Source organism: Metabacillus sp. KUDC1714, assembly GCF_014217835.1.
GTDB classification, from domain to species: Bacteria; Bacillota; Bacilli; order Bacillales; family Bacillaceae; genus Metabacillus; species Metabacillus rhizosphaerae.
The window spans coordinates 2,989,558-3,047,228 of sequence record NZ_CP055263.1 but is presented as its reverse complement, the minus strand read 5'-3'; the positions used below and the strand labels follow the sequence as shown (position 1 = coordinate 3,047,228).

Below are 57,671 nucleotides of genomic sequence, written 5' to 3'. Positions count from 1 at the left end.
TCGGAATAGGGAAATTTTCTTTTATAAAAATTGCTTCAATTGTTTCCATAAAATCTACACTTAATTTTAATGCATTTTCTAATAAAATTTTAATATCATCATCATCAACGTGTTGAAGATAATAGCTTAAAATGCATTTTCCCATGCTGTTCCCCATATATGTAGCCCAAAGTTTACCCATTTCTGCTGAAGTTAGTTTTTCTGAAGTGTTTGTTTTATTTGAACCAACTTTAATTGGTTTAATAGTTTTCATGGTATCTTCCTTCATTCTTTTTTGCTTAGTATGTTCCCCCATTTAAAATCACATTCAGATTTTTTCAATATACATATGACAGGTATTCCTCGATCAACAATTTATGCAAAAATTAAAGAACAAGGTCTAAACAAATAAAGCGACAACCAATAATGGTAGTCGCTTTTCTTTTTCATGTATATCCAGATTCATTTTATTAAACAAAAGCACCAATTGTTGAAATATGAATGTTTCTACATATTTTTTTTGCTCTTCTGTAAAATTTTAGATTCTCCTGTACGCTCCCATTCTTCTACGGTTTCATATGCTTTTTCAGGAGAATATCCTTTTCCAACAAGAACTCCCATTAGAATAAATTCTTGAAGAATGTGTGTCATATTAATTCCTCTTTTAACGTCTTCCAAGCCTTCTTTTACCAAAAATTCCGTATATCTTAACCAGTCATCTGGAGTCCTTCCAAAAACTACTGTATTTCCATTTTCATTACCATAGCTTTCTTCTGCAGCCATTGCATCTGCTTTAGTTCTATGAACAGTACCAAATGGGTGATTTGGTGGGGCATATATCGAGTATAGTTTTAAAGGGACATTTCCTGTATTTTTTACATTGTGCCACATTCCAGCCGGGATCATAATAGCAGAGTCATCAAAAATTCTTCTTTGAAAATTTAAATTATCTCTACCTTTGCCCATTTGTACAATTCCCTGACCTTGTTCGACTCTTAAGAATTGATCTACGTTAGGGTGCATTTCTAAACCTATATCTTCACCCATATTGAGACTCATTAATGTAACTTGCAAATGATTACCTGTCCATATTGCTGTTCGATACGTATTGTTTTGCTTAGTGGCTTCATTAATATTAATAACAAATGGGTTTGCTCCATAATCTTTTAACATAATCCTATTATGACCATAAGATGACCGATACGAACCAAATCCCTCATTATGATCAGTCCAATAATCTGTAGAATTTCTGTAAGTATACATTGGTACATTCACATAATAAGGATATTGATACATATAAGGTGCACAGTACATTTTCCTCAATCCCTTCAAATTAATTAATTATAATTTTCTAATTATCCTATGTAATGTAGGAGAGGAGTGTACTTAACTGATTTCAATAAAAAAGGAGCTTTATTACAACCCTTTTAATTATTACACCGTTAGCAAAATTTCAAATTATTTATTATTAGATGATCCACTATAGGCCAACGCCCAGCCATAAAAATACGGTTCAATATACTTGAACCGTATCCTGATTTATTAATCCTATAAAATTAAGGAACTCAATCCCTTCTAAAATCAGGCACACTTGAGTAATATTTTTCAAATGATATCAAGCCAAATTTTTAAAGCTGTTCCAAAAATTAATAAGGCTAAAATAACTTGCAGAATCTTTGTATTCACCTTTTTCCCTGCCATAGCTCCCAATGGTGATGCAATTAAACTTGCAATAACCATAATAGCTGCTGGACCGTAATCAACTTGCCCTGTCGTTATTTTTCCAACAGTTGCACCAATTGAAGAAATAAAAGTGATAGCTAGGGATGAAGCGATCGTCATACGGGTTGGGATTTTTAGTACAACTAACATGATTGGTACTAGTAAAAATGCTCCTGCTGCACCGACAATCCCTGCACCTACACCAACGATTAAAGCTAGTATAGCTGCAAGCCATTTGTTAAATTTCACTTGATCTAGTGGAATGTCGTCAATTCCCTTTTTAGGAATAAACATCATTACTGCTGCAATTAAAGCTAAAATTCCATAGATTAGATTAATGCCACCATCAGACATTAGTTTTGAACCATATCCTCCAATAAAACTACCTATTAGAATGCTAATTCCCATATACCCAATCAATGTTTTATTTAAATATCCACCCTTTCGATATGCCCAAACACCACCGATTGTCGCAAAGAACACCTGGACGGCACTTATTCCAGAAACTTCGTGTGCACTAAATGCCGCTATACCAAATAGAGGTGGAATATACAATAGCATTGGATATTTGATAATAGAACCGCCAATTCCTAGCATTCCTGAAATATATGAACCTATAAATCCAATTAAAAAGATTGTTATAATAAACCCTAATTCCATGTTTATTACCTCCTATTTAGAAAAGGGAACCTGCACTCGGTTCCCTTTATTTTTCAGCCCTTTTTTATCCAAAACTTCATTGCTTTTTTTGTTTTTACGATTGGCATTGGACATGCTAATCCTTTTGCATCTAATACTTTTATTGCTTCCATCTCAATTACCCCCTAAAAATTTATATATAGTTAGCGAACCGCACAACGGTTAGGTCCAATTTCCATTTCTCGTTGCTTTTCTTCATCTGGAGTGATTTTCCCCATATTTGTTTCACGAATTTCTTGATATGCATTTGGTTGCGGTGGTAAATTTTCTGTAACAAGTTTTCTAAATTCATTTTCATCTACAATGTTTAAACCATGATTTTCCGCAAATAAAGTACCTAATTTTTCTGCTACACTTCCATCTTCATTCAACTCATCAATGATCATAAAATGAGCAGGTAAAACTATTAAGTCCTCTGACAGTTCTCTATAGCGTTTATATAAACTCTCTCTTAAATCTGCAACCCAATCTTCAGCCATCCCTGCTAGATCTGGTCTTCCTATTGAATCTATAAAGAGAATATCTCCTGTTAATAAGTATGAAGAATCAACAACAAATGAAGTTGAACCAATTGTGTGACCTGGTGAGTATAATGCATGAATATCAATGTCTGTATTTCCAATTGTTACGGTATTGCCACCTTCTAGTGGACTATATTCAAACGATACTTCTGTTGCATCCTTTGGCGGCAACCAGTATGTTGCACCTGTATGAGCAGCAATCACTCTACCACCTGAAATATGGTCAGCGTGAAGGTGAGTATCGAATACATGAGTAATGTTTGCCCCTATTTTTTGTGCAAAGTTTAGATAAGTAGAAGTCATTCGAGTTGCATCAATAATTGCCGCTTCTCCATTTGAAACCACCATGTATGATAAACAGCCCTTACCAATACGTACAAACTGATAAATTTCCCCGCCTTCTTTAAAATCGCCAATTTTCACAGGCTCTAAGTGTTCACTCCATGTCTTCATTCCGCCTTCTAAGTAAGAAACATCTAAACCTTGTTCAGAAAGCATTTCAGCTACCATGACAGAAGAGCCTTCTTTCGCACACACAACTAATACTTCTTTATCAGATGGAATCTTTTCTAAAATTTCTTCAACACCATCTAGCAATTCAAAATATGGGATATTTAGATAAGCAAAATTTTCTCCTTCTATCTTCCAGTCTTGAAAATCTCCTTCATTACGAACATCAAGAATAAATAATGCTTCTTTATTAAATACCTTTCTTGTTACTTTTTTTGAAGTCATAGCTTTAACAGTCATCCTAATTACCCCCTATGGTATATTTGAGTTTAAAAAAATAATTGGTATTTAGAAAGTAAGTGGTACTTCCACATCACTTGCAAATTCTAAAAATGTTACAGCTCCGCCAACTTCTATTCCTTCAATAATATAGATTTCTTCCTTACTTATTTATGTGGACGTTATTCCTGACCAAGCAATCATACCCGGTACAACATTATTTACTTTCGTAAAACCCTTTTCAGCTAATTTTTGAGACGCGAGATCACTACGACTTCCAGTTCGACACACTACATAAATTTCATCATCTTTATCCAATTCACTTACACGCTCATCCAATTCGCCTAACGGAATCGAAATCGCGTTTGGAATATGGTTAAATGCATATTCGGCAGATTCCCTTACATCTAACACAACAATGTTTGCTCTAGCTTCTAATTTTTTCTCAAGTTCTTCGTTACTTGTTACATATGGATGTTTTCTTTCAACAGTTTCTTCATTTGAAGATTTACGTAGGTAATGCTTAAGAACATCGTCTTCTTCAAGTGTACCTAAATATTGATGACCAGAGCTTTTTGCCCAAGCTTGAATATCAGCCTTTGAACCTTTATCTGTTGCTTGAACCTCTAAAACCTGCCCTGCTTCGATTTCATTCATCGCTTTCTTTGTTCTGACAATTGGCATTGGGCACGCTAATCCTTTCGCATCCACTAATAAATCTGTTTTTAATGAGTTCATTATAAAGATCCTCCTAATTACCCATTGGGGTATAATTATTTTTAAAAAAAATTAGTTTGTTTCGCCTTCCCAGTCAAGCATTCCACCAGTCATATTAATTACATTGTACCCATGGCTTTCAAGAAATTGGTAAGCACGACCACTTCTTGCACCAGAACGACAAACCATGATATATTCTTTTGATTTATTTAGTTCATTCATTCGAAATTCTAATAATCCTAATGGAATGTGAAAGGCACCAGGAATCTTCCCAGCTTCTACCTCTTCCACTTCTCTCACGTCAATGATGTTTACACTTTGACCTTGAATTAACATGTTTTCTACTTCTTTTGCCGTAAATTGTTTCATTTTTAATAGCCTCCTTTTATCTCCAAGCGCCCATACCGCCCTTTACATTTGTCACATTTGTATAACCTAATTTTTTCAGTATTTTACTAGCCTTTTGACTTCTCATGCCACTTTGACAAATCACAACGACTTCTTTGTCTTTTGATAATGCCTTCTCAGCTTTCTGGCCGAGTTCATGAAGTGGAATATTTTTAAATTCTTTAATACGATTCCCTTTAAATTCACTAGGCGTTCTGACATCTATAAATTGCTTATTCTTATCTTTTAGTTCATTTTTCAATTCAACTGTTGAGATATGTCTTATACCTTTAACTGGAATGATTCGGTTCAGAATGAGAAAAATGAAAAGGGCAATAACTAAATAGTTAATGTATTCCATATATATCCTCCTTAAATACTTAGGGGAGTATCCCCCTATTTAACTTACTTAGATGAATAAATTCACGTTTCCATCTTCTGCATCTGCAAGGTATGCAGCAACACCTGCATACTCAATATTATTTAAAAGTTCTTCTTCTTGAAGACCGAGTAAATCCATTGTCATCGTACATGCTACTAATTTCACATCTTGTTCTTGTGCCATTTCAATTAAATTCGAAAGAGGCAAGGCATTGTGCTTCTTCATAACATCTTTGATCATTTTTGGACCGAAACCAGCAAAGTTCATTTTTGACAATCCCATTTTTTCTGCCCCTCTAGGCATCATTTTGCCGAACATCTTTTCCATAAAACCTTTCTTCACTTGAATATTTTCATCTTTACGCAGAGCATTTAATCCCCAAAATGTGTGAAAGATCGTTACTTCATGATCATAGGCAGCTGCACCGTTCGCAATTATATAAGCAGCCATTGCCTTATCATATTCACCACTGAATAATACAATCGTTGTCTTCTTCTTGTCTGTCACAGTAGTTCCTCCTCTATTTACCCCTACAGGTATATAATTCATTAAATTTTTTACCCTTTTTTAATCCAGAATTTTAGTATTTGATCTTCTTCCTCATGTTTTAAAAATTCATGACCACCTGATCTAGCCCAAGCAGTTAAATCATTTTTTGCACCCTTATCAGTAACATGAATTTCTAATACTTGACCCGATTCTAACTCATTCATTGCTTTTTTTGTTTTAACAATTGGCATTGGACATGCTAAACCTTTTGCATCTAAAACTTTATCAATATTCATTGATTAATCCTCCTAATCTTAATTACCTCTACCCCTACGGGTATATATTAGTATAAATGAAAGAGGGTGTCAACCCTTTGATTATCTACTCTTAACAAGTAAATTCACTGCTTCTTTCACTAATTCTTCTGTACTGTGTTCTCCAGTTTCCTCAGCATTACGAACACATTCTACTAAATTGGAACTGACAACAACACCGATTGTTCGATCAATTCCAGTTCTTGCTGCAGACAACTGTGTGATGACTTCCTTACAATCTTTTCCTTCTTCCATCATTCTTAAAATACCTCTAAGTTGTCCCTCAATACGCTTTACTCTATTTTTCATTTGATCATTATACTCCATCTTCAATTCCTCCTTTAACAATAACTTTCTGTACTTATTTGTTTTTCATTTACTATTTTCTTTTGGGAAGGAATTGTATATCCAATAACCTTAAAGCCCTTTTTACGAAGGATTCGAACCCCAACATTTCTTTCCATACAATTTGAGGCAACGACTACTAGGTCATTATTGGGAATTTCACTGTAGTATCTTTTAAGGTATGCAATTGGAATATTGATTCCTGGATATACCGGATCCTTATAGGCTTCGTTATAATCCCTTATATCAATAGCAAAATGATTATTTATCTCAATCTCTTTCTTATCAATAACATGTAATCCATAAATGGGATAATACCTTATAAATAAGAAATGGTTGATACTTATTAGCACAAATAAATAGAATATTACCATGTGAAAGGCTCCTCCCTAATTTGTAGCAAAAGGAACAACTTACATGATTCATAATATACCGTGTAGGGTATATTGTCAACATCCTCTTAATTTCTTTTTTATAAGCAACTTTATAAGAAAAAACAAACCACAAATCTTTAATACTTCGTGCACAATATAAATTTTCATAAATCACTCTGTTACATTCTTATATGTACATACATAATAACCCCTAAGTAAAAATACAATGAAAGATTGGAATGATTGATTTTTTTAACTTAGAATGCTTTTATTAATACAATTAATTAATCTTAGCTCAATATCATTAGCAAGCTTTTTTACTTCCTCATTGTTTACTAAATTTATTAAAGCAGTAGGTCTTGGCATTCCAATTTTCGTTTTGCCATTGTCACTATAAACAACAATTTTACATGGCAGAAAATAACCAACTAATAAATTTTCTTTCAATACTCTCTCGGCTTCATACGGGTTACACACTTCTAAAACTAGATAGTCTGATTCAAACTCCAGTCCTTTCTCTTGTAGCTTTTCTTTAATATCAAACATCCATAATACCCCAAACTTTTCTTCCTTTAGACTTAATTCCAGACTAGATATTGCTTCCTTTATACTATTATTTGTTGCTACAGTATAATCAAACATTTGCTACATTCCCTTCTTTTGAACATTTTCATTTAAATTAATTTACCCAAATGGACCCAGAAGTAACAAGTTATTGTTTTAACTGCTATAAAACTCTAAATTTGCAACAAATAAAAAGCACTATCTTGGCATTTTAAATCAGGTGATTCCCGATAAAGCAAATTCTGAAAAATGAAGGTATATTATGCTGATTGCTCATTAAATAATATCTAATCACAAGAAAAGCCGAGGCCCTGATAGGGAAGGGAAGCTCGTCTTTTAATTTGTGAAACATTGTACTTAAACTCCCTCAGTTTCAACAGGAATGCGTCGAGGAGTTCACTAGAATGGGATCATATCAACTTATGGGAAGGAAAAACACATGTAAAACAAGCATTAATTCATACAAAACAGGGTTACATTTTCAAGTCACCCAAAACTAAAAAGTCCATAAGAACAATGAACACGCTACAAAAGAATTAAAAACAATGAAAGGTTGGCTATAGGAGATAAATGGGAAGGTAGAAATCGTTACTTGTTATTCAAGTACTCTGTTATATATAAAAAACCTTGATAATCAAGGATTACCAAGGGCCTGTTATGATGATCCGAGAAAGATTTGAATCCCCCGACCCCTACCCTGTCAAAATTGGGTGGGAAATTAATAGAGTTAAATGTAATAGGATCGAGTTAAATAAGTATTGATAAATCAACGTTTTTGGCTAGTGACTGTAAAATGAGTTAATAAAATTCAATGAAATAAATTAAGTCTGTGCAAATTTTTGTGCAATATTAGAGTATTGGTCTAGCTAAGGATATCAAGCTCTTGTACCAAAAAGCGCCTAGATCGTATTTTAAGGTCAATAGGAACATTCCAGGATGACCTATTTCTCATCCGAGTCCAACATCAACTTAAAAGCTGACTTTTTCTCGTACGAAGGTCGGTTTATCTACATGATTAATTTTTGGAATTATCTATTTAGTTTGATTGAGAGTTTGCATTTACAATGTGTGTAAGTGCCTCTTTGATTGGCGTAACTGGGCGACCAAGAACTTTTTCAAAATCATTGCTTTCAATTTCAAGTGAACCATTTCGAATGCTTTCTTAAATTCCTACTACAATCGGAATGACAAATTCAGGTAAACCTAAGCCTTTCATTATTTCGGCATATTCTTCGTCACCAACTTGTTGTACAGGTATTTCTTTGCCTAATACAGCACCAATAGCCGTCACTAATTCTTCTTGAGTTAAAAGAGGGCCAGAAAGTTCATAAACTGTATTTTCGTTCCCTTCACCTAAAAGAACTGCTGCTGCTGCATCTGCATAATCTTGTTGTAGTGCCCAGCCAACTTTACCAGCTCCAGCAGAAGTTACCCATGGAGCTCCTGCCATAGCACCTTGAATGCTATCAATTTCATTTTCCAAATACCAATTATTACGTAAGAAAGAATATGGGATACCCGTCTTCAAGATGGCTGCTTCTGTCGAGACATGAGGAGGAGCCATTAAATTTTTGCTTTCTGTTGCATTTGCGATACTCGTGTATGCAATAAATTTTATCCCTGCACGTTCAGCTGCTTGCACTGCATTTGTATGTTGACGAATTCTTGTATCATTATCACCATCTGCAGAAATAATTAATAAACGATCAATCCCTTTAAAAGCATCATCTAATGTTTCTGGATGGTCAAAATCACCTTTTCGAATCTCTACTCCTCGAGCTCGAAGTCCTTCTGCTTTCTCAGGATTTCGAACACTCACCGCCAGCTCACTCGCAGGTATGGATGTTAATAATGACTCCACAACCTTAGATCCTAATTTTCCAGTTGCTCCTGTAACTAATATTTTCATTTATATTCCTCCAGTTCGGTTTCGATTGTAACAAATTCGGTTACATGTATTTATTTTAGTTACAGGTAATCATTTTGTCAACAGGTTAGATATCATATATTATTTTCATCGAAATTTGGTATAATAGACTTGTAATCAAATTAATTACACTTATAAATTAGTAAATAGATTTGTTCACAAGGGTGGTGACTGAACATGTCCATCAGCAGCCGATTCGCTGTCGGTATTCATATATTAGCTTTAATTGAATTAAATAAAGAAGGGATAACGTCTTCTGAATTTTTAGCATCCAGTGTAAACACAAACTCAGCAGTGATCAGAAAACTCATGGGAATGTTAAAAAATGCTGGTTTAATAGAGGTAAAACCAGGTATTGCAGGGGCTAAACTCTCAAAAAAATTATATGATATTACACTGTTTGACGTTTATAAAGCAGTGAATGTAGTACAGGAAAAAGAGCTATTTAGCGTCCATGAAAATCCAAATCCAAAATGTCCTGTAGGTAGGAACATCCAGAATACAATCGAACCATTGTTCACATCAGCTCAGTTAGCTATGGAGAAGGTGTTGAGGAGCGTAACACTAGAGGATGTTGTGAAGGATATTGCTACAATTGAGAATAACTAGTAAAAGGGCATTCCAAAAATGGGATGTCTTTTTTAGCCGAGAGTTTGACCTAGAATTTGAGCAAGAATTCCTTTAAATATTCCCCGCATCCACCTAGTTTGGTCCATGATAGCACTCTTTTATATATGATAATCCTCAACTAATACTTACCTAAGTACAATATATAGCCCCACAAATAGCAGTGAAAAAAAATGACCACTCCTTAAATAGAATTTAATCTTGTTAGATTTCCTTTTGTTTTTTTACTGTAGTTAGATTCTATATTTTTTGCTGTGAATATCGTTCTAGTAATGCAGATATGGCTAACATAATAATAAGTATTACTGCAAATGTCAAAGATATTTCTCCTTTCACATATTTCAAAGTCTCCATTGTGTCTTGAAAAACCGCCAGAAATTAATTCCTGGCAGTCTTAGATGTAAAAATTAATTTGTTTTCACAGGAGTTTTATCAAGATTCACCCACTGACCTTTTTCCGCTGATTCAAGAATCGCATCACTGATAACAGCACTTCGATATCCATCGTCAAAGTTAGGAGAAACTGTTGTATCATCCACAATTGATTTAATAAAGTCATACGCTTCAATAATCTTTGTTTCACCGTAACCAATCCCTAACGCAGGAATTGGCCATGGGACTTACTCAGATTGAACTTTCACCAATTAGCAATTAACGGCTTGCTGGGCACGCAATAAAAAAAGCCTCAATCCTTTTTTTTATCAATGAATTGAAGCTTTTGGTTCAAAGTTGTGTTTTTTCATCAATTTCTGTAGTGTTAATTCACTTTTTCATAAAAAATTTAGGTAGACTAGTAAGAATATCTAAATGGGAAACTATTATATTGCTTATTTGTGATTGAAACAAACATCATTTATTAAATTTTGTGGTCTTTTACCTTTTAAACCTAAAATTAAATTATTTGCCGCAAGGTCAGCCATTTTTATTCTAGTTGCTTTACTCGCACTACCTATATGCGGCAGGGTCACAACATTAGGTAAAGTTAAAAGCGGGTGATCTAAAGATACAGGCTCTTCTTCAAATACATCTAAACCTGCCCCAAAAATACCTTTGTTTTTTAAGGTATTATATAAGGCAGCTTCATTCACAATACCTCCTCTTGCAGTATTAATTAGTATTGCATTCTTTTTCATCAATGAAAGTTGTTCTGTATCTATTAAATGTTTCGTTTCTGGGGTGTAAGGAGTTATTATACATATAAAATCCGATACTTTTAGAAGGTTTTCAAATGAAGTGTATGTTATACCTAGCTCTTTTTCTTGTTCGTATTTTCGGCTTCGATTATAGTAAAGAATCTCCATGTTAAAACCTTTTGCTCTTCGTGCCAAAGCCTCTCCTATCCGACCTAAACCGATGATCCCTAAAGTTGCTCCGTGTACATCTTGACCAGTTAGTTTCATTGGAGACCACGTTTTCCAATCTCCATTTTTTAAATAGTCGGATGCCTCTACTAGACGGCGGGCTGTTGCCATTAAAAGCCCAAAGGTTAGATCTGCAGTCGTCTCTGTTAAAACACCTGGTGTATTCGTAACCATTATTCCATGCTTTGTTGCACTTGTAATATCGATATTATTATATCCGACTGCCATATTAGCAACAATTTTAAGGTTTGTGGCTTTGCTCATTAATGAATGATCGATTGTTTCTGTTAATAAACAAAATAGTCCATCAATATCTACAATTTCCTTTTCCAATATTTCATACGGGACTGGGATATCTTCTTTATCCCACATTCGTACATCACAAACCATACTAATTTTCTCTAGAATCTGTTCAGGAATTTTCCTTGTAATATAAACTTTTGGCTTCATTTATAACCACCACTGGTAGTGAACGATTTATAAGAATCATAGCTTTCACAGCCTTTTTCTTTTAAAGTGCTATCAATCCAGTTTCTATCTATTGTTCCTTGTTCAATAGATTGAAATATTTCTACCTCTTTTCGAGCCATTTTTTGTGCTTTTTCCAGGATTTCTTCTGCCTCCTCTAACGGGACTACTACAAGACCATCTTCATCTCCTACTATTAAATCACCTGGATGAATAATCATACCATTAAATGAAACAGGAACGTTTATTTCTCCTGGGCCATCTTTATATGGTCCTCGATGAGTCACTCCTTTTGCATAAACTGGGAATGAATCATTTTTAAAAGCAACTGTATCACGAATAGCACCATTAATGACAAATCCCGCAATTCTATTTTTTTTCGCTATTCTTTGCATAATCTCTCCTACAATGGCATTTGTTTGATCGCCTCCTGCATCAACAACAATAACGTCACCTGGTTGTGCTAAATCGATCGCTTTGTGAACCATTAAGTTATCTCCAGGTCTTGTTTTCACAGTAAATGCCGTACCTACAAGCTTCATCCCATTATGGTATGGTCTTAATTTTGCTCCTGCTCCTTGCAACCTGCTCATATTATCACTAATATGTGGTGTAACAACTGTTCTAAACTGGTCAACGATCAATTGATCAACGCGTTTATCAACTGAAAATATTCGAAAGCCTATGTTCATTTTCCTAACCTCCAAATCGTAATCATGTTTAAGGTAAGTTTAGCTCGATTTACATCTGATGCCTGAAGACTTTTGATGTTATTTATGTTGGTAACGGGGATCTCTTTTTTCAAAAAATGCATTAATAGATTCAACGATATCTTCCGTTTGGTGAAGAGCATCAAAGTGATTCATTCCCTCTTTAAAAAACAGGTCTTTTTGGCGGCATCCTTTAATTACTTTTTTAATTGTCCGAATCGTTTTGTTTGAGTATGAAGCAACTAGGTCAGCCATTTTCTTTCCTTCTATTTCAAGCTGATTTTTCTCTACTATCTTATTAGCAATCCCGATTCTTAACGCATCTGCAGCTAGTATTTTTTCTCCTGTTAAAAATAAATAAGCCGCATTCGCTTCCCCTGAAAGCTGTAGAAATCGTTCAAAACCTCCGTTTCCAGGAAAAACCGTTCGTGAAACTTCTGGATAACCAAATGCAACATCCTCAGCAAATATCCTTATATCAAAAGCAGTAGCTAACTCGGCTCCTCCACCAAGTGTATTTCCTTTTACGCAAACAATCGTTGGTTGAGGAGCATCCATTATAGCCTGAAGCATTTCATGTCCTTCAATCCACGCTTCCTTTGCCTTATTGTTGTTGATTCTAGCAGAGAATTCTTTTAAGTCAGCACCGCAGCAGAAATGTTCACCCGCAGCAGTAAACAAGATGACTCTCACGTTTCGATTAGCTGAAAGAACACGAAAAGCTTCCTTCACTTTATGTTTCACTGTATTTGTTAATAGATTGAAAGGTGGATTATTTAATTCAACATGTGCAATCCCACTCTTAATTAAGACTTCAAGCTTCATAGTTTTGATTCACTTCGTTCACTCACCCTTTTACTTAACCATTGTCTTGTATTTACTTGCATTTCACCATCTTTCTGTGTGACATAAATACTTTTGATCCAGTTTGCATCATCTTTATTTGGATAATCTTCACGATAATGACAACTTCTGCTTTCTGTACGAGTTTTAGCAGACAGGATAATTGCTTTGGAAGTGACAAGCATATGTTTTAAGTCAATTGCTGCTGATATATTCTGCATATTAATCTGATATTCTCCAGCTTCTAATGATCTTTCAAGTTCATTCACATGTTTTAGAGCTGTATCTAAGCGCTCTTCATTTCGAATAACTAAGCAATTTTTATACATCGTTTCTTTGACAGATTCAACTGCTTCAACAAGGTCTTTTTTACCTTTACTATTTTCAATCCAGCTATTAAGATTATTTAATGCCGCAAGTGTTTCTTGTTCAAGACTTTCATTACTTGTTGTTTTCTGAGAATATGCAGCAGCTGCACTCCCTGTTCGGTGACCAAAAACTTGACCTTCAGCTAATGAATTGCCACCAGGACGGTCTGGACCGCGAACTCCTCCCGCTGTTTCTCCAGCGATAAATAAACCTGAAACGTTTGTAGTCCCATCCGGGCTTTCAATTAAAGCACCCCCGTTCATACATTGCGCGACAAGTGCTACTTCAAATTTATCTTTAAATACATCAATACCCTTCGACTTTAATACCCCTTTGGTTTTGGGCATTTTTTGATCAACAATGCTTTCAGAACCAGGACGCATCGTACACCACACTCCTCCATTAGGAGTTGGATTTGATTCTAGCTCTTTTTGAATGGAAGTATCCAAATAGTAAGCAGCAGTTGAAATGGTAAAAGGAAACACTTTATGATTGTAAACATCATCAATATCTACATGCTGAGGAACATGTTTTTCGAGAATGTCTTCTCCTTTATTGTTTGTTAAAATTGGCCTTGCTTTCCATACCGGACCTGATAGTAAAGTAATAGACGGCTGAATTGCCCCAGGTCCAATTTGAATAAATTCCATATTAATAAGAGGAACACCCAATTCGTTTGCCATTGCATAGCCATTTCCAACCATGTCTGATGTACCAACTGCATATTTATAAATATGATGAGCACCACCACAAGCAAGGATAACAGACGGTGTTTTATAAAGAATCATTTCTTCTGTATCTTTATTTATTGCTAATGCACCTGAAATCTTATTGTTTTTATCTGTTATTAACTTAAACACTGTTGTATTTTCATCAATAGGGACATTATGATTTTTAATTTGTTTGGCTAAAGCTACTAGAATATGACGCGCGGTTACACCATTTACTCGACAAGTTCGTGGATATGTAGCAAAATCACTCATGCCCTGTACTAATTTTCCGTCTTCGACCTTATCAAAATTTAACCCTATGTCTATAAGATCCTGTATTCGATCTGGTACCTCTGATGCAAGTGTCCAAACAAGCTCTGGATCAATAAATCCTCTTCCAGCATCTAACGTGTCTTCATAGTGAATTTCAGGATGGTCTCGTTCATCAGCATGGCCGATGGCTGCAGCTATCGCTAATAATTCTGAAAATGCCGTTGCGGTGGAACCGCTTCCTAGCCATTTTGCTTTTATTGCCATCCGAACATCTGCCCCGGCTTGAGCAGCAGATAGGGCAGCTCGCGCTGCAGCCCCACCTCCTCCAACAACTAATACCTCTATTTCAATTATGCGATCTATTTTAAAGTAAGACACTCTTTTACACCCTTTCCATTAACATTTCATTTGATGATTGTGTAAAAAACTCTGGATCCATTAGTTTTAAATCTGCAGAAATTTTAATTTCGCACTCAACATTCGAGAGAATATCTTTTTTCACATCAACCCCTGGCGCGTGCTCAATTAAAACTAAGCCACCTTCTTCTAATCGGAAAACACAGCGTTCAGTAATATAAAGAACTTCTTGCCCTTTTTTCAATGCTTGACTAGCATTGAACGTTAAATGTTCAATCGTTTGGATGAATTTTTTATGTCGTCCTTCATTTACAATTTTTATTTTTTCATTTTCAACAGATACCTTTAAGCCACCACTTGTCAGCGTGCCACAGAAAATGATTTTTGGCGTCTTATGAGTAATATCAACAAAACCGCCGGAACCTCTGTATATACCCTTAAATTTACTAACATTTACATTCCCTGTTCCATCAATTTGTGCAAATCCAAGTAAAGTTGCAGATAAACCTCCAGCTTGATAAAAATCAAATATTTGCGGGGAAGTAACAAATGCCTCTGGGTTTATATGAGCCCCAAATACCTCAACCCCCATTGGAACACCGCCAATTGCACCATGCTCTAAAGAAAATGTAATTTCATTAAAGAAGTCTTCCTCTAACGCAAGCTGAGGCAGATCTACGGGAATTCCTACGCCAAGATTAACAATTGAACCAGCATCAATTTCTTTTAAGGCTCTACGTAAAATTACTTTTTTCGCATCTAATTGTAATGTCTTTTTGAGTTGATTAATTGGTTGCTTAATTTCTCCTGTCCAGCTCGGATGATAATCTTTAAGTAAACTTTGCTTCTGATCCTCATCTATTACTACCGCATCAACTAAAATTCCGGGAATCTCTACAGAACGAGGGTGAAGGGTCTTGTTTTCAGTTACACGCTTGACCTGAGCAATTACATAACCTCCATTAGCCTTTGCTGCCATTGCCATTTCAAGTCCACTTAATGTAGCAGGTTCCTCTTCAAGCGTTATATTTCCATTTTCATCAGCAGTTGTTCCTCTTATGATCGCTACGTCTATCGGAAAAGACGGATAGAACAAGTGTTCCTTTTTATCTATTTCTAGTATTTTTACAATATCTTCTTTTGTAGCTTCATTTAATCTACCACCGTCATACCTTGGATCCACATAGGTATGTAATCCTGCTGTTGTTAAAAGGCCAGGATGTCCTCCAGCAATTGATCTTATTAACTGAAATAAAGTACCCATTGAAAAGTTATAAGCTTCTATTTCATTGTTTCTTATCATATCAGTTAATTTTGGACTTTCTTTTACATTAAAGCTACCGCTAATTAATCGCTTTAACATCCCTTTGTGGGAAACGTGTTCTAATCCAGTGCTTTTATTTTGATCCCATCCCACCCTTACAGGAGTCAGAACTGATAGGTTTCTTGGTTCCCCAGTCGTTAAGAAACGCTCTTCAAGTGAAGCCAAAACTTTTTCAGGACATAGAATAGAGATAAGGCCGCCAATAGTAATTGTTGCATCATTTGGTATTTTTTTAACAGCTTCTTCAGCAGAAACTACTTTAGAATTACTTTTTTGCTTATGAGATGTTGTACCCAATCCAATTACCTCCATCGTTTTCTTCATTATTTATACTTGAAGGCTATAAAACTTAACTATCGTTTTATACAAAGCTATCATTTTCGTTGATCAAACTTCCTTTCAAGTACACTTGATGCCAGCATTGTTTTATGAACCTGCAGGGTACCACCTGCAATAGATGCTGCGCGAACACAACGGTAATACCATTCAAGCGGGTATTGTTTTGAATATCCATAACCACCATGGAGCTGAATACAAGTATCTGTGATTTTTTGGGCAGCCTCCGCTACAAATATTTTCGCAACACTAACTGCATTTTTATCCGGCTTATTATCCGATGCGGCTTCCGCTGCCCTGTAAAGTATCGTACGAGCAGCTTCAAGCTGTACATACATATCAGATATCATCCATTGTAATCCCTGAAACTCGCAAATTTCCTTACCAAACTGTTTACGCTGTTTCACATGCTCCATCGTACGATCAAAAGCCGCTTGCGTAATACCCATGGTTTGTGATAAGAATCCTAAACGCACCCCATTATATACACCCATTAATTTTTTAAAAGCGTTATTAGTTGCAAGGACATTTTCTTTCGGTACCATAGCATCTTCAAAATATAATGCACATTGTACCTCTCCACTCATGTTTTCTTCATTTGGTCCAACAGTAAAACCTGGCGTACCACGTTCTACTAAAATTGCCCCTATATCTGAAGTACGACCTGTATTGCCGAAACGGGCATAGACAACAAATAAATCAGCCAGATGCGCTTCACTGATAAACACCTTTGAACCATTTAATCGATAAAAGTCTCCTTCTTCAACAGCTGTTGTCGATATATCAGTTGCTGCGCTGCCTGCTTCCGGTTCACTCATTCCCAAACCAACAAAAAGCTTACCTGATGTAATCATTGGCAAGTATTGCTTCTTTTGTTCTTCATTACCTAGTTGATTAATAAATGAAGCGATACCCATACTTGCATGATAAGCATGACGTCCACTAGTTGGGCATACACGACATAGTTCCTCGATGATAAGGCATGCATCAAAAATGCTTAAGTTCATGCCTCCATACTCCTCTGGAAGTGTTAAACCTAAAAATCCATGGTCCGCCAGTTTCTTTGCATTATTCCAAAAGTAATCGCCTTCTAACCATTCTGTAGCTGGTTCTAATTTTCGTTTAGCAAAATCTCTTGCCACATCTCTCCAATTTTGTTGTTGTTCAGTAAGTTGCAATCTGACCCACTTCCTTTACCTTTAATTCAATTAAACGCTTTCAATAGAGTGAGATCTGAAAATCTTTTATTTTTTGATTATCTTTTATACATTATCGATAATCTATAAACAATATGTTATCAGGTGAATTAAGAATTGTCAAAACAATTAAAATATTTCCCGATGTGTAAAATGGTTTATGAAATTCATTAAAGGAAGTTCCATTTGTGAGGAACAATAGAATCAAATGTATAAAAAAAATTGTTTAATCGTTATTCACCTGTGAGAATCTATGCATAAGTTTGCATCCAAATATTGTTTACTTTTTTAAACTATCAAAAAACTTACTAATCATTTCATGTTTTCCAACGCTTAGGTGATCAAGAAATGCTTTTATAGCACGACCTGTATCTCTTATTCTAATAGCTTCTACAATTGTTACGTGTATTTCTGCAACATCAATTAGATCTGAAAAGTAAACTTGTTTTGTTAAATACCAGATTCGATCAGATTTAATACTCAAATCTTCCCAGAGTTCCATTAAAAGATTATTATCTGCTCGAAGAAAAATCATATCGTGAAATTTTTTATCCTCATTACTTATTTTTTCAATATCGTTTTCTTTTCCTGCGATTTTCATCTCTTCAATTATATGTTCTAACCTTTGCAGGTCTGCTTCCGTAAACTTTGTCATTGCTTTTTTTAATGCAAATTCTTCAATTATTTCTCTCAATTCATAAATTTCTAGTGTATCTTTCTTTGAAAGATCAGAAACAAACGTACCTTTATGACGGTGCCTGATTACAAGCCCCTCATTTTGTAATTGAGATAGAGCTTCGCGAACCGGTCCCTGGCTAATTCCAAACCGTTTTGCTATATCAACTTCAATAATACGTTCACCTGGAAATAGTTCCCCTTTAATTATTAGGTTTTTTAACATATCATAAACTTGCTCAACCAAGGAGCTCTTATCTAAACGACCAATCATCTAATATCACCTTCAATTTATATTAATAAGCCTTTACCTTCACTAAAAAACTTTTTTACTAACAGCCGAAATATCCATCTCACCATAATCTTGTAAAGCCATTTTATAAACATTGGAAGTCAAATTGGTTAATGGTAATTCTAGAATTCCCCCTTCTTCTAAAGCTATATTAATATCTTTTACCATTAAGCGAAGGCGAAATCCTAGAGCAAAATTTTGAGACATTAAATTTTCATATTTGTTCTGAAATACCCATGAATTTCCTGAACTGGTCTCTATAACATCCTTTAACGTCTGTAAGTCAACATTTGATTGCTTAGCTAATGCAAAGGCTTCTGATGCTGCCAACATATGGATAGAAGCTAGCATCTGATTAATCATTTTAACTGTCTTACCTGCCCCTGCTTCTCCAACTATTACTTTTTTTGTAGAGATCTTATCTAGAATTGGCGAAACATCAACTACTAAGTTAGCGTCACCTCCAATCATTAATGTTAATGTTCCATTTTCTGCCCCTCCTGTGCCACCGCTTACAGGTGCATCCAAAACTTTTACTCCCTTACTTTCATAAACATAGAAAATCTTTTTCATCGTTTTAGGTGAACAACTTGTCATTTCAATTAATACTTGATTTTCCTTTAAATTATCTACTACTTCCTCTTGTAGCAAAACTTTCTTCACTTGTTCGTCTGCCGGAAGTATGGTTAGGATAATATCACTGTTAAGAATTACCTCCTTAAAGCTTTCTTTTATAATGGCTCCTTTCTCTTTTAACTTTTCAACTTTTTCATGATTTTTATGAACAGCAATAAGTAATTTGTATCCAGCCTCACATAACCGTTTTGCCATCGGAAATCCCATTGAGCCTAACCCTACAAAACCAATCTTTACTCTATTTTCTATTTTTACCTCCTGCTTGTTATTTTTGATTATTAATCTATAATTCTTTCGGTTGTGAATTTTCAGCCTGTTTTCCTAAACCATTAATCATTTTAAAGATTGGCATTATTAATGTAATAAACGTTAGTAATAGAATAACTCCAGCAATGGGTCTTTCAACAAAAGCAAATGCAAATGCACCCAAATCATCCTGTACAATCGATAAGGAACGGCGTAAATTCATTTCCATTAATGGTCCCAATATAAGTGCCAAGACAAGAGGTGCCCGTGGAATATTAACTTTAACCATTAAGTAACCTAATATTGCAAAAACAAGCATTGTTTGGACATCAAAGAAGCTATTTTGTACGGCAAAACTCCCAATAAAGCAAAAAGCTAAAATAGTACTATTTAAAATTGACTCAGGAATCGTTAACAGTTTTGCAAAATATTTCGCCCCACCAAGACCAATGACTAGAATAAAAATGTTTGCAATGAACATCCCTATAAATATCGCTGATACTAAATCGATATTTTCCTGAAACATCTCCGGTCCAGGTTGGATACCGTGGATCATAAAAGCACCAATAAGGATCGCAGTTACCGCATCCCCTGGAATACCTAAGGAAAGTAATGTTGTCATTGCACCCCCAGTGCATGCATTGTTCGAGGATTCAGCGGCAGCTATTCCTTCGACTGATCCTTTCCCCATTTCTTCTGGTTTTTTTGAAATTTTCTTTTGCTGACCATATGAAACGATAGATGCTATCGTACCGCCAGCCCCAGGAATAGCTCCAATAATTACACCGATAATACTTGAACGAGTAATCACCCCCCATAGCTTTTTAATGTCTAACCAGACACTTGGTATTTTTTTATCAAACTTAATATTTGCTATATCTACATTTTTCTTTGATTTTTTAAATCGTTCTTCAATATTTAAGATTACTTCTGTCACACCATAAAGTCCCACCATTGCAGCTATAAATTGAACTCCTGAAAATAAATGCATACTTCCAAATGTAAATCGAGACTGAGCAGTCATAGGATCAGCTCCAATCATTGCTATTAATAAACCTAGACATCCTGAAACTAACCCTGTTGTTAATGATCCAGGTGAAATAAGTGACATGATGCTTAAACCAAATAGTGCAATAGCAAACATCTCAAAGGAAGTAAACTCAAGGGCTAAATTCGCTACGACGGGTGCAATTAAAACAAGGGTAAAAACACTTAAAAGACCACCACAAGCTGATGATATCGTTGAAATTCCTAGTGCACGACCAGCTTGCCCCTTTTTCGCTAATGGATACGCATCAAGAGTTGTCATAACTGCTGAAGGTGTGCCCGGAATATTTACTAAGGTTGCTGAAATCGAACCTCCATAAACGGCTCCAAGATAAACCCCTATCAACATCAGTATTCCTGCAGCTGGTGATAAACCATAACTGATTGGTATTAATATTGATACTCCCATCATTGCTGAAAGTCCTGGAAGTGAACCTGTCACGATACCTAATAACACTCCAATGAAAATTAAAGCCAAGACGTCAAACCTTAGTACTTGTTCTATTCCAGCAGTATACAAACTAATGTCCAAGTAAATCCCTCCTCATCTACCACAAAATTCCCGTTGGCAAGGGTACTTTGAAAAGAAGTGCGAAAATCACATATAATGTGCAAGATATAAAAACTGTATGGATACTCGTTTTTTTGATAGATTGTCCTAGAAAGGCCATAACGACAAATAGAAAAACATTAGTTGCCAGTAAATACCCGAGAATTTGTAATGTAGGTACATAAACGACTAGAATACAAATTAATGTAATAACTTTTATAAAAACCCTCTTATTAAATAAAATTTTCTTTTTCTTAGTTTTTATCATAGCTTGAATAAGTAATGAAACCCCAAGTAGTCCTAAAAATAAACTGATAATTTGCGGAAATAAGCCTGCGTTACTAGAAAGATTGCTACTTCCCTCCCCTAAAGGTGTTGCGACGCAGAAAACGGTAATACTTAAAATGATTATAAAGATAGATGAAATTATATCTTTCAAATTAAAGCCCCTTTCCGGAGATTTGAAAATAAAAATCATTCATGGGACGGTTATATAAAAATCATTTCATCCCATGAACGTTTTTAATTGCTATTGATTTTTCACTATTTCCTCATACATTTCTACCTGTTCCTCAAAAAATTCAGTAAACTCTTTATGTCCTCTAAATTTCCCAGGCATACCATTGTTTTCAAGAAAACCTTTAAAGTCTTCACTCTCATATGATTTTCTAATACTATCTTCTAATTGTTGTAAAATTGCCTCATCAGTCCCTTTTACGGTAAACACACCTCGCCAAACTGGAAATTCTGAATCAAAACCTTGTTCTTTTGCTGTAGGAACATTTGGGAAAAGACCATGTCTTTCATTACTTTGAACTGCTAGAACCTTCAGTTTCCCCGCATCCACAAGGGGTTTTACTTCACTTGGACTGTTAGCAGATACATCTACCTCTCCTGAAGCAACTGCTGTTGACATTGCATTACCGCCTGAAGTATATGGAATATATTGAAGATTAATATTTGCAGTATTTGCAAAAGTTTTTGCTGAGAAATCCCATAAGGCTCCTACCCCATTTGTAGCAATTTTAATTTTCCCGGGGTTTTCTTTAGCAGCATCTACTAGATCTTGTAAAGAATTATAAGGAGAATCAACTGCAACTGTAATGGCAGAAGTATCTTCAACTACTTGTGCTAAAGGCTGTATTTTAGATAAATCTAAATTATCTTCCTGCAGTGCCAATAATATGAGTGATTGAGAGTTAAAATATAGGGTCTGACCATTATTTTCTGACTGCGTAAGTTCAACAGCAGCTACTATACCTTTTGAGGCAGGTTGGTTTTTAGGAATGACTTCTACTCCTAATTCTTGCTCCATTCCACGTATGATCCCACGAACTGATAAATCGTTAGAGCCACCTGGTGCGTTTGGGATAATAAATGTTACATCTTCTTGTAATAAAGAAGACTCACCCTTTTGTTCTTCTCCACTTGTCGAGCCTCCTCCACTACACCCGACTAATACAAAGGAAACAACAAGTAAAATGCTTGCAAATATGAAAACTAGCTTTTTCACATGAATACCTCCCATTTTTTGGTATAAATACCTTTTAGCCCACCAACAAATTATTATCTTATATTATAGATTATCGATAATATAAGTTTGAAGGTATGTTAATTTTGGAAAAATATCTATACAACAAGATGTTAACTTTTAATAAATGTGAACTTCATCATAATCCGTAATTTATTAAAAAAATGGATCTGACTATAAAGCAAAGTATCAGATCCATATTCTAAGATGAATATCATTTCTATTAAAATTATAGATTTATTTAACAAATATATTAGGGTGTCGCATCATAGACTACTTTTATATCTGTAAAGAAATCCTTCGCTGTACTGCCGATTGAATAAGGTCCAATAGCTGAATGCTTCAGTCCCCCAAAAGGAACATGTGATTCACTAATTGTTCCATTATTTATATGAATCATTCCAGAATTTACTTGACTGACAAATAAATCTTGGTAGGTTTTATTTTGAGTGAAGCAAGAAGCTGCAAGTCCATACTCAGTGTCATTACAAATATCCAGAGCTTCGTTAAAACTAGTTGCTGTCATTACGACAAGGATAGGTCCGAAAATTTCATCCCTCGCAATTCTTGTATTAGGTTTTACGTTAGTAAAAATAGTTGGTTCAAAAAAATAACCTTTCGTTTTTTGAACAGAAACATTCCCACCAGCTATTAATGTTGCCCCTTCTTCTTGACCGATTTGAACATATTTTTGAGTCGTTTCTAACTGGTCCTTAGAAACCAATGGTCCGAAAGTTGTCTCTTTTTCTAACCCATCTCCAATTACATATGTTTCCGTCTTTTTCTTCAGTGCTGATACAACTTGATCAATATCTTTCTCGTTGACAATAATGCGGCTAATTGATGTACATCTCTGTCCAGCTGCAGCAAATGAGGCTGGCACGATTTGACCTATCGCTCCTTCAATATCATCATAATCATAAATGATTGCAGCATTTTTACCACCCATCTCAAGTTGAACCTGAACCAATCGTTTTGACGCTTGTTCATAAATATTTGACCCAACACCTGTTGAACCAGTAAAGGTAATTCCCTTTACTTTAGGATGGTTGACAATTTGATTTCCAACCCGGCTGCCAGATCCAATTATTAAGTTTAATACACCCTTTGGAAGTCCTGCCTGTTCAAATAGTTCTACGATTTTAGCTCCCATTGCCACTGTTAAGCTTGCTGGTTTAAAGACGACCGTATTACCTGCAACTAATGCAGGGGCAATTTTTCTTAGTGGTGTAACTAATGGGAAGTTCCAGGGTGAAATAGCTGCAATTACACCTTTTGGAATTCTAATCGTACGAATGTTTACATTGTCCCTTTCACTTGGCAAGGTTTCTCCCGATAATCTTGATCCTTCTCCAGCTGTATAAAGAACCTCACTTATCGTTTTGTTAATTTCGCCTAAAGATTCATTAAGTGGCTTACCTTGTTCTTTTGTTAACAGCTCAGCAACCTCATCTTTTTGGGCTTCCAAAATCTCTGCAAAGCGATATAGGTATTTCCCACGATTAATAGGAGAGATTTTAGACCATGATTTAAACGCTTCCTGAGCTGCTTCTACTGCATTGTTTGCATCTTCTTCAGTTGAATTTGGAGCGATTGATACGATTTCCTCAACGTTTGCCGGATTTTCCCTTGTGATTGTTTCGTTATTAGAAGATGGAACCCATTTACCGTTGATATAATTATTAACTTTAATATATGAATTTTTAATAGCTTCCATTTTTACACTCCTTATTTAATCGTGTTAATAATAGAAATTAAATCCTTAACAGAAACATTCTTAGGATTTGCGTTTGCAATTCCACTATCAAAAGCTTCCTGGGCAACAACTTGAATTTCTTCTTCAGATAATTCAATATTGATCTCCTTCAAACTCTTTGGAATCTCTAAATCTGTTACTAACTCATTTACAGCTTTTACAGATTTTCCTGCTGCAGTTCGATCACTTAAATCATGGACACTTTCTCCAAGTAAGGCCGCAATATTTTTGAATTTTTGAAAGTTAGAGCTTAAGTTATATTCCATAACTACAGGTAATAACAATGAGTTGGCTAAGCCATGAGCAATATTATATCTCCCACCAAGTGGATGTGATAAAGCATGGACTGCTGCCACTCTTCCCCAAATAAATGCTGAACCAGCAATGGTACTTGCTAGCATCATGTTAGAAGCAGCTTCTAAATTTGTGCGATCTGCAGCAAAAGGTCTTAACCATTTTCCAATAAGTTCAATCGCATGCAAACCTAATGCTTCAGTAATTGGCTGTGCTTGATTTGATGTATAAGATTCAATTGCATGGCTTAGTGCATCCATTCCAGTAATAGCAGCAAGACCTCTTGGTAAAGTAGTAAGCAATTCCGGATCCAAAATTGCTACTTTTGGATGCAAATGTTCGCTAAGAATACCCATTTTATATTTTCTATCTTCATCTTTTAATACGGTTGCATGAGTAACCTCTGACCCAGTTCCAGCCGTAGTGGGGATGGCAATTATATCGGGACCGCGATTTGGAATTTGATTCTTCCCTTCAAATTGCGTTAAATCACCTGGGTTAGCAACAGCAATAGATACACCTTTTGCCGTATCTATTGAACTTCCACCACCTAATCCAATGATTGCATCACAGTTTTTCTCTTGATATAATTGCTCAACTTTTTTAACAACTCTTATAGTAGGATCTGGTTCTACCTCGGTAAAAACTTCATAACTAATATTTTCGCTTTTAAGTATTGTCTCCAAACGGTCTAAAGCACCCGAATTTGCAATCCCTGGATCTGTACAAATAAGTATATTTTTATATTGATATTTTTGAATAATGCTAGGTAATTCTTGAAGACGACCAATGCCAAAGTTAATTTGGGTATGTAATCCAAATTCAAACGAATCTTTTAATAAATTCATAATGTTCCTCCTTGAAAAAAATTTATAAGGAAAGTGTTTTACACTTCACTATTGGTCATAAAAGATTACCGTAAGTAATCGCTTACAAAATTAACTACTATTTACTGTGTTTTTCAACTTCTGCTAAAAATTCATCCATGTGCTCTTTTCCAATTTCATTGCTGAAATCTTCATATACACTTTGAACCTTATTTTTAAATCCTTCATATGCTTCAGGTGTTAGTTCTGTTATCTTCATTCCATTGTCAACAAGGATTTGTTTGAATTTTTCATTTTCCTTTTGGTTTAATTCACGTTGGAAATTTCCAGCAGTAACAGCGGCTTCTTTTATAATCTGTTTATCTTCCTGGCTAAGTCCATCTAAGAATTTTTTAGAAATCACAAGACCCATAGGATTATATACATGATTTGTAACAGTCATATATTTTTGGACTTCATAAAATTTATCCAAGGCCATGTTTCCGTAAGGATTTTCTTGGCCATCTATTACTCCTTGTTGCATTGCTGTAAATAACTCTGTATAAGCCATTGGTGTTGGTTTAGCTTCTAAAGCTTCCCATGTGGCAAGGTGTAAAGGGGTTTGCATCGTACGAATCTTCAAATCGGCAACATCTTCGACAGTTTTTACTTCTTTTTTATTATTTGTTAAATGTCTATACCCATTTTCCATATAAGCTAGAAGAACAAGACCCTCTTTTTCTAGCATCTTACCTGCTTTTTTCCCATATGGACCATCTAAGACTTGGTAAGCTACGTTTTGTTCAGGGAATGCAAATGGTAAATCGAAAGCTAACATTGGAGGTGCCCAGTTTGCTAACATAGATGTTGAAACACCAACAGCCTCTAAAGTTCCAAACTGTAATCCTTCTATCATTGTACGGTCGTCACCTAATTGACCATTTGGATAAATTTCTACTTTAATTCTTCCATCTGTTTTTTCTTGGACAATTTCTTGGAATTTTTCATACCCCTTATAAAGCGTATGTTTATCTGAATTTACTGACCCAATTTTGATAACAGCTGCGGTTGTTGAACTTTCTTCATTTTTAGGAGTAGTGGAGCTAGTTGTGTCACCCTCAGAACAACCTGCAAGAATGCCTAATAAAAGAACAAATACCAATGCAATCAAACTAGTTTTCGTTTTAATAAGTATTCCCCCTTTAGAAAAGTATTAGTAAACCAACAACTATTAACAAAATTAAAGATACTCTAAGATTTATCCCCCCTTTTAGATTACGAGATATACATTATCGATAATCTATAAAGTTACAATACCAAGTTTATTTTGTATTGTCAAAATAATTTTAAAATTAAAATTATTCCTAAACAAAGCTTTACTTTTAGATTATCGATAAAATATAATAGGGGATGAGTTTACTATTACATAAATTTTCTAAAAGGAGAGAATAAAACGAATGAAGAATATTGCCAAAGCAATCAATGCCCATTTTGAAGAATATATATGTATTATCTTATTTTCTTCAATGACTATTTTAGTTGGTGCTCAAGTTTTATCGCGATTTATATTTAATTTTCCTTTGGATTGGACTGAAGAGTTAGCTAGATTTATATTTATATGGTTGGTTTATATCGCGATCTCGTTAGCCGCAAAGCATAACGCTCATCTTAAAATGGAGGTCGGGGAAAAACTTCTTTCAAAAATAATTGGCAATAAGATTTATTACGTTTCAGATATTTGTTGGCTTGCTTTTAACATTTATATGATTTTTTATGGTTCAAAAATGGTTCAAGAATTAATGGGTTCTATTCAGGTATCTGCTGTAACCCGAATTAATATGGGGTATGTTTATTTAATCATTCCGATTGGTTTTACAATAATGTCAATTAGAATTATACAAAATATGTGGTTAAGAAGGCTTGATATTAATTCTACTAATCAATTAAACCCTCAAGATCATTCAACAACTAACGGTAAAAACAATAATCAACATATAATATAAGGAGGAGATTCATATGACTGCTAGTGTTGCTTTAGGATCAGTATTAATACTCTGTCTCTTTGTCGGTATACCGATAGCTGTTTCAATTGGAATTGCCGTTGTCATTTCTTTAATTATTTCCGGGATACCCGCTGCTTTTCTTACTCAAAGTGCTTTTACAGCCTTAGATTCTTTTCCCCTTATGGCTATTCCGTTTTTTATTTTGGCAGGATCTCTCATGGAAACAGGTGGATTATCTACACGAATAATCGCATTTGCAAACTCACTAATGAAAACGTTTACAGGTGGTTTAGCTCTTGTTACAATGATGTCTTGTCTTTTCTTTGCAGCCTTATCTGGTTCATCTCCTGCTACAGTTGCTGCAATAGGAACCATTATGTTCCCTGCTATGGTCAAAAAAGGATATAGCCCTGAGTTTTCAGCGGCCGTTTCTGCTTCTGGAGGCGGATTAGGTATTTTAATTCCACCTTCTATCCCTCTTATTATTTATGGAATAATTGCTAATGTTTCGATTAGTGACATGTTCTTAGCAGGATTCGGACCTGGTGTTATTGCTGTATTGTTTTTAATTGGGGCTATCATAATCATATCTAAAAAAAGAGGTTACACAGGCAGTGGTGAAAAAATTGACTGGAAAGAGGTATTTAGTACTTTCTGGGAAGCAAAATGGGCTCTTTTAACCCCCTTCATTATATTAGGAGGAGTTTACGGAGGTATTTTCACTCCAACCGAATCTGCTGTTATTGCTGTGATCTATGCTTTTATAATTGGTATCTTTGTATATAAAGAGCTTAATTTACAACAAATTAAAAAGTCTATCATTTCCTCGTCAATAATGACTGGAGCAATTTTAATTATTCTTAGTACAGCTGCTGCTTTTTCTAAATTAATTGCTATATATCATATACCATCTATTATCGGAAATTTTGTCATAAATTTATCAAGCAACCCGTTAATTATTCTTCTCTTAATAGGTCTGATTGTACTAATTGCAGGGACTTTTATGGAAACACTTTCTATATTGATCATTTTCACACCACTTTTCCTTCCAGTCGTTACTCAATTGGGAATTGACCCTATACATTTTGGCATCATTTTAGTAATAGGAGCAGAGATTGGTTTATTAACTCCACCTGTTGGTTTAAATCTATTTGTTGCTTCAGGTATATCTAAGCTCTCTATTGAGCGAATATCTATAGCAATAATCCCATTCATCTTAGCAATGGTCATAGCATTAGTAATCATTATTTTGATTCCGCAAATTGCTACGTTTCTACCATACTTACTAAAACAATAACACTGAAAAGTATTTCACCTTGGACTAGCACATTATTAAGAGGGGACCCTAACTTACTAACGGGTTAAGTTATCGAGGATAAACAATAAATCGCATACGAATTAGGGGTTCTAATCGCACGTTGATTAGTACCCCGTTTTTTTATTGGTATTTCTGTGTTTATAGTGTTTTAACATAGTATTTAGCAAAGTAATTCACACAAATTTTAGAAAAAGTACATGAATTTATGTACTGCTGCAAATTGATGGATAAATCAAAAATAGTGGAAATTTTATTATATGGATTTATGATAACAACAATAGTGATATTATTAGATGTTATAAGAGTTTCGTTTATATTATGTGGATACCCCAATATGTTATTTCCTTTAATCCCTCCAGTTGTAGTAATTGATATTGCCCCTTTACCACTTTGTTTATATGATAAATTTATCAATATTTTCCTACATGGAAATCGTTTAATATTGCAATGACCTTAGCTGCTTTTATTTTCTTATACGTTTTTGAACCCTTTTGTGTTTGGTTGGGAATTTATGAATTAAACAATTGGAAACATATATTTATTTGTCTTGGAATCTTTTTTAAATGGTTAATTATTAAAAATAAAACAACGTGAGAGTATCGAAAAAAAATCATATTTAATTTATTTTACGAACGAGTGCTTTAGTTCAAAAAGATGCAATCATTTGAACTAAAACGGTTCAGTACCTTAACTAAGCCCCATTTTCACTTACTATTTACACTGCTATGATAATTACTGTAGAATCTCCATTATAAATTAATAGAGCAAAAACAAAAGCGTAGATTAGCAACATATGAACTGAGTAACTCCGTATGGGAATTTTTTGCAAGACTTATCGGACTTATATGAACAATCACCTAAACTTTGCTTCTTTGATTTACTTAAGTTTGCATAGGTAAATGAAAAAAGGATGAGCCCAAGTGTTCGATGTCTTATTAAAGAGGAGTGTAATTTCAGTTCTGTTATAGCTCTGGCAGTAAAAAAATTGACGTCCTATCGCATTTACTGCCCTTGTATGTCCCTAATCTCTTCTAAACCGAATTACGTCCAGTTCAAGAATTTTATAATTTCCGAGTAAACAATAAAATGGGAGTCACATTACATACAAGTGACTCCCATTATTACATCTATTAATATTTTACTATTCCAACTGTTTCCCAACAATTGATCTTTCTAATAATTCAACTACATCAAACGTATTAATTTGTTCTTCAACCTGCTTTGCTTTTGTTCCATCACTTAGCATTGTCAAACAGTAGGGGCATCCTGAACTAATAACTGTTGGATTAACCTTAAGCGCTTGTTCAGTTCTTGTTACATTAATGCGGGAACCTGTCGTTTCCTCCATCCACATTAACCCGCCACCTGCACCGCAACACATGCCGGTTTCACGATTTCTCTCCATTTCAACTAGCTTAATACCTGGTATTGAATGCAAAATTTGTCGCGGAGGCTCATAAACCTCATTATATCGGCCTAAATAGCATGAGTCATGGTAAGTAATCGTTTCATTAACTTCAAAAACTGGTTTTAACCTTCCATCCTTTATGAGATCTGCTAAAAGCTCGGTATGGTGATATACTTCTGCATTTAAACCAAAATCAGGATATTCATTTTTAAAAATATTATATGCGTGAGGGTCAATCGTTACAATTTTTGTTACACCGTTTTTCTCAAACTCTTCGATATTTTTAGTCGCAAGTTCTTGAAATAAAAATTCATTTCCTAAACGGCGCGGTGTATCACCAGAATTTTTTTCCTTATTTCCTAAAATTGCAAATGCTACATTCGCTTCATTTAAAAGTTTTGCAAATGATAAGGCAATTTTTTGGCTTCGATTGTCATATGATCCCATTGAACCTACCCATAATAGATATTCAAACTCTTTTCCTTCTTTTTTAAACTCTTTCACAGTCGAAATCATAACATCATCTCGGTTTTCCCGCCAATTTTCTCGTTCTTTTCTATTTAATCCCCATGGATTACCTTGACGTTCAATATTTGTCATTGCCCTTTGTGCTTCACCATCCATTTTACCTTCTGTTAAAACCAGATAGCGTCGCAAATCAATGATTTTATCAACATGCTCATTCATTACTGGGCATTGATCTTCACAGTTTCGACAAGTTGTGCACGCCCATATTTCTTCCTCTGTAATAACATCCCCTATTAATGCAGGGTTGTAATCAACAGTTGCAGCTGTCTCAGTTGCACCACTTGCAGCTGCCATCATCGCTAACTGGTTCCCTTTTGTATGACTAAAAAGTTGTACTGGGACCCAAGGTGATTTAGAAGTAATGGCAGCTCCTTTATTTGTCAAATGATCACGAAGCTTCAAAATTAAATCCATTGGCGACAAAACCTTACCTGTACTTGTAGCTGGACACATATTGGTGCAACGACCGCATTCAACACAAGCATATAGATCGATTAACTGATGCTGTGAGAAATCCTCGATATTGCCTACCCCAAATGTTTCCTGTGTTTCATCTTCAAAATCAATTTTTTCAAGCTTTCCAGGTTTTGACAGTCGATTAAAAAATACATTTGCAGGTCCTGCAATTAAATGTGCATGCTTTGACTGTGGTACATATACTAAGAAGGTTAGTAAAAATAGTAAATGGACCCACCATGCTATATAAAACAAAGTAATAGCGGCTTTTTCATTTAATCCATTGAAAAGAAATGCAAATGTTGATGCAATAGGTTCTGCAGAAGTTAGCCCATGGTTATTCCAAATGATAGACATTCCATTTCCAAACAAAACTGAAATCATTAGACCGCCTATAAACAGTAGCACAAGACCTGATTTAAATCCCCGTTTTAAACGAACAAGTTTTTCAATATAGCGGCGATGAAATGCCCAAATAACAGCAACTAATATAAGAAGGGTGACAATTTCTTGGAAAAAAGTAAACGCCGGGTAAAGTTTGCCAAAAGGTAGATGAGCTCCTGGAACAAGCCCTTTTATAATAAAATCTATTGCCCCAAATTGAACAAGAATAAATCCGTAGAAAAAGAGGACGTGAATGAAACCGCTCTTTTTATCTTTTAAAAGTTTCTTTTGTCCAAAGACGTTTACCTTCACCTTGTCTATTCGCTCTTTTAATTTCAAGTCAAATTCTACTTTTCGGCCTAATTTTATATATTCATATCGTGTTATTACAAGGTAAACAAATAAATACACCGCATAAGCTGTAACTAATAGAAATGCTACAAGATTAATAGTTAATAAGGTATTCAATGTTCATTCCCCTCAACTAAACATTAATGACTTCTTTTTTTAATTCCTCTATTAATATTGGAATGACTTCAAACAGATCACCGACAATCCCATAGTCTGCTATATTAAAAATAGATGCCTCCGGATCCTTGTTAATTGCAACAATTATTTTTGAGTTAGACATACCTGCCAAGTGCTGGATAGCTCCGGATATTCCGCATGCGATATATAGGTCAGGAGTAACTACCTTACCAGTTTGACCAATTTGAAGAGAATAGTCACAGTATTCTGCGTCACACGCACCTCGAGATGCACCAACTGCACCGCCAAGAAGTTCAGCCAGCTCCTCAAGAATTTTAAATCCTTCAGAATTTTTCACCCCGCGTCCACCTGCAACAACAACTTTTGCTTCAGAGAGGTCTATTCCTTCTGAGGTTTTACGAACAATTTCCTTAATGATTGTACGTAAGTTCTTAATTTCTACATCTAAAGACTGAACAAGACCAGAACGAGAAGTATCTTTTTCCAGGGCCTGAATGTTATTTGGACGAATTGTCGCAAAGACAATACCTTCTTTTATGACTTTCTTTTCATATGCTTTTCCTGAATAAATAGGACGTGTAAATAAGATCTGACCAGCTTCAACACCAACATCTGTAACATCTGAAATAAGACCGGAATTAATTTTCGTGGCAATTCGTGGAGATAGATCTTTCCCTATTGCAGTATGCCCCATAATAATACCTTCTGGATTTTCTTGTTCAATAACAGCCATTAATGCTTGTGTTAGCCCATCATTTGTGTAATTTATCAACAACTCATGTTCCACTGTTATGACACGGTCGACACCATATGTAATCATTTCATTAGATAAAGCGCTTACATATCCTCCGCAAATAACACCGACTACCTCTCCTCCTTCAGCAATTGCTTTTCCGGCAGCAATTGCCTCAAAAGATACATTACGTAGTGCACCATTACGAACTTCTCCTACTACTAATACTTTTCGTGTCATAAATGATCTCCCCCTTTTATATTACTTTCGCTTCTTTTTGTAACAAATTTACTAATTCTTTTACTTGTTCATCCATTTCTCCTTCAAGAACTTTACCTGCAGCTTTAATTGGTGGCAAATAAACATCTACAACTTTTGTTTTTGCCTGAACATCATCCTCATCTAATTCTAAATCATCTAGTTCTAACTCATTAAGCGGCTTTTTTTTCGCTTTCATAATACCTGGCAAAGAAGGATAACGAGGTTCATTTAATCCTTGTTGTGCTGTTACTAAGACTGGCAGCGATGTTTTAATGATTTCAATGTCACCCTCAACATCACGTTCAATCAATACTGATTCACCGTTGATTTCTAACTTCGTAATTGTTGTTACATATGGAATATCAAGCAATTCTGCAATACGTGGACCTACTTGTCCAGAACCTCCATCAATTGCTACATTACCCCCTAAAATAATGTCAAATTCATTTTCTTTAAAAAATTGTACTAAAACCTTTGCAGTTGTATATTCGTCTCCATCGTCAATATCATCTTCAATATTCACTAACACTGCTTTGTCAGCACCCATTGCTAATGCTGTACGGAGTTCCTTTTCAGCATCTTCACCACCGACTGTGATCACACATACTTCACCACCATGTGCATCCTTTAGTTGAATTGCTTCTTCAATTGCATATTCATCATATGGATTAATGATAAACTCTGCTCCTTCCTCTTCAATTACACCTTTTTGGATAGTGAGTTTCTCTTCAGTATCAAATGTTCTTTTCATTACTACAAAAATATTCATGCTTTTCCCCCTTGTCTAAGTCTTCATTATAGATTATCGATAATATATAAGTATTGTAACAATAATATTTTGAATTGTCAAAATCATTATTGTTATAAATTGATTAATTACTTTTTTTAAGCTACACTAAACAAAAAAATGATTATCGATAAAATTTAAACTAAGAGGTGTTTTTCCTATGGGGAAAGTTAAGAATTATTCATTATCTGATCAAGTATGTGATCTATTAAAAGAATCAATTATAAAAGGGGAATTAAAACCAGGAGATCGAATATTAGAATTGGAAGTAGCAAAAACATATAATGTTAGTCAAGCTCCGGTTCGAGAGGCCCTTTCCCGTTTAAGAAAAGAGGGATTTGTCATCCATCATCGCCATAAAGGCTCCTTTGTATCAAACCTTTCTAATAAGAATATTGAAGAGATTTATAGCTTCCGCGAAGTAATGGAACCGCTTGCTATTGCTAGAGCTATAGCAAAAATAGAGGATGAAGATTTAAAAGAACTTGATGATTTGTATCAAAACATGCTCAAAGCAGGTCTAAATAATGACCTCGATCAAGTAAGGGAATTCGATGGTGCTTTTCATAACTACATTTATAAGTTAGCAAATCATGAATTTATGTATAAAGTATGGGAAGATTTAAGCGCTGTTTCAAATCGAATTTGGTATCTAACAAGCCAATTGTATTTCGATAAATTAGATGAAGTAGCAAAACTGCATAAACCTATTTTAGATGCATTACATGAACGTGATGTTGAAAAATGTGTTGATGCATTTAAAACACACATGCATTATGCATGGGAAAAATTTAATGAAGAACAATTAGAATAAATTTTATTTTCAACCCCTAATCTATCGAAATCCTTTGTAATTTTTATTAACAAATTCAAACTATATTTTCCAGTTTTTTAATTTTGATATGCAAAAAGGCAAAAGAAAACTGGATAGAAAAAGGTCAGTCAATTTTGGGCAAATTCAGAAAACATTTCTAGGGAATAGCAAAAAGCCTAAAAAAACTCTACAACTCTTCTTTTATTGAGGTAAGAGAACTCCTTATTGAACCCTCGTTTATCTAAAGAGCTGGGCTGCTATTTCTTAGCAGCCCAGCTCTTTTTCTTTCCTTTCATTAACTACTTTAAACAACATTAACGTGATGAAATCCCATTAGCCCACAACCATCGGTTTGGAAATTGAGAAGATTCCTAGTTTACTTTTACAGCGTCTTTTTCAAGTTTCACCCATTTTCCCTTTTCAGCTGATTCAAGTATCGCATCAGAAATTACTGCAATTTTGTATCCATCCTTGAAATTTGGTGATACCTCTGTGTTTTCAACAATTGATTTAATAAAATCATACGCTTCAATAATTTTTGTTTCACCGTACCCAATCCCTAAAGCAGGAATTGGCCATAAACCCTCACCGTATGGATGAGCTGGTCCAGTGTAAACTGTTCTGAACCCTTTTGCATCTCCTGGATCGTCTGAGAAGCATACTTGAAGCTCATCACGACGCTCATAGTTAAAATAGATAGAGCCCTTATCACCGTGGATTTCAAATGTTAGGAAGTTATTGCGTCCCCATGCATTACGAGTTGCTTCAATGCTTCCAACTGCACCATTTTCAAATTTGACTAATGTAGTGATTTCATCATCTACGTCTACTTTACCTTTAGGAACATCTCCTGCACTTTTTACAGTTCCTAATTTGTCTGCGCCGCCTGATTGAACTGGTCTTTCTGGGATCCACGTTTTTGATACGGCATTGACATCTGTGATTTCCCCAACTAAGTAGCGAGCAAAATCAATAACATGCGTACCAATGTCACCTAGTGCACCTGATCCGGCAATTTCCTTTTGGAAGCGCCACGATAATGGTGAGTTAGGATCTGCAGACCAATCTTGAAGATATGTTCCACGGAAGTTTAAAATGTTTCCGATTCTACCTTCTTCAATATATTTTTTCGCAAGTGCAACAGCTGGTGTTCTTCTGTAGTTAAAAGCGACCATATGCTTTACACCTGCTGCTTCTACTGCATCTAACATTGTTTTTGTTTCGGCAGCATCTCTAGCTAAAGGTTTTTCACAGATTACATGTTTACCAGCTTTTGCTGCAGCAATGGCAATTTCAGCATGTGAATTATTTGGTGTAACTATATCAATAATGTCGATCTCTGGATTTTCTACTACCTCTCTCCAGTTAGATGAGTAGTTATCAAAACCTAATTTTGCTGCTGCTTCTTTTGCAATTTCATCTGTCACGTCAACAAGCGTGTGACGATGTGGGACAGCAGGTGCCGGCCAAAAAAACATTGGCATTCCCGCGTAAGCAAGAGCATGTGCCTTTCCCATAAATCCTCCGCCAATCATTCCTACGTTTAATTTTTTCATATTTATTCCCTCCAATTATTTTGTCTTTATTATTTTGCAGCTTCTTGAATCGTATCTGGAGCTTCTTTTGAATAAACAAGTTTCCAAGAATCTAATACATTATCCGGTGTTACTTTTAATGCGGGAACTGCTACATATGCAGGTGCTTCTTTTCCAAGCAAACCATATCCAGCTAAGATCGCTTCTGAGATTCCTTGATCATATGGAAGCTGTGCGCCTAAGCCTTTAATCATTCCATCTGATGCAATATCAATGGCAACTGTTGTTCCTAAATCAATTGTTGTAATGACTAGGTCATTTCTACCAGCAGTACGTGCTGCAGCTAATGCCCCTTCAGCAGGAACATCCCAAACGACAAACATGCCTTCTAAATTTCGATTCTTTGTGAGCATTCCTGACGCCACTTTTTCTCCGTCGTTTGGTGCTACAATTCCTCCACGTTCTACAATTTTAATATCTGGATATTTTTCTGTTATTGTTTTCTCAAATGCTTCAACTCGTTGCTTTGTTACAAAGTAATCTGCATCATGATAAATAACCCCAATGTTACCTTTGCCACCTAATTCTTCTGCCATTATTTCGGCTGCTTGTACCCCATTACCATAGTTATCAGCGGATACAACGCTTATATAATCCTTACCAGCTTCTAAATTATTTGGCTTATTATCCATAAATACGACTTTTACTCCCGCATCAGCCGCTTTCTTAAATGCCGATGCTGTAGACACAGGGTCAACAGGGATCCCAACGATGATATCTGGATCTTTAGCTAATACTGTTTCAATATCTGATACTTGTTTTTCTGCTTTGAATTGTGCGTCTGTTACTGCTACTACCTCAATTCCCATTCTGGAAAATGTTGCTTTTAACCCTTCAATTTGTGCTGTAGCCCAGTCATTTCCAGCATAGTGCATAACAATGGCTGCCTTATAGTTACCTTCTTTAATCTTTTGAACTTCCTCTTCTGTTAGCTCTAGTGTTTTAGCCGACACAGCCGACTCTCCATCAGGCCCTTTACTTAAGATTTCTTGATCAGGAATTTCCTGGTTAATAGCGATAGGACCAGATTCTTCTGTTGCAACTTCTTCTGTTGAACCTTGATCTTGATCACTTGTTTCAGAGGTAGTAGAACTTCCTTGGCTGCATCCTGCAAGACCTAGCATTATTGCTAACAAAACCATTGTTAAAATAGAAAATAACTTTTTCATATTTGAGCCCCCTTGTTTTGGACAACCCTTATATTGATTTAATAGATTCATATTTTGTCAGGTAATTACGGCTAATTTCTGCTCCAGCTTTTGGATCATAGTAACTATCAAGCTCAACTGTTAGCCAACCATCATATTGAGCTTCTTCTAACACTCTTACCATTTCATCAAATTCCTGGTTTCCTTCACCTAATGGTAAAAACTCTCCATTTTGAAAATCCTTAAAATGAACATATTGAATACGATCAATATATTTTTTAATGACGCCTACCGGATCCCCCCCACCTGCTTCAATGTGTGCAGTGTCAGGACATAAGTTAATGACAGTTAATGGCATTAATTTATCTAATTGTTCAGGTGACTGAACACAAGTACCTAAGTGTGGATGGTAGCTTGCAATAAGACCATATTTTTCAGCAATATGACTGACCTTATTTAATGCTTCACCTAAATCTTTGTAATCGCTCTCTAAAATACCTTTAGCTCTAACGGCTCCTCCACCAACAACTAGGTGTTCTGCTCCTAGAGTAGATGCTAGAGCAGCAACTTCTTCAATTTTCACTAATTCATCTTCTAAAATGTCCGGAAAGATAAAGTTCCCACCAGTATAAACTCCGATAAAGTCTAACGAATGTTTTTCAATCAGTCTTTTAAACTCTTCTTCTTTCCCTTTATATTGCATCAGATTTCCATCAAACAGTTCAAAGCCTTCATAACCAGCAGCTTTAATATCTTCTAATGCTTCTTCTGTTGAACCATTTGCAAGATAATAGGAATCTTTTACTGAAGTAACACCAGCAGGGTGACCAACAACGCCTCCCCAGGTATTCGTTTGGTAGCCTAATTTCATCATTTCCCCTCAACTTTCTTATTATTTTTATTGATTCATCATTGAATTACTACAGAATCGACGCCTCGAACAACTCTGCCTGCAACGGTTCACATAAAAACTTGTCAACCTTGCTTACAAATCCTTTAAAATGGGACGTTTCTTCATGTATCTGAATAGCAGTTTGATCCTTCCATTTCTCTACAAAAACAAATGTATTTGGCTGCTCTGGATTTTCATAGTACTGATAAGTAATATTTCCTTCTTCAGCTTTAGAATGTTTCGTTACTTGTCCAGCTATTTCAAGGAACTCATTACGTTGTTCTGGATCAACCTTGAAATAAGCATGAATAATTATCATTGGAAAACCTCCCTTTGTCAGACTAAAATCAATTAAATTTACTGTTAACTTGAAAAATAAAAGTTTTTATTTATTAAAAATTTCCAACAATTTTTTTCATGTGCTGGATTGATTGTCTAGTAAAGTCGTCAAAAATATTGCTTTCTCCGGTGAGTTCAGATGCTAAGTATGGATTTGAAACAGCTGGTAAAAATTCCATCGTTATATATCCTTGATAATTTCTGTCTTTTAGGAATGAAATAACGGGTTTAAAATCTGTATGCCCAAGACCAGCAGCTTCACGTGTGTTATCAGCTATATGGACATGTGCTAGATAATCAGAAATTTTCGTTAAAGATGCCTTCATGTCGCGTTCCTCTATGCTCATGTGAAACAAATCAGCCATTATTCCAACACATTCTACATTAACTTCCTCAACAAATCTTAGAGCTAATGAAAGGTTGTTCACTAAATATGTTTCATAACGATTTAATGCTTCAATAGCAATTGTGATTCCTTGTTCATCTGCATATTGTCCTGCCTCTTTAACACTTAAAATAGCATTATTCCATTCTTCCTCAAGAGTCGTTTCTGAAGAAAGCTTACCAACACAGGTTGGGACAACAATCAATGTTTGGGCATTTAAGGCTTTCGCTAAATCGACCGATTTTTTTACATATTCAACAGCATTTTTCCGAATAGCTTCGTTCGATGAGGATAGATCTCTTTCCGGAGTAAAAATGCCACAAATCGAACTGCATTCCAAGTTATACTCATGTAAAAGTTTTTTTGTTTGCTCGATATCAATTGAATCTGGTTCACCAGCTAATTCAACTCCCTGGTAACCAAACTTTTTCAATCTTTTCAAACTGATTTCTAAGTCTTCATTTCCATATATCCACTGGGTAGCACTATACTTATACAGAAGAAATCACTCCTAACCAAGAGAATTATTACACCTTACCTGCTAGAATAAGATTTAAAGGAAATATACCCCTTTAAATTTAGTCCTGATTGACGTTCACTAAAATTTTTATCGTATCTTTGTTTTGATCTGCCTCTTTGATTCCCTCTTCTAACTGATCTAATGTGATCGTTTTACTGAAAATATCTTTAGGATTAAATCTTTTTGATGAAATAAGTTGGATTGCCTTCGTCCATGTTCCGTAAGTACCTGCATAAGAACCTACGATTGTTAGTTCCTTGCTAAAGATGTCAAATGGTTTAATTTCCATCACTTTATCAGCAGGAGCTGCGCCGTAAGCAACCAGCGTTCCTCCCTTTCTAACCATCTGTAAAGCTTGCTGATAAGTCGGGATCGCTCCAACAACTTCAAATACAACATCAGCGCCTCTTCCTTCAGTAAAATTAATTACTTCCTGGACAGGATCTGTTTCTGATGCGTCAATAACAAAATCTACTCCTAGCTCCTTAGCCTTTTGAAGACGTGTTTTATTCATTTCAGATAGAATAACCTTGCTTGCACCATTTAGTTTTGCCATAATTGCATGGGCTAGCCCCATTGGCCCAGCACCGATAATAGCTACTGTATCCCCCATTCCGACATTCGCCCGCTCCTGGCCTCTGATAACACATGCCAGTGGTTCGATATATGCGCCTTCCTCCCAGGACATAGCTTCAGGTAATTTATACACATTATTTTCAGGCGCTTTTACGTACTCTGCAAATGCACCATTGATATGGACACCTAGCTGTGTGATGTTCTCGCAAAAGAGCTTCTGACCTGTCCGGCAATAATAGCAATTGCCACAACTAATATTGATATCTGCTGTTACAAGGTCACCTTCCGATACACTAGTCACTGATGATCCTATTTTTACAATTTCACCAGCAAATTCATGGCCTTGGATGAGAGGCTTAGGAGCTGGAAAATGTCCGTTGTATATATGTGGATCGGTTCCGCAAATCCCGCAAGCTTTTACTTTAATCAGAACCTCATTATCCTTTATTTCCGGGACAGGTACGGACTCGATTTTTAAATCTTGAGTTCCATAAGTAACAGCAGCCTTCATTTCTTTTTTATCAAAACTGCCTTGTGGTTTTTTAAGTACAACATCCTTTGTGTTCTGTGTCATCATACTTCCTCCTTAAATAATTTTTTCAGGAAAACGATAGACTCCTCTGTGTATTGATCATAGAATTCTTCACATCTTGTCCCATTAAATGGGTCAGCAAAAGCAGGTAATAATTCCATTGTTAAATAACCACTGTAGTTTATATCCTTTAATGCTTTCGCGATTGGTTTAAAATCGATATGCCCTCTTCCAGGTGCCGCACGATTACTGTCAGCAATATGGAGATGATATAATTTATCCCCAGCCAGGCGAATCGCATCAGCAATGTCTACCTCTTCAATATTCATGTGGTATGTATCACCCATACACCCAACACTAGGTAAATCAACACGATTGACAAGTTCAAGAGATTGTTCCATTCGATTAATAAGATAATTCTCATAGCGATTCCATGGTTCAACAGTTAATCTGACTCCATGTTCTCCAGCATATGAGCCTGCTTCTTTAACTCCTTCAACAGCCCAATTAAGCTCAGTTTCTCTATCGGCCTCCTGATAAATTTTCATACAGGCTGTTGGAGTTAATGAAATTCCTTGTGCCCCAATGGTACTTGCAAAATCAACGCAGCTTTTAATATACTCAATCGCATTCCTTCTAGTTTGCTTATCACTGGAGACGATGTCTCTTTCAGCATTATAAATCGCACATATTGTAGAGGCAGAGATGTTATATTTATTAAGCAGTTCCTTTATTAAACCAGTATCCATTTGTCCTGGTTCCCCAACAAATTCAACACCGTCATAACCGAATTTTGATAATCTCGCAATACTAGTTTCAATATTCTCACCAGCATATACAAGTGTGTTATAACCGTATTTAATCATTCTCATCGCTCCTTTTGCCCATTTAGGATATACTCTTGTGAACATCTTTTTTATAATCGCTTACATTATTTTTAAAAGTTATTAAACAATTTAATTGTTAAATTATTGTTTTGCAGCCTTTTGAATTACTTCCGGAGCTTCCTGACGGTATGCCATTTTCCATGCCTCTAAAACATTTTCCTGTGTTACAGCTAAACCTGGTACAGCGACAAATGGAGGAACTTCTTTTCCAAGTAAAGAATGCCCGGCTAAAATCGCCTCTGCAACTCCCTGATCAAATGGCAGCTGTGATCCAAGACCTTTTACATTTCCACCAGAAGCAATCTCTAAGGCAACGTTTGTACCTAAATCTACTGTTGTGATAGTTAAATCTTCCTTTCCAGCCGTTCGTGCAGCTGCTAAAACACCTTCAGCAGGTACATCCCAAATGGCGAAAATACCGTCTAAATCGTTGTATCTCGTTAACATGGCTGATGCTACTTTTTCAGCATCGTTCGGTGTTGTTATTCCGCTGCTTGTGACAATTTCAATTTCTGGATACTTTTCTTTAAGTGTCGTTTCAACTGCTTCTCGACGTTGGTTATTTACAAAGAAGTCAACATCGTGGTAAATGATACCAACTTTCCCTTTTCCACCAAGCTGTTCACCTAAAATATCTCCTGCCGCTGTACCATTTCCATAGTTATCAGAAGCGACAACGCTTACATAATCCTTGCCTGGTTCTAATCCCACAGGTACGCTATCCATAAATACCAGTTTAATACCAGCATCTGCAGCTTTTTTAAAAGCCGGAGCAGTTGAAACAGGATCAACCGGTAGACTGACGATAATATCTGGAGATTTTGCCATGATTGTTTCGATATCAGCTACTTGTTTTTCAGACTTAAATTGCCCATCTGTAACAGCAACCACTTCAATTCCCATTCTTTCAAATGCTGCTTTTAAACCGTTAATTTGTGCAGTTGAATAATCATTACCAGCATAATGCATGGCAATTGCAGCTTTGTATTTACCTTCTTTAATCTTTTCAATTTCTTCTTCTGTTAGTTGAAAATCCTTTGCAGAAATAGCTGTTTCTCCATAAGGACCTTTACTTAATATTTCTTGTTCACTTGAAATTTCCGGGTTAATCGTAAGTGGACCTGAATCAGGAAGTTTTACCTCATTTTTATCGCTCTTTTCACTTTCATTTCCAGATTGAGAAGAACTACTTTGACTACATCCAGCAATTGCTAGACCACTAATTAATAGAATCATCATCATTTTGAAAAAAATCTTTTTCATGAAAATCCCCCTATTTTTTATGAAATAAAATCTTATACTTGAACATCTTTTCTAGAATCCAAAAAGATGTTCAAGGTATATATGATCTGTTTTATTTTCTTTATTTAATTTCTGCTAGTTTCTGTTTCAAATAGTCAATTGAAGTTTTTGCATACCAATCTGGATCTGCTTTTCTTGTATGAAATCCAACTTCCATTGATAGATAGCCCTGATAATCAATTTCTTTTAACGCTTTTAGTAAGGAATCAAAATTCACACTTCCTTGACCAGGAGGCAAACGATCATCATCTGAAATATGAACGTGATGCAGCTTTTCCTTCATTCTATATACATAATCACTTGGTACCTCGTTTCTATATAAGGCATGGAACGTGTCAAACATTACTTTTACGTTGGATTCTCCCGCCTCTTCAGCAAGCATTAAGGCATCATCAGCGGATTCGATTAGATTGCTGTCGGCTGCTTGAGGCTCAACAACCATTGTAATTCCAAGATCTTTTGCGTATTTTGCAACATCTTGTAAACCTTCTAAACTATATTTCCATGCGTCCTTCTGAGTAGTTCCAAAGCCAAACCAGCCCGCAAGCCACATCACAGTTGGGCATTCCCAATCGTGGGCAAGTCGAACGACATCTTTATATTGTTTAATTGTAAATTCTCGTTCTTCTTTTAATGGAGAGCATGGATTTAAGCCAGGTCCGCCCCCTGGAGCAGGAAGCATAGCAGCAACATTAAGATTGTTTCTTTTTAAATGATTAAGAATTTCTTTACGTCTTTCATTCGATAAAAAATCTGGATATGCATGAGGACTTGCACAACCAATTTCAATTCCATCATATCCCATCGCTGATAAGCGACTAATTACTTCTTCCAATGGATAAGTTGGAAGCCAAGACGGAAAAGAGCCATAAACCCACGTATTAAATGATATTTTCATCATCAACAACTCCGTTTCTCATTCATTTTTAATCACGAGCTATTACCGAATAGGTAAGTAGCAAAATATAAATCTATCTTATTACCAAACAAACACAGCTTTTTCTGTTTCTCGATCGTCAAACATACGGAAGGCTTCTTCCGCTTCTTCTAGCTTGAATGTATGTGTTACTAATTTTTCAACTGGTAAATTCTTTCGTACAATGAATTCAGCAATTTCATCAAACTCTTGAATTGGGAAGTACCATGATCCCATGACAGTGATTTGTTTACGGATTAATTGCTGACTTGGCTTGATTGTTGTTTCCTTGCTTTCCCCGATAAACGCTACACGTCCATGTGCTCTTACACAATCCAATGCATCATTCTCAGCATATGGACTTCCTGAACAATCAATTGCAGCATCCGCTCCTAAACCTTTTGTAATGCGATTAATTTCTTCTTGTACATTCACATTTTTTCCATTGATTGTAAAGTCGGCACCTACTTCTTTCGCTAGCTCCAAGCGCTCATCAAGCATGTCAACAGCAATAACCGTTGCACCTAGGCCTTTTGCAATCATGACACCTGCTCCTCCCATAGGTCCCATACCAAAAATCACAAGAATATCTCTACCAGAAATATTCATTCTCTTTTGCGCGTGGTAAAGAGTTCCGACTGCATCTGTTGAAACAGCTGCTGTTACAAAGCTCATGCTATCTGGAAGTCTCATGCAGTTTTCAGCTGGTACAACCATGTAGTCTGCATCTCCACCATGAGAATCGAATCCGATGCATTTGAATTCTTTACAGAACATTTTGTAGCCGCTTTTACAATGAGCACACTCGCCACAGCCTACTGCTAAATAAACCGCAACACGGTCTCCTGTTTTAAATTTTTCAACACCAGCTCCTACTTCGGTAATGACTCCGGCAGGCTCATGCCCCGGCACTGTACAGCCTGTTTTCGTTCCTTGAAAAACCGACGTACCATGATATAAACTCATATCACTGCGGCAAATTGCTGATGCTTTTAATTGAACTAATACCTCTCCTTGCCCAGGAGTTGGAATGTCTACTTCACGAATTTCTACTTTTTTATCACCTGGGAAAAATACTGCTTTCATTGACATCGTAAATCCTCCTATATGTTAAATGATTTGTTTCTTAAAGCTACGCCCACCACATCTCAGTCAGCTCTTCCTTGAACAAAGCTCCTTTAAGAAGTGAAATAGCTTTCTTCAAACCTTCATCCGTTGATGCAAGCATATCTTCATGTTCAATTGAAATGACATAATCATAGCCAACCGCTCGTAATGTGCTGATCATGTCTTTCCAGATTTTTTCATCATGGCCGTAACCTACTGAGCGGAAAGTCCATGAGCGATCTAAAATGTTGCTATAGTGCTTTGTATCAAGCACACCGTTTATGCTGATATTTTCTTTATCTAAATACGTATCTTTTGCATGGAAATGGAAGATTGCATTTTCACGGCCAAGCTTCTTAATTGCTTCGACAGGATTAATGCCTTGCCATACTAGATGACTTGGATCGAAATTTGCTCCGATGTTTTCTCCCGCATGTTCGCGTAATTTCAGTAATGTTTCTGGATTGTAAACGACAAATCCAGGATGCATTTCAAATGCAATTTGATTAATACCATGCTGTTTTGCAAATTTTGCTTCTTCTTTCCAATAAGGGATAACAACTTCATCCCATTGCCAATTAAGCACATCTATATATTCTGGCGGCCAAGAACAAGTAACCCAGTTTGGATTTTTTGCTCCTTCATGGTCTCCAGGACAGCCAGAAAAACCATTTACAACCGGTATTCCTAAGCGTTCTGCCAACAAGACTGTTTTTCTCCATACTTCATGAGATTCGTTGGCAACTTTTTTATTTGGGTGCAGCGGATTTCCATGAAAGCTTAAACCACTGATTGTTAACCCTCTGCTTTCAACAGCATTCATAAATGATTTTGCTTTTTCCGGTGATTCTAGTAATTCATCTGGATTACAATGCTGATTACCAGGATAGTTACCTGTGCCTAGCTCAACAGCTTCAAGTCCCATTTCACTTACTTTATCCAGCATCTCTTCGAAAGGAAGATTCTGATAAAGGGGTGTAAATACACCTAGTTTCATGAATGTACCTCCTTACCTACCTGAACTTTCACCCATTTTTGCTCCTCATTGCTCTCTAAAATCGCATCGGTGATACACATAGATAAATGCCCATCCTCAAATGTTGCAAAGTTTGGCTTATCTGTATTTAGGTTCTTTCCTTCTTTTATAAAAGTGTAGAAGTTAAACATCATATTTTTTAATGCATCTGGCCAGCCCTCATTATGTCCACCTGGATGATTGATGGCTGATCTTGCTTCTGCTGTAAACAATGACGGATCTGCAAGCAAAATTTCATTCGCTCGATCACGGTGTCCGATCCATAATTTTTCTGGTTCTTCTTGATTCCAAAATGCAGAACTTTTACTACCATTAATCTCGAAGCTTAGTCTGTTTTTCCGTCCAGCACTTACTTGAGAAACCGTGAAGACTCCTCTAGAACCATCTTCAAAGCGAACAAGTACAGATGCATAGTCTTCAGTATTAATCGGAACATCATCATATTCTTGTTCCATGTCACTTGAAGCACTAAATGTTGCAATACCTGATTTTGCTTTCTTTCTCAAAGGAATGACGATTGCTAAATCAGCGAAAACCTCAGCTATTTTTTTGCCAGTTACAAATTGAACAGTATCACACCAATGTGAACCAATATCTGCTACAGCACGAGATTTACCGCCAACACCTGGAGCTAATCGCCAGTTATAATCAGTTTCATACAATAACCAGTCTTGCAAATAACTGCCATGAACCAAGTTGACATTCCCAAAATTATTATTTGCAACCATTGATTGTAGATTTTGTACACTTGCATGCTGTCTGTAATTAAAATTCACACCATGAACAATGCCTTGTTTTTTCGCTAACTCTAACAGTTCTGCTGATTCATCACTATTCATCGCTAGCGGCTTTTCAGATATCACATGCTTTCCAGCTAAAATAATGTCTTTATTAATTTCAAAATGAAGATGATTTGGTGTACAATTATGCACGACTTGAATTTCATCGTTCTTCAGCATGTCTCGATAATCACCATATGCATATGCGTTAGGAATTCCTAATTCAGCAGCCTTTTTCTCTGCTGACTCTTGATTACTCTCTGCTAAACCAACTACTTCTACAAATCCCAGTCTTCTAATTGCTTCAATATGAGTTGGTCCTATAAAACCAGTACCAATGATTCCGACTTTTATTTTTTCCACATCTCATCCTCCTGTTCTCTTTTTCACCTTGTTGTTTATTTCATGGATGGAACGATTGACTGTTCCATCCCTTTTTTCATTTAAATCTATCTTTTCAATGCTTTCTTACCGAATGCTACCGCTAAAATGATGATAATCCCTTTAATAATCATTTGTTGGCTAACATCTAGCCCCATAATGATCAATCCGTTATTAATCGTACCGATCATTAAAGAACCAACCAGAGTTCCAATGATTGTACCAACGCCACCAAAAAGACTTGTACCGCCAAGAATAACTGCTGCTATTACAGATAGCTCATCTCCTTCACCGAAAGAGAATCTTCCTGCATTCATGCGTCCTGCATATAGTAATCCTGCTAAACCAGCCATTGCACCAGTACCTAGGAAAACGATTAGCTTAATACGCATTGTTTTAACACCTGAGAAGCGTGCAGCACTTTCATTACCACCTGTAGCTAGTACTTGTCGTCCAAATGACGTTTTACGAAGCAAGACATGAGCAATAATCGTAAATACAACAGTCCAAAGAAGTAGTACCGGGATTGGTCCGATGTCACCTGAACCAAAGATGAAATTAAAATTTGAATTAACAATCGGCACAGGAGCTGTATCCGTTACCCACATCGCAAGACCTTTAATCGCTCCCATTGTACCTAGAGTTACTAGGAAAGAAGGAATCGCTACTTTTGTTACAAGTAAACCGTTAATTAAACCAACAACAATTCCTGTACCAACACCGCCAATTAATCCGCCAATGATGCCATATCCTGCTTGTAGCGCTAAAGCTCCTACTAGTGAGGATAAAGCGGCTATCGATCCTACAGATAGATCAATTTCTCCCGTACTGATAACAAACGTCATCGCGAGAGCCATTAAGGAAATTGTAGCCGTTTGTCTAACGATATTTAATAGATTTCCAGATGTTAAAAATCCCTCATCATATAAAGTAATAGAAAAGTAGATTAATACCCCTACGAAGGCAAAATACACGATATAATTTCTCCATTCAAAACCCTTAAACTTAGGTAATACTGGCTTTTCTACTTTAGAAACCTTGGATTGCATATTCTAGATCCTCCTCTGATTTAATCTCCATTCTCTTCATCTCCTTTTTAATCTTACCTTCATGCATGATTAAGACACGATCACTCATCGCAAGAAGCTCTGGGAGTTCCGAAGAGATAACGAGTATTGCTTTGCCGTTATTAGCCATTTCTCTAATAATATCGATAATTTCTGTTTTCGCCCCAATGTCAACACCGATTGTTGGTTCATCCAGTAATAAGACAGTCGGATTATTGGCTAACCATTTGGCAAGGACAATTTTTTGTTGATTACCGCCTGATAAAAGGCCGGATTTTTTAAAAATATTGTCTGTTTTGATATTCAACTTACGAACAAGTTCATTACTGATTTCGTTTGACTTTTTGGTATCTACAAAAAGACCTTTATTTACCTTTGGCAGGATTGGAAGAATCATATTGTCTCTTACACTATGCTCGAGAACTAACCCTTGTACACGTCGATCTTCTGGAATTAAAGCGATCCCTGCATCAATCGCATCTGTTGCCGATTTTATTGATTGTTTAACACCATCAACGTAAATCTCTCCACTATCAATTGGATCAATACCGAAGAGACTGCGAACTAATTCAGTTCTTCCGCTTCCCATTAATCCGGCGATTCCAAGAATTTCACCAGGTTGAATCTTAAGGCTAATATTCTGAATCTTATTTCCCGCATTTAAATTTTTCACTTCAAAAACCGGCGGCGCCTCTGTTGAGTATGGGCGCTCCAGCCATTCAAAGGCTTGGTCAAACTCCATACCGACAATATGCTGAATGACTGTGTCAAGATTCGTTTCACTAATTGTTTCTGTTGTGATATATCTCCCATCACGCAATATTGTAATCCTATCGCATACTTCGAAAATCTCATCCATACGGTGAGAAATATAAATAATTGAATATCCTTTTTCTGTTAATTGATTAATAAAGTTGAACAACACTTCTGTTTCTGTTTTCGTTAATGAAGAAGTGGGTTCATCCATAACTAAAATTTTTGCATCTTGAGAAAGCGCCTTGGCGATTTCTGTCATTTGCCAATAACCAACTCCTAAGTTTTGAACAATATCAGTTGGTTTGATATCAACGTTTAATTCTTCAAGAAGTTTTTCAGTTTTCTTCTCACATTCCTTATCATCCAAAAGTCCAAGTGATGTTTTGTTTTCACGAGTAAGAAAGATGTTTTGAGCAACACTAAGTGTTGGAATTAAACTGAATTCCTGAAAGATCATCGATATTTTATTCGCTTGCGCATCATCATAACTCTTAATACTCACCGGTTTTCCTTCAATATGAATCTCTCCGCTGTCTGCTGCATAAATGCCAGTAAGGATTTTCATTAAAGTCGATTTACCAGCACCATTTCCACCCATCAATGCGTGGACCTCACCTTTTTTAACAGAGAAATTGACTTGATCAAGAACGGTAATTCCATTAAATGCTTTACAAATATTTTTCATTTCAAGTATAGGTTGATCCATTCTATGTTCACCTTCCTTTATTTATAGAGGCTGGCAGATTTGCAGCAGTCTCTAAACAAGCTTTAATTAATATTATTTCAGTGCATCTTTTACTGTTGATGGTGCTTCTACCCCATAGATAAGCTTCCAAGCATCGATAACATTTTCTTTTGTTACTTTAATAGCTGGAGACGCTACATATGCAGGTGCTTCTTTATCTAAAAGTGCATACCCTGAAAGAATCGCTTGTGCTACACCTTGGTCATATGGTAATTGAGCACCTAGACCTTGAACGATCCCGTCAGATGCGATGGAAATTGCTACATTTGTTCCCAAATCAACTGTTGTAACAACTAGGTCATCTCTTCCAGCTGTACGAGCTGCAGCCATAACACCTTCAGCTGGTACATCCCAAGGAGCAAAAATTCCATCAATGTCCGGGTTTCTTGTCAGCATGGCTGAAGCTACCTCTTCACCTTTATTCGGATCAGTAATTCCACCTTGTGCAACGATTTCAATGTCAGGGTATTTCTCTTTAATTGTTGCTTCAAACGCATCAGAACGGTTTTTCGTTACGAAGAAGTTTACATCGTGATAAACGATTCCAACCTTCCCTTTTCCACCAATCTTTTCTGCCATGATGTCTGCAGCAACCGCACCGTTACCATAGTTGTCACCAGAAACAACACTGATATAATCCTTACCTGCAACAAGTCCATCAGCAGCACCGTCCATGAATACAAGCTTTACTCCTTGTGCTACAGCCTTTTTATAAGCCGGTGCAGTCGATACGGCATCAACAGGAACAGAAATCATGATATCTGGATCTTTCGCTAATACTGTTTCAATATCGTTTACTTGTTTCTCAGCCTTAAATTGTGCATCTGTTACAGCTACAACTTCAATTCCCATTTTTTCAAATGTGTCTTGCATTGCTCCAACAGCTGCATTCATATAATCTGTGCCTGAATAGTGCATAACAATTGCTGCTTTATAATTACCGTCCTTAATTTTTTGAAGTTCTTCCTCAGTTAACTGTAAAGACTTTGCAGAAACTGCTTGTTCGCCATTTGGTCCTTTATCTAGAACTTCTATATCTGGAATCTCAGGATTTATTGTTAGTGGCCCTGATTCAGAGAGGTAATTTTCATTTTTTTCTGTGCTTCCTTCTGTTGTCTGTGCTTCTTCCTTATTTCCACATCCGATTATCACGCTAAAAACTAGTAGCAATAACACGGAAAGTAATAAATTCTTTTTCATTTCATAACCCCCAAATTTTTCATGTACTTTAATTTTTTGTAAGGTACAACTAACGTTTTTTACAACCACCTCCTTTAAAGTTCAATTGGCAGAAATTTGTAATCGTTTACAAATCAACCGCATTTCGAAGCTATAAATTAGCGCTTCTTAACTTATAGAGAAAATGAATGAAATCTAATTTCTTTCTTTATTTTGTAATCCATTACATTTTCTTTATAAAAATAAACTTTTTATCCCTGTTTACTAGGTTTAAAAGTTATGAGTGAACCGACATTTGTAACCGATTACATTAAACGTGTAATGATTTATTGATCTTTGAGCACGATTCTCTTATGACAAGACTGTCATCTAAAATATATTGATTTTTCTCGATTTTCTTTTTATCCATTAGCATGATTAATAGTTCCATCGCTTTAGACCCTATTTCAAAAGCTGGTTGTGAAATTGTGGTCAAAGCAGGCTCGAAAATAGAGGAAAAATGAATATCATCGAATCCAATAACCGAGATGTCTTCAGGCACTCTAAGGTTCATTGTTCTTATGGCTCTAATGGCACCCAAAGCCATTTCATCATTCGCTGCAAATACTCCTGTTGGCATTCTATTGAGCGCTAAGAACTTCTTCATTAAATTAAATCCGCTTTCATAATTAAAGTGACCTTCTTGTACTAGTACTGGATCTACTGATATGCTATACCTTGCCATCGCCTGGTAAAAACCCTTTAATCGATCCTGTCCTAATACACTATCAAGTGGCCCAGAAATAGTTCCTATTCTTCGGTGTCCCAACTGAATTAAATATTCTGTTGCCTTTCTAGCACTACTAACATTGTCAATTGAAATCGTTGGAATAGAAGATCCTTCAATATATTCACAGGCAAGCACTACTGGAAATTCATTAGCCATCTCTTCGACAATCTCTGGTTTCATTTTTGCTGTTAATAAGATCATTCCGTCTGCTTTTTTCTGACGGAGCATATCTAAATACCGACTTTCCTGTTCACTATCATTCCCAGCATCACCAAGTAAAACTTGGTATCCGTTAGCAGATGCAAGATTTTCTATTCCTCGTAGAACCTTTGAAAAGAAAGGATTAGATATATCCGGAATCACAACAATCACTGTTTTAGTTTCTGACGTCCTTAGCTGACGAGCTAAAACATTTGGATGATAGTTTAATTCTTTAATGGCTCTTAATACTTTGTTAATTGTTTCCTCTCTTACAGTATCAGGCTTACTTATGACTCTAGAGACTGTAGCAGTAGAAACATTTGCCTTCTTTGCAACATCTACGATTCTAACCATCTAAGACTCTCTTTTCTATTAACTTAATAATGTGTAATCGCAATCATTTATTTTGATAAAATGTATTGCTTGTTTATTTCTTAGTTATATCTTACCGGTTATTGAAAATCGAAAAAACATGGTTAAATTAATTTTTCACCATGCATTTTTAGTGTAGATGTAGGGATAAGTGTTGGCTTTCTCAGTTGGAAATTATAGGTTTTAAACAGCAAAAAACCCTCAGAAATCTAAGGGTTCAGGAAAAATTTTAATTATCTCAACAAATCATTTACAGCCTCATCAGCCTTCGTTAATGCTTCTTCAACTGACATCTCTCCTAGTTGGGCAGCATGTAAATAACCAGTTACAATACTTTCCCATTGTTCCTCTTGTGGGAAGAATGGACGCGCTTTTGCTGTCTTCATTGCTTCATTTACTGCTTCGTATCGGCGAAATTTCTTAACATCAGTTCCCTTAACTTCCACTTGCTTAAGAGTTGGATCTAAATAGGAAGAGAGTCGGACTGGATCTCCCCCACCCATCTGAGCTTGTCTGATATCATTTTGTTTGCTTTCTAACCAAACCATAAATTTAAATGCTTCCTCAGGATGTTTTGATGTTCTGGGAATAACAATTGTCCATCCCGCTAGATGTGGTACAGATGCTTTCATTGCTGGCGTTTGGGCAAAATCCCATTGGCCTACAGTATTAGAATAGGCCTGATCATCTACCTTATCAGCTGCCCAAGACCAGTGAATAGCCATTGCAACGTTTCCTTCTGCAGCATCATCTGATACTTCTGAAAAAGTATAATCATTTATACCTGGAGGAGAGAATTGCAGTAAGTCAATCCACGTTTTTGTCGCCTCTATGACTTCTGGAGTTGATAATGATGATGTCATCTTATTCCAATCAATGACATCTCCACCGTTAGAATAGACAAATGTTAACCATGTATGTACATTGCCAAACCCTTCACTAGCTTGTCCAGCCCAGCCATATATTTTTTTTCCATTTACAATTTTCCCATTAAAAAATTCAGCCATATCGCGAAATTGATCCATGGTTTTGGGAGGTGTTAGGTTATATCCGTATTTACTTTTAAACTCTGATTTCAATTTATTTTTTTTGAATAAATCAGAACGATACCAAAGGATATGAGGGTGGATCGTCTGTGGAAATCCATAATTATTACCACCTTCGCCATAAGCACCATTTTTTCCGTTCCATTGTGTTAGGGATAATGCTCTAGGTAAAAACCCTTCCGTATCAACTTGTTCTTGTACCATATAGGTGTCCAAAGGGAGTAAACTATTAGTAGACACGAGTTCAGGTACCCAGTTATAATCAACATTAAAAAGATCATAACTAGCATTACCAGCAATCGAAAGAGACATTTTTTGAAAAATCATGTCGCGTCTGACCAACTCAATATTTACAGATACACCTGTTTCCTCCTCATATTCTTCCGCTAATTGTTGGGTTACCTCTCCCCATGTCGTGTTAAGAAAAACACCATTTAAAGATATTTGCTTTTTCACCTCGACCTCTTTATTTTCTTCCAAGGCCTCTTCTTGCTTTCTCAATGGTTGATTGCAAGAGGTTAAAATAAAAGAGCTCACAAGTATAAACATCAAGAGAGTAAAGTACTTTATCAATAATCTCCCCCCTTTCGTTAACTATTGTTCCTCACGAACTGGATGACGAATGATCACTCTAAAGCCTTGATGATGATCTTCATCTACTTTTATTCCATATTCAGTTCCAAAATGAATCTGAAGTCGTTTATGGACATTTTTCAAACCAATGCCATGATGTACATGACTTGTGTTTTTTTCTTTATCCAATTTGTTACTCGTCAGTCCTGGCCCGTTATCTTCAATAATAAAAATAATATCCTGTTCAATACGCTTAGCTGTTAACAGAATTTTCCCTTTTCCTTCTGGGAGGTTACTAATTCCATGCTTGATGCAATTTTCTACGATTGGTTGAAGGATTAGCTTGATGACGTTAAATTTTAAAATCGTTGGATCTACCTGAACAAACACTTTAAATAAACGATTACTTCTTAGCTTTTCTATGTCTAAATAATTATTAGCATGCTCAAGTTCTCTTTCAATCGTTGTCCACTCATTATTATTATTTAAACTGAATCGAAGTAAGTTAGCTAATTTCGTTACCATTAGTGCAATATTTTTTTCGTCTACCTTTTCTGCTCTCCACTTAATTGCATCTAATGTATTATAGAAAAAATGTGGATTAATTTGATGATTTAATGTCTGAAGCTCAAAATTTCGCTTGTCAGATTCCATCTTTTTTGTTTGTTCAATAAGTTCAGACATTCCTGTAATCATTTGGTTAAACCCACCAACAAGCTGACCAATCTCATCTTTTCTAGACCTTTCCATACGGAAATGCTTCAATACTCCAATTCGAACTTTTTCCATATGTGAGACGAGAGCCTTAATTGGTAATGTAAAATTACGAACAATAAAAACAAGGTAAATCGAAACAATGAATATACTGTTCACAACAATCCACAAAGTAAAGTTTTTTATTTGTTCAATATTTCCTGTAACCTCTTTGTTTGGCAGGGCAGTGATTAATTTCCATCCCTGCTCATTTAATTGAGTTTCAGCAATATTCCAATCCTCTTCTGGTACAAATTTTTCATGATAAAGAGAAGAGTTTGCGTCAGAAATAATGTTATTTTCTTGATCAACAATCATCGTATTATAATTTTCAAAAGATGAGGGGAAGGATAATTCCTCTCGAACAAGTGAATCAGGAATTTTTAGAACAATAACACCAAGTGGTTCAAAATAATAGGATGAACGAACCGCTCTTATATAAGTAAAAACTGGCTTATTTGAAGATTCATCCCAATAATGGTACCAAATCCCTTTTTCTTTCAAATCAAAGGCTTTTAACATCATTTCCGTACTTGGCTTAAAATCATTTCCATTAATTAGCTCCAAATAATTTGGATAATACTTCATTTGTTTTGGAAAGACATATACTCCGTACGTCCCTTTTAACTGGGCAATAAGTTGACTGATCCGATTGATAAAAGCTTTTTCTTCTATATAAGATGTTGGTGGATGACTTTGCAAGAGCTTTTGTAACTGTATAGATGTCACCATTTTTTCTGATTCAATTTCTGCATCTTTTAATAAACGATTAACCTGCTTTTTATTCAATTCTATATTGTCATGAAGAAGCTGAGAGGTAACCTTTTCTAACTGAGACTTAGATCGATCATATGATAAATAACCTAATAATGCTAATGGAATAATAATGGATAAGGCTATAAAGACAAACATTTTGTTAAATAAATTATCTTCTATTCTTACCTTTCTAAATTTCATTTTCCGTACCTATACTCTTTGGGTGTTTGACTTGTTCTTTTTTTAAAAATAGTACCGAAATGCTGTAGATTTTGATAGCCTACAGATTCCGCTATCTCATATACTTTCATACTTGTTTCTCTTAGGAGTGTTTTCGCTTTGTTAATCCTCGTCTCTGTTAAAAAATCCATATATGTTTGTCCCGTTTCTTTTTTAAACAACTGACTTAGCCAGACTGGATGTAAGGATAGCTCGTCTGCGATCATTTGTAAACTCAAATTCTCCATGTAATTAGAATGAATTATTTGAATGGCTCTCTCAATGATTGAATTGGTAGCATGTGTTGAAACCTCATGACCAACACTCGTTAAATACTCAGATAAGACCTCTTCATATTCTTCTAATGTGGTACATTCATCAACCTTTTCCCATACACTCATTGGAATATCTTTAAGCTCCTTTGAGGTTTTTTCACTTATACTTGCAAGGATTTGTGACAAGTAGTTTAATGTTTTTCGCGTGATATCGTCTCTTGATTCAAGACCATCAAGTAATATAACCTGTTGAAAGAAAACCTTTACCACCTGACGAATGCTTTCTTCATCCTTATTTATAACTAATGATGCTAAATGGTTAGCGGTTGTAAGGTCTGTAGACATCAGATGATTAGATTTTACATAGTCCTCGCGATTTGTTAGAGAGCTTATTTGAAATTCTTTTAGTGTAGAGCTGTAAGCTGCATGCATCTCCTCAAATGACGATACTTTTGTGCTAATTCCTATTGCTAACTCGATTTTTTGATATTCCTTTACCTTTTTGTGAATGGACCTAGCTATTTCCTCGGCATCTTCAATAGTTGTTAATAATACCCATCGATTTTTAGTGTCTTTAAAAAGGAGTGAGTGCATATGATCTTGGATCACATCTTGCATAATATTTCCTATCACAAAAGTCTTTAATTGATTTTCTTCTGTAAAAGGTTTCCCGTCAGGATAGCCATTTACATCAAAAATAAGGAGTGAGAAGGATTTATTCACTATCCAATCAATATTCCATAAACACAGTCTATGATAGAGATGTTCCTCAAGAGGTGTTCTTTTTAAACAAAATTCGACTAAATAGTTATCCCTCATAGAACGTGTTCCAATCTCTGCAAATGTCTTCTGCTGCTCAGTATACTGAAGTAGTTCTTTTTCCTCTTTTATCATTGAAAGAGTCCTGTTTACCTTTTCTGTAAACTCCTTTGTGCTATATGGTTTCAATAAATAATCTACCGCACCAAAGCGTATACTTCTTCTCGCATATTCAAAATCATCAAAACCGCTTACAATAATAACCTTTGGTTGGTAGTCTTTATTTACAACCTCTTCAATTAAATCCAGACCAGATATACCTGGAAGCATAATATCAGTAATAATTAATTCTGGATAGTGTTTAAAAATGACCTCTCTTGCATCTTCCGCATTATTTGAGGTGTGCAATTCTACTTCAACATTATATAGAGAATCAATAGCCTTTTTCATCCCCATTAAGGAATCTGGCTCGTCTTCAATTAATAATAACCTCAATCTTTTACCCTCCATTCAGTGGGAAATTACATTTATATTAACCAGAACAAGTTTTAGTGGTCAATTAAAATAAAAAATATATTCTAGAATTGATGAATTTATGGGGGAATTTGGATGAAGCAATTCATTGATTTAGACAAATATTTTTTAGAGTTAAATATCCTATGTCGGGGGAAAATACCCAAGTACTAGATTAAAAAGGAGGATAACTTTGAATGGATTCTCAGAAATTAGCTCTACACGAATCTTTGGACTTACATGAAGTTATTAACTTTAAAACACTTTGTGTTGCAAAATCAAAGTTAATGCAAGGACTAGCTTTTGATCAAGACCTTAGAAACCTAATGCAAAAAGATGTTGATCAATCCATCCAGGCACTAAATGAGTTACAGGCAATTTATCAGCGTGCGCCTTTTGAAGCTCCTGTCCCACAAAATCGTCCAACGCCAATTATTAACTGAAAGGAAGGTTACAAGCATTGAACAATGACTATTTAGACCCGATTAATTCGTTACATGTTCCTGAGCTTGCAGATACAACTTTTGCAATGGATTTTCTTATTCGTGCAAAAGAG

54 protein-coding genes and 2 pseudogenes (2 of these 56 only partly in view) are annotated in these 57,671 nt (G+C 35.7%); 6 read left to right on the top strand and 50 right to left on the bottom strand.

Annotated features, from left to right (window positions below; all coding sequences use genetic code 11):
* The 14 genes and pseudogenes from HUW50_RS14515 to HUW50_RS14450 all read right to left on the bottom strand — a co-directional run.
* Positions 1-253, bottom strand: partial view of a DUF3231 family protein gene (locus tag HUW50_RS14515; RefSeq protein ID WP_066325685.1) — the beginning only. 770 nt of this gene lie to the left of the window's left edge; 253 of the gene's 1,023 nt are visible here — the first part of the coding sequence; the start codon lies at positions 251-253; the stop codon falls past the left edge of the window.
* 233 nt (positions 254-486) lie between these two features.
* On the bottom strand, positions 487-1,293 hold the full coding sequence (locus tag HUW50_RS14510) for a cupin domain-containing protein (protein WP_066323835.1): 807 nt from the start codon (positions 1,291-1,293) through the stop codon (positions 487-489).
* Positions 1,294-1,584: 291 nt separating this feature from the next.
* Positions 1,585-2,361 (bottom strand): sulfite exporter TauE/SafE family protein, encoded by a 777-nt coding sequence (locus HUW50_RS14505; RefSeq protein ID WP_066323832.1) that lies wholly within the window; start codon positions 2,359-2,361, stop codon positions 1,585-1,587.
* Positions 2,362-2,438: 77 nt separating this feature from the next.
* A pseudogene (locus HUW50_RS14500) lies at positions 2,439-2,513 on the bottom strand (sulfurtransferase TusA family protein); the annotation flags it as partial.
* Between the two features lie 30 nt (positions 2,514-2,543).
* Entirely contained in the window at positions 2,544-3,671 is a 1,128-nt protein-coding gene (locus tag HUW50_RS14495; protein ID WP_185652979.1) for an MBL fold metallo-hydrolase, read from the bottom strand.
* 150 nt (positions 3,672-3,821) lie between these two features.
* A complete protein-coding gene (locus HUW50_RS14490) occupies positions 3,822-4,388 on the bottom strand; it encodes a sulfurtransferase TusA family protein (protein WP_066323819.1) in 567 nt (188 codons plus the stop codon).
* A 51-nt stretch (positions 4,389-4,439) separates the two neighbouring features.
* Positions 4,440-4,736 carry a rhodanese-like domain-containing protein gene (locus HUW50_RS14485; protein WP_066323817.1) on the bottom strand — a complete coding sequence of 99 codons (297 nt, stop codon included), beginning with the start codon at positions 4,734-4,736 and terminating at the stop codon, positions 4,440-4,442.
* A 16-nt stretch (positions 4,737-4,752) separates the two neighbouring features.
* Positions 4,753-5,115 (bottom strand): rhodanese-like domain-containing protein, encoded by a 363-nt coding sequence (locus HUW50_RS14480; RefSeq protein ID WP_066323815.1) that lies wholly within the window; start codon positions 5,113-5,115, stop codon positions 4,753-4,755.
* Between the two features lie 48 nt (positions 5,116-5,163).
* The gene (locus HUW50_RS14475) at positions 5,164-5,643 is read right to left on the bottom strand and encodes a DsrE/DsrF/DrsH-like family protein (RefSeq protein ID WP_066323808.1); all 480 of its coding nucleotides are present in this window, start codon (positions 5,641-5,643) and stop codon (positions 5,164-5,166) included.
* A 50-nt stretch (positions 5,644-5,693) separates the two neighbouring features.
* The gene (locus HUW50_RS14470; RefSeq protein WP_185652978.1) at positions 5,694-5,921 is read right to left on the bottom strand and encodes a sulfurtransferase TusA family protein; all 228 of its coding nucleotides are present in this window, start codon (positions 5,919-5,921) and stop codon (positions 5,694-5,696) included.
* 81 nt (positions 5,922-6,002) lie between these two features.
* Positions 6,003-6,266 (bottom strand): metal-sensitive transcriptional regulator, encoded by a 264-nt coding sequence (locus tag HUW50_RS14465; RefSeq protein ID WP_066323803.1) that lies wholly within the window; start codon positions 6,264-6,266, stop codon positions 6,003-6,005.
* 14 nt (positions 6,267-6,280) lie between these two features.
* Positions 6,281-6,658 (bottom strand): rhodanese-like domain-containing protein, encoded by a 378-nt coding sequence (locus tag HUW50_RS14460; RefSeq protein WP_185652977.1) that lies wholly within the window; start codon positions 6,656-6,658, stop codon positions 6,281-6,283.
* Between the two features lie 252 nt (positions 6,659-6,910).
* Positions 6,911-7,300 carry a DUF302 domain-containing protein gene (locus tag HUW50_RS14455; RefSeq protein ID WP_066323797.1) on the bottom strand — a complete coding sequence of 130 codons (390 nt, stop codon included), beginning with the start codon at positions 7,298-7,300 and terminating at the stop codon, positions 6,911-6,913.
* Between the two features lie 958 nt (positions 7,301-8,258).
* Positions 8,259-9,131: pseudogene (locus tag HUW50_RS14450) on the bottom strand (SDR family oxidoreductase).
* Between the two features lie 195 nt (positions 9,132-9,326).
* Between HUW50_RS14450 and HUW50_RS14445 the strand changes: the two are divergent.
* Positions 9,327-9,758: an Rrf2 family transcriptional regulator gene (locus HUW50_RS14445; RefSeq protein ID WP_066323792.1), complete on the top strand. Its 432-nt coding sequence runs from the start codon at positions 9,327-9,329 to the stop codon at positions 9,756-9,758.
* Between the two features lie 845 nt (positions 9,759-10,603).
* On the opposite strand, the gene HUW50_RS14440 is transcribed toward HUW50_RS14445, so the two are convergent.
* The 14 genes from HUW50_RS14440 to HUW50_RS14375 form a co-directional block, all read right to left on the bottom strand.
* The gene (locus tag HUW50_RS14440; protein ID WP_066323782.1) at positions 10,604-11,587 is read right to left on the bottom strand and encodes a 2-hydroxyacid dehydrogenase; all 984 of its coding nucleotides are present in this window, start codon (positions 11,585-11,587) and stop codon (positions 10,604-10,606) included.
* Positions 11,584-12,297: an RraA family protein gene (locus HUW50_RS14435; RefSeq protein WP_185652976.1), complete on the bottom strand. Its 714-nt coding sequence runs from the start codon at positions 12,295-12,297 to the stop codon at positions 11,584-11,586. Before HUW50_RS14435 ends, HUW50_RS14440 begins: the two co-directional genes overlap by 4 nt.
* Positions 12,298-12,375: 78 nt before the next feature.
* Positions 12,376-13,140, bottom strand: coding sequence for an enoyl-CoA hydratase/isomerase family protein (locus tag HUW50_RS14430; RefSeq protein ID WP_066323775.1), 765 nt, complete (start codon positions 13,138-13,140; stop codon positions 12,376-12,378).
* Entirely contained in the window at positions 13,137-14,888 is a 1,752-nt protein-coding gene (locus HUW50_RS14425; RefSeq protein ID WP_066323772.1) for an FAD-binding protein, read from the bottom strand. The genes HUW50_RS14430 and HUW50_RS14425 overlap by 4 nt, the downstream gene beginning before the upstream one ends.
* Positions 14,889-14,892: 4 nt before the next feature.
* Entirely contained in the window at positions 14,893-16,488 is a 1,596-nt protein-coding gene (locus HUW50_RS14420) for an acyl CoA:acetate/3-ketoacid CoA transferase (protein WP_185652975.1), read from the bottom strand.
* Positions 16,489-16,565: 77 nt separating this feature from the next.
* Positions 16,566-17,705 (bottom strand): acyl-CoA dehydrogenase family protein, encoded by a 1,140-nt coding sequence (locus HUW50_RS14415; protein WP_066323765.1) that lies wholly within the window; start codon positions 17,703-17,705, stop codon positions 16,566-16,568.
* A gap of 298 nt (positions 17,706-18,003) precedes the next feature.
* Entirely contained in the window at positions 18,004-18,672 is a 669-nt protein-coding gene (locus tag HUW50_RS14410) for a GntR family transcriptional regulator (protein WP_185652974.1), read from the bottom strand.
* A gap of 42 nt (positions 18,673-18,714) precedes the next feature.
* Positions 18,715-19,557 carry an NAD(P)-dependent oxidoreductase gene (locus HUW50_RS14405; protein ID WP_260445710.1) on the bottom strand — a complete coding sequence of 281 codons (843 nt, stop codon included), beginning with the start codon at positions 19,555-19,557 and terminating at the stop codon, positions 18,715-18,717.
* Between the two features lie 52 nt (positions 19,558-19,609).
* Entirely contained in the window at positions 19,610-21,151 is a 1,542-nt protein-coding gene (locus HUW50_RS14400; RefSeq protein WP_185652973.1) for a tripartite tricarboxylate transporter permease, read from the bottom strand.
* Positions 21,152-21,167: 16 nt separating this feature from the next.
* Positions 21,168-21,608: a tripartite tricarboxylate transporter TctB family protein gene (locus tag HUW50_RS14395; protein WP_185652972.1), complete on the bottom strand. Its 441-nt coding sequence runs from the start codon at positions 21,606-21,608 to the stop codon at positions 21,168-21,170.
* 90 nt (positions 21,609-21,698) lie between these two features.
* Positions 21,699-22,682 carry a tripartite tricarboxylate transporter substrate binding protein gene (locus HUW50_RS14390; protein ID WP_066323755.1) on the bottom strand — a complete coding sequence of 328 codons (984 nt, stop codon included), beginning with the start codon at positions 22,680-22,682 and terminating at the stop codon, positions 21,699-21,701.
* Between the two features lie 271 nt (positions 22,683-22,953).
* Positions 22,954-24,417 carry an aldehyde dehydrogenase family protein gene (locus HUW50_RS14385; RefSeq protein WP_066323752.1) on the bottom strand — a complete coding sequence of 488 codons (1,464 nt, stop codon included), beginning with the start codon at positions 24,415-24,417 and terminating at the stop codon, positions 22,954-22,956.
* Positions 24,418-24,428: 11 nt separating this feature from the next.
* A complete protein-coding gene (locus tag HUW50_RS14380; RefSeq protein WP_066323744.1) occupies positions 24,429-25,598 on the bottom strand; it encodes an iron-containing alcohol dehydrogenase in 1,170 nt (389 codons plus the stop codon).
* 97 nt (positions 25,599-25,695) lie between these two features.
* The gene (locus HUW50_RS14375) at positions 25,696-26,727 is read right to left on the bottom strand and encodes a TRAP transporter substrate-binding protein (RefSeq protein WP_185652971.1); all 1,032 of its coding nucleotides are present in this window, start codon (positions 26,725-26,727) and stop codon (positions 25,696-25,698) included.
* Positions 26,728-27,013: 286 nt separating this feature from the next.
* Between HUW50_RS14375 and HUW50_RS14370 the strand changes: the two genes are divergently transcribed.
* Together HUW50_RS14370 and HUW50_RS14365 are read left to right on the top strand one after the other, a co-directional pair.
* Positions 27,014-27,559: a TRAP transporter small permease gene (locus tag HUW50_RS14370; protein WP_066323730.1), complete on the top strand. Its 546-nt coding sequence runs from the start codon at positions 27,014-27,016 to the stop codon at positions 27,557-27,559.
* A gap of 13 nt (positions 27,560-27,572) precedes the next feature.
* Positions 27,573-28,856: a TRAP transporter large permease gene (locus tag HUW50_RS14365; RefSeq protein WP_066323727.1), complete on the top strand. Its 1,284-nt coding sequence runs from the start codon at positions 27,573-27,575 to the stop codon at positions 28,854-28,856.
* Between the two features lie 1,162 nt (positions 28,857-30,018).
* Here the strand turns inward: HUW50_RS14365 and HUW50_RS14360 are convergent.
* The 3 genes from HUW50_RS14360 to HUW50_RS14350 are packed head-to-tail and all read right to left on the bottom strand — an operon-like array spanning position 30,019 to position 33,905.
* The gene (locus HUW50_RS14360) at positions 30,019-32,121 is read right to left on the bottom strand and encodes a (Fe-S)-binding protein (protein WP_066323724.1); all 2,103 of its coding nucleotides are present in this window, start codon (positions 32,119-32,121) and stop codon (positions 30,019-30,021) included.
* A 16-nt stretch (positions 32,122-32,137) separates the two neighbouring features.
* Positions 32,138-33,115 (bottom strand): electron transfer flavoprotein subunit alpha/FixB family protein, encoded by a 978-nt coding sequence (locus HUW50_RS14355; protein WP_066323721.1) that lies wholly within the window; start codon positions 33,113-33,115, stop codon positions 32,138-32,140.
* 16 nt (positions 33,116-33,131) lie between these two features.
* Entirely contained in the window at positions 33,132-33,905 is a 774-nt protein-coding gene (locus tag HUW50_RS14350) for an electron transfer flavoprotein subunit beta/FixA family protein (protein ID WP_066323719.1), read from the bottom strand.
* Positions 33,906-34,083: 178 nt separating this feature from the next.
* Here HUW50_RS14350 and HUW50_RS14345 point away from each other — a divergent pair, with 178 nt between their 5' ends.
* Entirely contained in the window at positions 34,084-34,737 is a 654-nt protein-coding gene (locus tag HUW50_RS14345; RefSeq protein ID WP_066323716.1) for a GntR family transcriptional regulator, read from the top strand.
* A gap of 371 nt (positions 34,738-35,108) precedes the next feature.
* Here the strand turns inward: HUW50_RS14345 and HUW50_RS14340 are convergent, their stop codons facing one another.
* The 19 genes from HUW50_RS14340 to HUW50_RS14250 all read right to left on the bottom strand — a co-directional run bounded on the left by HUW50_RS14340 (position 35,109) and on the right by HUW50_RS14250 (position 57,097).
* Positions 35,109-36,293 carry a levoglucosan dehydrogenase gene (locus HUW50_RS14340; protein ID WP_185652970.1) on the bottom strand — a complete coding sequence of 395 codons (1,185 nt, stop codon included), beginning with the start codon at positions 36,291-36,293 and terminating at the stop codon, positions 35,109-35,111.
* 29 nt (positions 36,294-36,322) lie between these two features.
* Positions 36,323-37,501, bottom strand: coding sequence for a substrate-binding domain-containing protein (locus tag HUW50_RS14335; protein WP_185652969.1), 1,179 nt, complete (start codon positions 37,499-37,501; stop codon positions 36,323-36,325).
* A 28-nt stretch (positions 37,502-37,529) separates the two neighbouring features.
* Positions 37,530-38,354 carry a sugar phosphate isomerase/epimerase family protein gene (locus HUW50_RS14330; protein WP_260445498.1) on the bottom strand — a complete coding sequence of 275 codons (825 nt, stop codon included), beginning with the start codon at positions 38,352-38,354 and terminating at the stop codon, positions 37,530-37,532.
* Positions 38,355-38,400: 46 nt separating this feature from the next.
* Complete coding sequence (locus HUW50_RS14325; RefSeq protein WP_066323692.1) at positions 38,401-38,691, bottom strand: putative quinol monooxygenase; 291 nt, start codon at positions 38,689-38,691, stop codon at positions 38,401-38,403.
* Positions 38,692-38,764: 73 nt separating this feature from the next.
* Positions 38,765-39,529: a sugar phosphate isomerase/epimerase family protein gene (locus HUW50_RS14320; protein ID WP_185652968.1), complete on the bottom strand. Its 765-nt coding sequence runs from the start codon at positions 39,527-39,529 to the stop codon at positions 38,765-38,767.
* Positions 39,530-39,674: 145 nt separating this feature from the next.
* Entirely contained in the window at positions 39,675-40,769 is a 1,095-nt protein-coding gene (locus HUW50_RS14315) for a zinc-dependent alcohol dehydrogenase (protein ID WP_185652967.1), read from the bottom strand.
* Entirely contained in the window at positions 40,766-41,590 is an 825-nt protein-coding gene (locus HUW50_RS14310) for a sugar phosphate isomerase/epimerase family protein (RefSeq protein WP_185652966.1), read from the bottom strand. Before HUW50_RS14310 ends, HUW50_RS14315 begins: the two co-directional genes overlap by 4 nt.
* Positions 41,591-41,692: 102 nt before the next feature.
* Positions 41,693-42,874 carry a substrate-binding domain-containing protein gene (locus HUW50_RS14305; RefSeq protein WP_185652965.1) on the bottom strand — a complete coding sequence of 394 codons (1,182 nt, stop codon included), beginning with the start codon at positions 42,872-42,874 and terminating at the stop codon, positions 41,693-41,695.
* A gap of 100 nt (positions 42,875-42,974) precedes the next feature.
* A complete protein-coding gene (locus HUW50_RS14300) occupies positions 42,975-43,814 on the bottom strand; it encodes a sugar phosphate isomerase/epimerase family protein (RefSeq protein WP_066323674.1) in 840 nt (279 codons plus the stop codon).
* 78 nt (positions 43,815-43,892) lie between these two features.
* Positions 43,893-44,921 (bottom strand): zinc-dependent alcohol dehydrogenase family protein, encoded by a 1,029-nt coding sequence (locus HUW50_RS14295; protein ID WP_185652964.1) that lies wholly within the window; start codon positions 44,919-44,921, stop codon positions 43,893-43,895.
* A gap of 40 nt (positions 44,922-44,961) precedes the next feature.
* Entirely contained in the window at positions 44,962-45,933 is a 972-nt protein-coding gene (locus HUW50_RS14290) for a sugar phosphate isomerase/epimerase family protein (RefSeq protein WP_185652963.1), read from the bottom strand.
* Positions 45,930-47,114 carry a Gfo/Idh/MocA family protein gene (locus HUW50_RS14285; RefSeq protein ID WP_185652962.1) on the bottom strand — a complete coding sequence of 395 codons (1,185 nt, stop codon included), beginning with the start codon at positions 47,112-47,114 and terminating at the stop codon, positions 45,930-45,932. The genes HUW50_RS14290 and HUW50_RS14285 overlap by 4 nt, the downstream gene beginning before the upstream one ends.
* 86 nt (positions 47,115-47,200) lie before the next feature.
* Positions 47,201-48,181 (bottom strand): ABC transporter permease, encoded by a 981-nt coding sequence (locus tag HUW50_RS14280; protein WP_066323659.1) that lies wholly within the window; start codon positions 48,179-48,181, stop codon positions 47,201-47,203.
* Complete coding sequence (locus tag HUW50_RS14275; RefSeq protein ID WP_066323658.1) at positions 48,162-49,661, bottom strand: sugar ABC transporter ATP-binding protein; 1,500 nt, start codon at positions 49,659-49,661, stop codon at positions 48,162-48,164. Before HUW50_RS14275 ends, HUW50_RS14280 begins: the two co-directional genes overlap by 20 nt.
* Positions 49,662-49,733: 72 nt before the next feature.
* A complete protein-coding gene (locus HUW50_RS14270) occupies positions 49,734-50,900 on the bottom strand; it encodes a substrate-binding domain-containing protein (protein WP_066323657.1) in 1,167 nt (388 codons plus the stop codon).
* A gap of 289 nt (positions 50,901-51,189) precedes the next feature.
* Complete coding sequence (locus HUW50_RS14265) at positions 51,190-52,203, bottom strand: LacI family DNA-binding transcriptional regulator (protein WP_185652961.1); 1,014 nt, start codon at positions 52,201-52,203, stop codon at positions 51,190-51,192.
* A 251-nt stretch (positions 52,204-52,454) separates the two neighbouring features.
* Complete coding sequence (locus HUW50_RS14260; RefSeq protein WP_157094260.1) at positions 52,455-53,840, bottom strand: ABC transporter substrate-binding protein; 1,386 nt, start codon at positions 53,838-53,840, stop codon at positions 52,455-52,457.
* 21 nt (positions 53,841-53,861) lie between these two features.
* Positions 53,862-55,550, bottom strand: a complete 1,689-nt coding sequence (locus HUW50_RS14255) for a sensor histidine kinase (RefSeq protein ID WP_066323650.1) — start codon at positions 55,548-55,550, stop codon at positions 53,862-53,864.
* The gene (locus HUW50_RS14250) at positions 55,547-57,097 is read right to left on the bottom strand and encodes a response regulator (RefSeq protein ID WP_066323645.1); all 1,551 of its coding nucleotides are present in this window, start codon (positions 57,095-57,097) and stop codon (positions 55,547-55,549) included. The genes HUW50_RS14255 and HUW50_RS14250 overlap by 4 nt, the downstream gene beginning before the upstream one ends.
* A gap of 215 nt (positions 57,098-57,312) precedes the next feature.
* On the opposite strand from HUW50_RS14250, the gene HUW50_RS14245 reads away from it, so the two are divergent.
* Positions 57,313-57,558, top strand: a complete 246-nt coding sequence (locus tag HUW50_RS14245) for a spore gernimation protein GerQ (protein ID WP_066323642.1) — start codon at positions 57,313-57,315, stop codon at positions 57,556-57,558.
* Positions 57,559-57,575: 17 nt separating this feature from the next.
* A protein-coding gene (locus tag HUW50_RS14240; RefSeq protein ID WP_066323637.1) for a spore coat protein crosses the window boundary here: on the top strand, positions 57,576-57,671 show its 5' end (the start). Its footprint extends 273 nt past the window's final position; the window shows 96 of its 369 coding nt (coding positions 1-96); it begins with the start codon at positions 57,576-57,578; its stop codon lies off the right edge, out of view.

What these genes read in the sequence shown, in the direction of transcription:
- HUW50_RS14335 (WP_185652969.1), bottom strand. Translation starts at nt 37,501, where the DNA reads ATGAAAAAGTTATTTTCTATTTTAACAATGGTTTTGTTAGCAATAATG.
- HUW50_RS14490 (WP_066323819.1), bottom strand. Translation starts at nt 4,388, where the DNA reads ATGAACTCATTAAAAACAGATTTATTAGTGGATGCGAAAGGATTAGCG.
- HUW50_RS14300 (WP_066323674.1), bottom strand. Translation starts at nt 43,814, where the DNA reads ATGATGAAAATATCATTTAATACGTGGGTTTATGGCTCTTTTCCGTCT.
- HUW50_RS14295 (WP_185652964.1), bottom strand. Translation starts at nt 44,921, where the DNA reads ATGTCAATGAAAGCAGTATTTTTCCCAGGTGATAAAAAAGTAGAAATT.
- HUW50_RS14330 (WP_260445498.1), bottom strand. Translation starts at nt 38,354, where the DNA reads ATGATGAAATTAGGCTACCAAACGAATACCTGGGGAGGCGTTGTTGGT.
- HUW50_RS14345 (WP_066323716.1), top strand. Translation starts at nt 34,084, where the DNA reads ATGGGGAAAGTTAAGAATTATTCATTATCTGATCAAGTATGTGATCTA.
- HUW50_RS14430 (WP_066323775.1), bottom strand. Translation starts at nt 13,140, where the DNA reads ATGAAGCTTGAAGTCTTAATTAAGAGTGGGATTGCACATGTTGAATTA.
- HUW50_RS14505 (WP_066323832.1), bottom strand. Translation starts at nt 2,361, where the DNA reads ATGGAATTAGGGTTTATTATAACAATCTTTTTAATTGGATTTATAGGT.
- HUW50_RS14275 (WP_066323658.1), bottom strand. Translation starts at nt 49,661, where the DNA reads ATGGATCAACCTATACTTGAAATGAAAAATATTTGTAAAGCATTTAAT.
- HUW50_RS14370 (WP_066323730.1), top strand. Translation starts at nt 27,014, where the DNA reads ATGAAGAATATTGCCAAAGCAATCAATGCCCATTTTGAAGAATATATA.
- HUW50_RS14280 (WP_066323659.1), bottom strand. Translation starts at nt 48,181, where the DNA reads ATGCAATCCAAGGTTTCTAAAGTAGAAAAGCCAGTATTACCTAAGTTT.
- HUW50_RS14455 (WP_066323797.1), bottom strand. Translation starts at nt 7,300, where the DNA reads ATGTTTGATTATACTGTAGCAACAAATAATAGTATAAAGGAAGCAATA.
- HUW50_RS14465 (WP_066323803.1), bottom strand. Translation starts at nt 6,266, where the DNA reads ATGGAGTATAATGATCAAATGAAAAATAGAGTAAAGCGTATTGAGGGA.
- HUW50_RS14310 (WP_185652966.1), bottom strand. Translation starts at nt 41,590, where the DNA reads ATGATTAAATACGGTTATAACACACTTGTATATGCTGGTGAGAATATT.
- HUW50_RS14380 (WP_066323744.1), bottom strand. Translation starts at nt 25,598, where the DNA reads ATGAATTTATTAAAAGATTCGTTTGAATTTGGATTACATACCCAAATT.
- HUW50_RS14495 (WP_185652979.1), bottom strand. Translation starts at nt 3,671, where the DNA reads ATGACTGTTAAAGCTATGACTTCAAAAAAAGTAACAAGAAAGGTATTT.
- HUW50_RS14410 (WP_185652974.1), bottom strand. Translation starts at nt 18,672, where the DNA reads ATGATTGGTCGTTTAGATAAGAGCTCCTTGGTTGAGCAAGTTTATGAT.
- HUW50_RS14315 (WP_185652967.1), bottom strand. Translation starts at nt 40,769, where the DNA reads ATGATGACACAGAACACAAAGGATGTTGTACTTAAAAAACCACAAGGC.
- HUW50_RS14470 (WP_185652978.1), bottom strand. Translation starts at nt 5,921, where the DNA reads ATGAATATTGATAAAGTTTTAGATGCAAAAGGTTTAGCATGTCCAATG.
- HUW50_RS14365 (WP_066323727.1), top strand. Translation starts at nt 27,573, where the DNA reads ATGACTGCTAGTGTTGCTTTAGGATCAGTATTAATACTCTGTCTCTTT.
- HUW50_RS14305 (WP_185652965.1), bottom strand. Translation starts at nt 42,874, where the DNA reads ATGAAAAAGATTTTTTTCAAAATGATGATGATTCTATTAATTAGTGGT.
- HUW50_RS14350 (WP_066323719.1), bottom strand. Translation starts at nt 33,905, where the DNA reads ATGAATATTTTTGTAGTAATGAAAAGAACATTTGATACTGAAGAGAAA.
- HUW50_RS14270 (WP_066323657.1), bottom strand. Translation starts at nt 50,900, where the DNA reads ATGAAAAAGAATTTATTACTTTCCGTGTTATTGCTACTAGTTTTTAGC.
- HUW50_RS14440 (WP_066323782.1), bottom strand. Translation starts at nt 11,587, where the DNA reads ATGAAGCCAAAAGTTTATATTACAAGGAAAATTCCTGAACAGATTCTA.
- HUW50_RS14510 (WP_066323835.1), bottom strand. Translation starts at nt 1,293, where the DNA reads ATGTACTGTGCACCTTATATGTATCAATATCCTTATTATGTGAATGTA.
- HUW50_RS14325 (WP_066323692.1), bottom strand. Translation starts at nt 38,691, where the DNA reads ATGATAATTATTCATGCTTATTTCAAGGTTGATCCAGAACAACGTAAT.
- HUW50_RS14480 (WP_066323815.1), bottom strand. Translation starts at nt 5,115, where the DNA reads ATGGAATACATTAACTATTTAGTTATTGCCCTTTTCATTTTTCTCATT.
- HUW50_RS14445 (WP_066323792.1), top strand. Translation starts at nt 9,327, where the DNA reads ATGTCCATCAGCAGCCGATTCGCTGTCGGTATTCATATATTAGCTTTA.
- HUW50_RS14290 (WP_185652963.1), bottom strand. Translation starts at nt 45,933, where the DNA reads ATGAAACTAGGTGTATTTACACCCCTTTATCAGAATCTTCCTTTCGAA.
- HUW50_RS14435 (WP_185652976.1), bottom strand. Translation starts at nt 12,297, where the DNA reads ATGAACATAGGCTTTCGAATATTTTCAGTTGATAAACGCGTTGATCAA.
- HUW50_RS14245 (WP_066323642.1), top strand. Translation starts at nt 57,313, where the DNA reads ATGGATTCTCAGAAATTAGCTCTACACGAATCTTTGGACTTACATGAA.
- HUW50_RS14340 (WP_185652970.1), bottom strand. Translation starts at nt 36,293, where the DNA reads ATGAAAAAATTAAACGTAGGAATGATTGGCGGAGGATTTATGGGAAAG.
- HUW50_RS14255 (WP_066323650.1), bottom strand. Translation starts at nt 55,550, where the DNA reads ATGAAATTTAGAAAGGTAAGAATAGAAGATAATTTATTTAACAAAATG.
- HUW50_RS14460 (WP_185652977.1), bottom strand. Translation starts at nt 6,658, where the DNA reads ATGGTAATATTCTATTTATTTGTGCTAATAAGTATCAACCATTTCTTA.
- HUW50_RS14265 (WP_185652961.1), bottom strand. Translation starts at nt 52,203, where the DNA reads ATGGTTAGAATCGTAGATGTTGCAAAGAAGGCAAATGTTTCTACTGCT.
- HUW50_RS14485 (WP_066323817.1), bottom strand. Translation starts at nt 4,736, where the DNA reads ATGAAACAATTTACGGCAAAAGAAGTAGAAAACATGTTAATTCAAGGT.
- HUW50_RS14385 (WP_066323752.1), bottom strand. Translation starts at nt 24,417, where the DNA reads ATGGAAGCTATTAAAAATTCATATATTAAAGTTAATAATTATATCAAC.
- HUW50_RS14355 (WP_066323721.1), bottom strand. Translation starts at nt 33,115, where the DNA reads ATGACACGAAAAGTATTAGTAGTAGGAGAAGTTCGTAATGGTGCACTA.